Consider the following 57,671-nt stretch of genomic DNA (forward strand, 5'->3'; position numbering starts at 1 on the left):
AGAAGTGAAACGCCGTAGCGCCGATGGTAGTGTGGGGTCTCCCCATGCGAGAGTAGGGAACTGCCAGGCATCAAATTAAGCAGTAAGCCGGTCATAAAACCGGTGGTTGTAAAAGAATTCGGTGGAGCGGTAGTTCAGTCGGTTAGAATACCTGCCTGTCACGCAGGGGGTCGCGGGTTCGAGTCCCGTCCGTTCCGCCACCCTAATTAGGGGCGTAGTTCAATTGGTAGAGCACCGGTCTCCAAAACCGGGTGTTGGGAGTTCGAGTCTCTCCGCCCCTGCCAGAAATCATCCTTAGCGAAAGCTAAGGATTTTTTTTATCTGAAATAACCCTCTCTGAAGTAAATCCTTCTACCGGCATCCTTGCCAGCCATTCAGATTAATACACTTCATCCAGCACGTTAATTTTCAATAGATCGCGAATCAACGTATTTTTATCGCTATTTTGCAGCCATATGGCATAAAGCGGCCGTGAAAGTGTTGTGCTATCGACAACGGTATGCAGGCCGCCTTTTTTACGCGCCCAGCTGACGGGTAGCCAGGTGCAACCATTAAGCATCGCAATCTGTTGCTGTGCCAGTTCAGCAGAACTGGTTGTCAGAATGGGCACTTCGTCAGCACCGATCAAACCTGCCTCATGCTGTTGAAAATCTGGCCCCCACTCCAGTCGCAGATAGTTAAGATCTCCCTTTAGTTTAGAAGGGGCACTGGTATAAAGCGCTAAAGTGAAATACCCCAGCAACTGACTACTAAATTCGTCCATTTTGGGCGCTTCAGTGGTAATAAGAAGATCAAGCTGGCGTTCATGCAGCTGTTTTACCAGAGACTGCCGTTGGGCAATTCGCGCTTCGAACTGTAAGCCTGTATGGGCATCCTGATTTTGATACAAACGTCCCAGCCACTGATTAAGCATACATTCCCACAATGAGGCGCTGGCACCGATAGAAAACTCGTTATGTCGTGAGGTATGCGCCACCTCCTTACGGGCGGCCTGCCAGGTGCTCATGAGCGTTTCTGCATAAGGCAGTAGTTTTTCACCGGCAGCGGTTAAACGGATATTGTTTCTGTGGCGGGTGAAAAGGTTCACACCCAGTTGATTTTCCAGTTGTCTGATTCGAAAGCTCACTGCTGACTGGGTCAGATAGAGCGATTCAGCCGCTCGACCAAAGTGACGCGTTCGGCTAACTTCCAGGAAAGTTTTTAACAATTCCGTATCCACAGTGCTCTCCGCAAAATTATTTGTCGTTATGATTTAAATGTTTTGTTTTACACTCTGTCAAGCGTAACTAATACTCCGCGCCATAACTAGCTCGGTCAAAGAATTAGGAGCGTGCAGGATGGCGGAAAGCTTTACGACGACTAATCGATATTTCGACAATAAACATTATCCACGTGGATTCTCTCGTCATGGTGATTTCACCATCAAAGAGGCACAACTGCTTGAGCGTCATGGTTATGCCTTCAATGAGTTGGATCTTGGCAAACGCGAGCCGGTTACCGAGGAAGAGAAACTCTTCGTAGCAGTATGCCGTGGCGAACGTGAGCCAGTGACAGAAGCAGAACGCGTGTGGTCTAAGTATATGACGCGTATTAAGCGTCCAAAACGTTTTCACACCCTTTCCGGCGGTAAACCGCAGGTTGAAGGTGCTGAAGACTACACCGATTCTGACGATTAATAAAAAGGGCGAAATGCCCTTTTTTTATGTCAGTAGTTTTTGCAGATGGATGAGCAAACGGTCAATCGCACGATAGCTAACTGCCTCCTGCAAATGCTGACGTGTGATAATGTCAGACTGATCAATATCAGCAATGGTTCGTGCAACTTTCAATAACCGCTGCCAGGCACGAATCGATAACCCCAGATGGATCAGCGTTTCTTCCAGCCACTGCGCATCTTCGCTCTCAAGCTTGCAGAATTTGCGTATTTCCGGACTATCCAGCCAGGCGTTCAACTTATTCTGCCGCTTAAATTGGCGCTCTCTGGCAGCCATTACACGTTGTTTAACGGTGGTGCTGCTTTCTCCCGGCACTACCGTTTTACTCAAAATGCCGGGGGGTGGTAATGGGATCTCCAGTGAGAGATCGAAGCGGTCGAGAAAGGGCCCCGAGAGCCGGTTGAGATAACGTAATGTCTGTTCTGGCGTGCAGCGGTTATGGTTTCCCTGATAATGTCCGGTAGGGCTGGGATTCATCGCCGCAACAAGCTGGAAACGGGCTGGATAGGTTATTTTTGCTCGTGTGCGTGAAAGATGGATCTGCCCAGATTCAATCGGCTCTCGCAAAGCATCCAGTGTACGCCGTTCAAATTCAGGTAGCTCATCAAGAAAAAGCACACCGTTATGCGCCAACGAAATTTCACCAGGCCCTGGAATTGCACCACCGCCCACCATCGCAGTTAACGACGCACTGTGATGCGGTGAGCGGAACGGGCGCTGCCGCCATTGTTTTTGTACTGATTCAGCATTTACCAGACTTAATATCGCAGCGCTCTCCAGTGCCTCTTCATTGCTTAAATCTGGCAAAAGACCATTAATACGGCTGGCGAGCATTGTTTTACCTGTTCCCGGCGGTCCAATCAGTAAAAGGTTGTGCCCACCAGCGGCGGTAATTTCCAGTCCTCGCTTTTCTTGCTCCTGACCGACAACATCACTGAGATCATGTTGTAGCGCCCGGGATACTGCATCAGTTGGTTTCGGGCGTTCGAGAGTGTGCTTACCTTCCAGAAACGCACAGACAGCCTGCAGATGATCGGCTATCAAGCATCCTTCTCCGTTAATTAGCCCCACTTCATCTTCGTTATCTTTCGCGACGATAATTTTTCTGCCCGACTTAATAGCTTCAGTTGCACTGGAGATTGCGCCGGGAACGCCATGTAGAGCGCCTGTAAGCGCCAGTTCTCCGACTAATTCATATTCATCTAACTTATTGGCTGTAAGCTGTTCTGAGGCCGCCAGCAACGCAATGGCGATAGGTAAATCATATCGTCCCCCTTCTTTTGGTAGATCGGCTGGAGCAAGGTTAATGGTGATTTTTTTCGCCGGATATTCATATCCGCTATTGATAATGGCGCTGCGCACGCGATCGCGAGCTTCTTTTACCGTTGTTTCTGGTAAGCCCACCATCGTTAAGCCGGGCAAACCTTTACTGATATGTACCTCAACAGTGATTGGGGGCGCATTTACTCCCAGGGCTGCGCGGGTATGAACAATTGACAGTGACATAAGCCCTCCTTGAGTCACCATTATGTGCATAAGATAGCCCGCTAATTCGTGAATTTTAGTGGCTGATTCCTGTTTATTTGTGCAAGTGAAGTTGAGTTGTTCTGGCGGTGGAATGATGCTCGCAAAAATGCAGCGGACAAAGGATGAACTACGAGGGAGGGAACAACATTCGTACTGAAATTGAATTTTTTTCACTCACTATTTTCTTTTTAAAAAACAACAATTTCTATTGAAATTGTTAAAGCCATCATAAAAAACGGCCAAAAAATATCTTGTGCTATTCGCAAAATCTATGGTAACTCTTTAGGCATTCCTTCGAACAAGATGCAAGAAAAGACAAAATGACAGCCCTTCTACGAGTGATTAGCCTGGTCGTGATTAGCGTGGTGGTGATTATTATCCCACCGTGCGGGGCTGCACTTGGACGAGGAAAGGCTTAGAGATCAAGCCTTAACGAACTAAGACCCCCGCACCGAAAGGTCCGGGGGTTTTTTTTGACCTTAAAAACATAACCGAGGAGCAGACAATGAATAACAGCACAAAATTCTGTTTCTCAAGATTCAGGACGGGGAACTAACTATGAATGGCGCACAGTGGGTGGTACATGCGTTGCGGGCACAGGGTGTGAACACCGTTTTCGGTTATCCGGGTGGCGCAATTATGCCGGTTTACGATGCATTGTATGACGGCGGCGTGGAGCACTTGCTGTGCCGACATGAGCAGGGTGCGGCAATGGCGGCTATCGGTTATGCTCGTGCTACCGGCAAAACTGGCGTATGTATCGCCACGTCTGGTCCGGGCGCGACCAACCTGATAACCGGGCTTGCGGACGCACTGTTAGATTCTATCCCTGTTGTTGCCATCACCGGTCAAGTGTCCGCACCGTTTATCGGCACTGACGCATTTCAGGAAGTGGATGTCCTGGGATTGTCGTTAGCCTGTACCAAGCACAGCTTTCTGGTGCAGTCGCTGAAAGAGTTGCCGCGCATTATGGCTGAAGCATTCGACGTTGCCAGCTCAGGTCGTCCTGGTCCGGTTCTGGTCGATATCCCAAAAGATATCCAGCTAGCCAGCGGTGACCTGGAACCGTGGTTCACCACCGTTGAAAACGAAGTGACTTTCCCACATGCCGAAGTCGAGCAAGCGCGCCAGATGCTGGCAAAAGCGCAAAAACCGATGCTGTACGTTGGCGGTGGCGTGGGTATGGCGCAGGCAGTTCCTGCTTTACGAGAATTTCTCGCTGCCACAAAAATGCCTGCCACCTGCACGTTGAAAGGGCTGGGCGCAGTTGATGCAGATTATCCGTACTATCTGGGCATGCTGGGAATGCACGGCACCAAAGCGGCGAACTTTGCGGTGCAGGAATGTGACTTGTTGATCGCCGTGGGTGCACGTTTTGATGACCGGGTGACCGGCAAACTGAACACCTTTGCACCACACGCCAGTGTTATCCATATGGATATCGACCCGGCAGAAATGAACAAGCTGCGTCAGGCACATGTGGCATTACAGGGTGATTTAAATGCTCTGTTACCAGCATTACAGCAGCCGTTAAATATCAATGACTGGCAGCAATACTGCACGCAGCTGCGTGATGAACATACCTGGCGTTACGACCATCCCGGTGACGCTATCTACGCGCCGTTGTTGTTAAAACAACTGTCGGATCGAAAACCTGCGGATTGTGTCGTGACCACAGATGTGGGGCAGCACCAGATGTGGGCTGCCCAGCACATCGCCCACACTCGCCCGGAAAATTTCATCACCTCCAGCGGCTTAGGCACCATGGGTTTTGGTTTACCGGCGGCGGTTGGCGCGCAAGTCGCGCGACCAAACGATACCGTTGTCTGTATCTCCGGTGACGGCTCTTTCATGATGAATGTGCAAGAGCTGGGCACCGTAAAACGCAAGCAGTTACCGTTGAAAATCGTCTTACTCGATAACCAACGGTTAGGGATGGTTCGACAATGGCAGCAACTGTTTTTCCAGGAACGATACAGCGAAACCACCCTTACCGATAACCCCGATTTCCTCATGTTAGCCAGCGCCTTCGGCATCCCTGGCCAACACATCACCCGTAAAGACCAGGTTGAAGCGGCACTCGACACCATGCTGAACAGTGATGGGCCATACCTGCTTCATGTCTCAATCGACGAACTTGAGAACGTCTGGCCGCTGGTGCCGCCTGGTGCCAGTAATTCAGAAATGTTGGAGAAATTATCATGATGCAACATCAGGTCAATGTATCGGCTCGCTTCAATCCGGAAACCTTAGAACGTGTTTTACGCGTGGTGCGTCATCGTGGTTTCCACGTCTGCTCAATGAATATGGCCGCCGCCAGCGATGCACAAAATATAAATATCGAATTGACCGTTGCCAGCCCACGGTCGGTCGACTTACTGTTTAGTCAGTTAAATAAACTGGTGGACGTCGCACACGTTGCCATCTGCCAGAGCACAACCACATCACAACAAATCCGCGCCTGAGCGCAAAAGGAATATAAAAATGACCACGAAGAAAGCTGATTACATTTGGTTCAATGGGGAGATGGTTCGCTGGGAAGACGCGAAGGTGCATGTGATGTCGCACGCGCTGCACTATGGCACCTCGGTTTTTGAAGGCATCCGTTGCTACGACTCGCACAAAGGACCGGTTGTATTCCGCCATCGTGAGCATATGCAGCGTCTGCATGACTCCGCCAAAATCTATCGCTTCCCGGTTTCGCAGAGCATTGATGAGCTGATGGAAGCTTGTCGTGACGTGATCCGCAAAAACAATCTCACCAGCGCCTATATCCGTCCGCTGATCTTCGTCGGTGATGTTGGTATGGGCGTTAACCCGCCAGCGGGATACTCAACCGATGTGATTATCGCCGCTTTCCCGTGGGGAGCGTATCTGGGCGCAGAAGCGCTGGAGCAGGGGATCGATGCGATGGTTTCCTCCTGGAACCGTGCAGCACCAAACACCATCCCAACCGCGGCGAAAGCCGGTGGTAACTATCTCTCTTCCCTGCTGGTGGGTAGTGAAGCGCGCCGCCACGGTTATCAGGAAGGTATCGCGCTGGATGTGAATGGTTACATCTCTGAAGGCGCAGGTGAAAACCTGTTTGAAGTGAAAGATGGTGTGCTGTTCACCCCACCGTTCACCTCATCCGCGCTGCCGGGTATTACTCGTGACGCCATCATCAAACTGGCGAAAGAGCTGGGAATTGAAGTGCGTGAGCAGGTGCTGTCGCGCGAATCCCTGTACTTGGCTGATGAAGTGTTTATGTCTGGGACAGCGGCAGAAATCACGCCAGTGCGCAGCGTAGACGGTATTCAGGTTGGCGAAGGCCGTTGTGGCCCGGTCACCAAACGCATTCAGCAAGCCTTCTTCGGCCTCTTCACTGGCGAAACCGAAGATAAATGGGGCTGGTTAGATCAAGTTAATCAATAAATACAAAAAATGGGACGGCACGCACCGTCCCATTTACGAGACAGACACTGGGAGTAAATAAAGTATGCCTAAGTACCGTTCCGCCACCACCACTCATGGTCGTAATATGGCGGGTGCTCGTGCGCTGTGGCGCGCCACCGGAATGACCGACGCCGATTTCGGTAAGCCGATTATCGCGGTTGTGAACTCGTTCACCCAATTTGTACCGGGTCACGTCCATCTGCGCGATCTCGGTAAACTGGTCGCCGAACAAATTGAAGCGGCTGGCGGCGTTGCCAAAGAGTTCAACACCATTGCGGTGGATGATGGGATCGCCATGGGCCACGGGGGGATGCTTTATTCACTGCCATCTCGCGAACTGATCGCTGATTCCGTTGAGTATATGGTCAATGCCCACTGCGCCGACGCAATGGTCTGCATCTCTAATTGTGACAAAATCACCCCGGGGATGCTGATGGCCTCTCTGCGCCTGAATATTCCGGTGATCTTTGTTTCCGGCGGCCCGATGGAGGCCGGGAAAACCAAACTGTCCGATCAGATCATCAAGCTCGATCTGGTTGATGCGATGATCCAGGGCGCAGACCCGAAAGTATCTGACTCCCAGAGCGATCAGGTTGAACGTTCCGCATGCCCAACCTGCGGTTCCTGCTCCGGGATGTTTACCGCTAACTCAATGAACTGCCTGACCGAAGCGCTGGGCCTGTCGCAGCCGGGCAACGGCTCGCTGCTGGCAACTCACGCCGACCGTAAGCAGCTGTTCCTCAATGCCGGTAAACGCATTGTTGAATTGACCAAACGTTACTACGAGCAAAACGACGATAGTGCACTGCCGCGTAATATCGCCAGTAAGGCGGCGTTTGAAAACGCCATGACGCTCGATATCGCGATGGGCGGCTCTACCAACACCGTACTTCACCTGCTGGCGGCGGCACAGGAAGCGGAAATCGACTTCACCATGAGTGATATCGATAAGCTTTCCCGCAAGGTTCCGCAGTTATGCAAAGTCGCGCCGAGCACCCAAAAATACCATATGGAAGATGTTCACCGTGCTGGTGGTGTTATCGGTATTCTCGGCGAGCTGGATCGTGCGGGGTTACTGAACCGTGATGTGAAAAACGTACTTGGCCTGACGTTGCCGCAAACGCTGGAACAATACGACGTTATGCTGACCCAGGATGACGCGGTAAAAAATATGTTCCGCGCCGGCCCTGCAGGCATTCGTACCACCCAGGCATTCTCGCAAGATTGCCGTTGGGATACGCTGGACGACGATCGCGCCAATGGCTGTATCCGCTCGCTGGAACACGCCTATAGCAAAGACGGCGGCCTGGCGGTGCTCTACGGTAATTTCGCAGAAAACGGCTGCATCGTTAAAACCGCGGGCGTCGATGACAGCATCCTCAAATTCACCGGCCCGGCGAAAGTGTACGAAAGCCAGGACGACGCGGTAGAAGCGATTCTCGGCGGTAAAGTTGTCGCGGGCGATGTGGTAGTAATTCGCTATGAAGGCCCGAAAGGCGGTCCGGGGATGCAGGAAATGCTCTACCCAACCAGTTTCCTGAAATCAATGGGTCTCGGTAAAGCCTGTGCGCTGATCACCGACGGTCGTTTCTCTGGCGGCACCTCTGGCCTTTCTATCGGCCACGTCTCACCGGAAGCGGCAAGCGGCGGCAGCATTGGCCTGATTGAAGACGGCGACCTGATCGCCATCGACATTCCGAACCGTGGCATTCAGTTACAGGTAAGCGATGCCGAACTGGCGGCGCGTCGTGAAGCGCAGGAAGCTCGGGGTGACAAAGCCTGGACGCCGAAAAATCGTGAACGTCAGGTCTCCTTTGCCCTGCGTGCTTATGCCAGCCTGGCAACCAGCGCCGACAAAGGCGCGGTGCGCGATAAATCGAAACTGGGGGGTTAATAATGGCTGACTCGCAACCCCTGTCCGGTGCTCCGGAAGGTGCCGAATATTTAAGAGCAGTGCTGCGCGCGCCGGTTTACGAGGCGGCGCAGGTTACGCCGCTACAAAAAATGGAAAAACTGTCGTCGCGTCTTGATAACGTCATTCTGGTGAAGCGCGAAGATCGCCAGCCAGTGCACAGCTTTAAGCTGCGCGGCGCATACGCCATGATGGCGGGCCTGACGGAAGAACAAAAAGCGCACGGCGTGATCACTGCTTCTGCGGGTAACCACGCGCAGGGCGTCGCGTTTTCTTCTGCGCGGTTAGGCGTGAAGGCCCTGATCGTTATGCCAACCGCCACCGCCGACATCAAAGTCGACGCGGTGCGCGGCTTTGGCGGCGAAGTGCTGCTCCACGGCGCGAACTTTGATGAAGCGAAAGCCAAAGCGATCGAACTGTCACAGCAACAGGGGTTCACCTGGGTGCCGCCGTTCGATCATCCGATGGTGATTGCCGGGCAAGGCACGCTGGCGCTGGAACTGCTCCAGCAGGACGCCCATCTCGACCGCGTATTTGTGCCAGTCGGCGGCGGCGGTCTGGCTGCGGGCGTGGCGGTGCTGATCAAACAACTGATGCCGCAAATCAAAGTGATCGCCGTAGAAGCGGAAGACTCCGCCTGCCTGAAAGCAGCGCTGGATGCGGGTCATCCGGTTGATCTGCCACGCGTGGGACTGTTCGCCGAAGGTGTCGCGGTAAAACGCATCGGCGACGAAACCTTCCGTTTATGCCAGGAGTATCTCGACGACATCATCACCGTCGATAGTGATGCGATCTGTGCGGCGATGAAGGATTTATTCGAAGATGTGCGCGCGGTGGCGGAACCCTCTGGCGCGCTGGCGCTGGCGGGAATGAAAAAATATATCGCCCAGCACAACATTCGCGGCGAACGGCTGGCGCATATTCTTTCCGGTGCCAACGTGAACTTCCACGGCCTGCGCTACGTCTCGGAACGCTGCGAACTGGGCGAACAGCGTGAAGCGTTGTTGGCGGTGACCATTCCGGAAGAAAAAGGCAGCTTCCTCAAATTCTGCCAACTGCTTGGCGGGCGATCGGTCACCGAGTTCAACTACCGTTTTGCCGATGCCAAAAACGCCTGCATCTTTGTCGGCGTGCGCCTGAGCCGCGGCCTCGAAGAGCGCAAAGAAATTTTGCAGATGCTCAACGACGGCGGCTACAGCGTGGTTGATCTCTCCGACGACGAAATGGCGAAGCTGCATGTGCGCTATATGGTTGGCGGGCGTCCGTCGCATCCGTTGCAGGAACGCCTCTACAGTTTCGAATTCCCGGAATCGCCGGGCGCGCTGCTGCGCTTCCTCAACACGCTGGGTACGCACTGGAACATTTCTTTGTTCCACTATCGCAGCCATGGCACCGACTACGGGCGCGTACTGGCGGCGTTCGAACTTGGCGACCATGAACCGGATTTCGAAACCCGGCTGAATGAACTGGGCTACGATTGCCACGACGAAACCAATAATCCGGCGTTCAGGTTCTTTTTGGCGGGTTAATGGTTCGGCAAAATCTTCCAGAACGCCTCAATCAGCGGCTCATGCAGCCGCTTTTTCTGCGCACAAACGCCCAGTTCAAACGGCGTTTTTTCATCGCTGCGCTCTAAAATCATCACGCGGTTACGCACCGGTTCGGGGCTGTTTTCCAGCACTACTTCCGGCAACAGCGCCACGCCACAGCCGAGCGCCACCATCGATACCATCGCTTCATGCCCGCCAACCGTGGCGTAAATCATCGGGTTACTGATTTTGTTACGCCGAAACCACAGTTCAATGCGGCGGCGTACCGGCCCCTGATCGGCCATGATAAACGGCACCGTTGACCAGTCCGGCTTCTCTACCGACACCTGATTACGCACCGGGCAGGGCAGCGCGGGGGCAATCAGCACTACTGCCAGATTCTCCAGCATCGAAAACGCCACTGCGCCGGGCAAGGTTTCCGGTTTACCCGCAATCGCCAGATCCGCTTCACCAGTGACCACCTTTTCCATCGCATCTGCCGCATCACCAGTAGTAAGTTTAATCTCCACCGACGGGTGTTCCGCGCGGAAGCGATCCAGAATCGGCGGCAGATGGCTGTAGGCAGCGGTCACCGAGCAGAAGATATGTAATTCGCCAGAGAGCGACGGCCCTTGCTGATCGATGGTGTGGCGCAACTGCTGATACTGCAACAGCGTTTGCTGGGCGAAAACGCGCAGCTCTTCGCCCGCTTCAGTCAGCGTCACCGTGCGGTTATCGCGCACAAACAGCGGCTGACCGAGATCTTCTTCCAGGCGCTGAATCTGCCGTGAGAGCGTGGACGGGCTAACGTGCATCGCCCGCGCGCTGCGGCCAAAATGGCGGCTTTCCGCCAGATGCAGGAAGGTTTTCAGATCGCGTAAATCCAATGGCGCAGCCCTCAATGTTGACGTTGCAGAAATTGCAATGTGACGTTGTGAATATATCAATTTCCGCAATAAATTTCCTGTCATATAGTGAATTCAATCTCGCAAACGCGAACCGAACAATAAGAAGCACAACATCACGAGGAATCACCATGGCTAACTACTTCAATACACTGAATCTGCGCCAGCAGCTGGCACAGCTGGGCAAATGTCGCTTTATGGGGCGCGATGAATTCGCCGATGGCGCGAGCTACCTTCAGGGTAAAAAAGTAGTCATCGTCGGCTGTGGCGCACAGGGTCTGAACCAGGGCCTGAACATGCGTGATTCTGGTCTCGATATCTCCTACGCTCTGCGTAAAGAAGCGATTGCCGAGAAGCGCGCGTCCTGGCGTAAAGCGACCGAAAATGGTTTTAAAGTGGGTACTTACGAAGAACTGATCCCACAGGCGGATCTGGTGGTTAACCTGACGCCGGACAAGCAGCACTCTGATGTAGTGCGCACCGTACAGCCACTGATGAAAGACGGCGCGGCGCTGGGTTACTCGCACGGTTTCAACATCGTCGAAGTGGGCGAGCAGATCCGTAAAGATATCACCGTAGTCATGGTTGCGCCGAAATGCCCTGGCACCGAAGTACGTGAAGAGTACAAACGTGGATTCGGCGTACCGACGCTGATTGCCGTTCACCCTGAAAACGATCCGAAAGGCGAAGGTATGGCGATCGCTAAAGCATGGGCGGCGGCAACCGGTGGTCATCGTGCGGGCGTGCTGGAATCCTCTTTCGTTGCGGAAGTGAAATCTGACCTGATGGGCGAGCAAACCATTCTGTGCGGTATGTTGCAGGCCGGCTCTCTGCTGTGCTTCGACAAGCTGGTGGAAGAAGGCACCGATCCGGCATACGCAGAAAAACTGATTCAGTTCGGCTGGGAAACCATCACCGAAGCGCTGAAACAGGGCGGCATCACCCTGATGATGGACCGTCTCTCTAACCCGGCGAAACTGCGTGCTTACGCGCTGTCTGAACAGCTGAAAGAGATCATGGCACCGCTGTTCCAGAAACATATGGATGACATCATCTCCGGCGAATTCTCTTCCGGTATGATGGCGGACTGGGCCAACGATGATAAGAAACTGCTGACCTGGCGTGAAGAAACCGGCAAAACCGCGTTTGAAACCGCGCCGCAGTATGAAGGCAAAATCGGCGAGCAGGAGTACTTCGATAAAGGCGTACTGATGATCGCGATGGTGAAAGCGGGCGTTGAGCTGGCGTTTGAAACCATGGTTGATTCCGGCATCATCGAAGAATCTGCTTACTATGAATCACTGCACGAACTGCCGCTGATTGCCAACACCATCGCCCGTAAGCGTCTGTACGAAATGAACGTGGTTATCTCTGATACCGCCGAGTACGGTAACTATCTGTTCTCTTACGCTTGTGTGCCGTTGCTGAAACCGTTTATGGCAGAGCTGCAACCGGGCGACCTGGGTAAAGCTATTCCGGAAGGGGCGGTAGATAACGCGCAACTGCGTGATGTGAACGAAGCGATTCGCAGCCATGCGATTGAGCAGGTAGGTAAGAAACTGCGCGGCTATATGACAGATATGAAACGCATTGCTGTTGCGGGTTAATAGCGATTCAGAGTTCAAGGCCTTCTCCTGGAGAAGGCCTTACTGTTAGTTACGGTAAAGCACCTTAATGATGTGGTAACCGAACTGGGTATGCAGCGGGCCAGTCGGCTCCAGTACCGGACAAGAGAACACAACTTTATCGAACGCCGGAACCATCTGACCCTGGCGGAATTCACCTAAATCACCGCCGCGTTTGCCTGATGGGCAAATGGAGTGTTTCTTCGCCAGCTTGCCAAAATCGGCCCCGTTCTTAATCTGCTCGAGAAGATCCAGAGCCAGTTTCTCTTCTTTTACAAGGATATGCAGTGCTGCTGCTGTTTTTGCCATGATCGTGCCTTGAGTGGTAAGGATGAGGCTGGCTATACTACCACGCTGTTATTTTCCCCTCCCGACTTTCATTGAGCGATTTTCCTATGCGTCTAAACCCCGGCCAACAACAAGCTGTCGAATTCGTTACCGGCCCCTGCCTGGTGCTGGCGGGCGCGGGTTCCGGTAAAACTCGTGTGATCACCAATAAAATCGCCCATCTGATCCGCGGTTGCGGTTATCAGGCGCGACATATCGCGGCGGTGACCTTTACCAATAAGGCGGCGCGCGAGATGAAAGAGCGTGTCGGGCAGACGCTGGGTCGCAAAGAGGCGCGCGGGCTGATGATCTCCACTTTTCACACGCTGGGGTTGGATATCATCAAACGCGAGTATGCGGCGCTTGGGATGAAAGCGAACTTCTCGTTGTTTGACGATACCGATCAGCTTGCTTTGCTTAAAGAGTTGACCGAGGGGCTGATTGAAGATGACAAAGTTCTCCTGCAACAACTGATTTCGACCATCTCTAACTGGAAGAATGATCTCAAAACACCGTCCCAGGCGGCAGCAAGTGCGATTGGCGAGCGGGACCGTATTTTTGCCCATTGTTATGGGCTGTATGATGCACACCTGAAAGCCTGTAACGTTCTCGACTTCGATGATCTGATTTTATTGCCGACGTTGCTGCTGCAACGCAATGAAGAAGTCCGCGAGCGCTGGCAGAACAAAATTCGCTATCTGCTGGTGGATGAGTATCAGGACACCAACACCAGCCAGTATGAGCTGGTGAAACTGCTGGTGGGCAGCCGCGCGCGCTTTACCGTGGTGGGCGATGACGACCAGTCGATCTACTCCTGGCGCGGCGCACGTCCACAAAACCTGGTGCTGCTGAGTCAGGATTTTCCGGCGCTGAAGGTGATTAAGCTTGAGCAGAACTACCGCTCTTCCGGACGTATTTTGAAAGCGGCGAACATCCTGATCGCCAATAATCCGCACGTCTTTGAAAAGCGTCTGTTCTCCGAACTGGGTTACGGCACAGAGCTAAAAGTTTTAAGCGCGAATAACGAGGAACATGAAGCCGAGCGCGTTACTGGCGAGCTGATCGCCCATCACTTCGTCAATAAAACGCAGTACAAAGATTACGCCATTCTTTATCGCGGTAACCATCAGTCGCGGGTGTTTGAAAAATTCCTGATGCAAAACCGCATCCCGTACAAAATTTCTGGTGGTACGTCGTTTTTCTCTCGTCCTGAAATCAAGGACTTGCTGGCTTATCTGCGCGTGCTGACTAACCCGGACGATGACAGCGCATTTCTGCGTATCGTTAACACGCCGAAGCGAGAGATTGGCCCGGCGACGCTGAAAAAGTTGGGTGAATGGGCGATGACGCGCAATAAAAGCATGTTTACCGCCAGCTTTGATATGGGCCTGAGTCAGACGCTTAGCGGACGTGGTTATGAAGCATTGACCCGCTTCACTCACTGGTTGGCAGAAATCCAGCGCCTGGCGGAGCGGGAGCCGATTGCTGCGGTGCGTGATCTGATCCATGGCATGGATTATGAATCCTGGCTGTACGAAACATCGCCCAGCCCGAAAGCAGCCGAAATGCGCATGAAGAACGTCAACCAACTGTTTAGCTGGATGACGGAGATGCTGGAAGGCAGCGAACTGGATGAGCCGATGACGCTCACCCAGGTGGTGACGCGCTTTACTTTGCGCGACATGATGGAGCGTGGTGAGAGTGAAGAAGAGCTGGATCAGGTGCAACTGATGACTCTCCACGCGTCGAAAGGGCTGGAGTTTCCTTATGTCTACATGGTCGGTATGGAAGAAGGGTTTTTGCCGCACCAGAGCAGTATCGATGAAGATAATATCGATGAGGAGCGGCGGCTGGCCTATGTCGGCATTACCCGCGCCCAGAAGGAATTGACCTTTACGCTGTGTAAAGAACGCCGTCAGTACGGCGAACTGGTGCGCCCGGAGCCGAGCCGCTTTTTGCTGGAGCTGCCGCAGGATGATCTGATTTGGGAACAGGAGCGCAAAGTGGTCAGCGCCGAAGAACGGATGCAGAAAGGGCAAAGCCATCTGGCGAATCTGAAAGCGATGATGGCGGCAAAACGAGGGAAATAATCAAGGCCGGAAAAGATGCGTCAGCATCGCATCCGGCACTTACTCATTAATGCACTTCCAGCGGCCAGTGGACATAGCTCTGCCACTGGCTTTCCTGAGCAATAATCTCTTTACCCAGCGGATGTTGGGTTAGCCAACCTTGCGGAAGCGTCAAGGTCAACAGTTCATGGTTAGCCTGTAATGTCATCTCTGGCACGAGATCGTCACGGCGACGGCTGGCAAAAATGATGGCCAGGCGTAGTAAACGGCAGAGTTGTTCTGCGACGCGCGGCGGTACGGCATTTTGCTGATGCAGCGATGAGAGATCGACCGGATTAGTCTGGTTGAGCAGTAGCGTCGCCAGCAATTTTTTCTGTGCGGGGGTAAAACCGGGAAGATCCAGATTACGCACCAGATAAGCAGCGTGTTGCGGCGCTTGTTTGAAGTCAACGCTCAGGCCGATTTCATGAAGCTGACAGGCGCTGATGAGCAAATCGCGGCTTATTGCTTCAAGATGCCATTCGTTTTCCACCTGTTCGAAGAAGTTAGCTGCAACTTTGGCTACGCGCTGTGCCTGATCAATATCGATCATAAAGCGGCGTTGAATATTACGCAGCGTACGGCTGCGAATATCCTGCTCGACGGCCAGATGCAACATGCCGTAGACCAGGCCTTCACGCAGCGCACCGCCCGCCAGGGTCATACACTGAATATTCAGTTCGGTAAAAATGGCGATCAGGATCGCCAGACCACTCGGGAACACTAACGCACGTTCCAGCGTCAGCCCGTCAATCTCCAGTTCCTCCAGCCGACCGCAATGAATGGCTCGCTGTTTCAATTGCTGCAACTTTTCCAGGGTAATGCGTTCATCCATCCCCTGTGCCATCATGATTTCCTGTAACGCCTGCACGGTGCCGGAAGCACCAACGCACACTTTCCAGCCGTGATACCGTAATTCATCGGCAACCGGACGTAACACTTCGCGTGCCGCTTTTTCTGCAGCATCAAAATTTTCCTGCCCCAGATTACGATCGGCAAAATAGCGTTCCAGCCAGGTGACGCAGCCCATCGACAGGCTAAACAACGAGGTAGTTTGTGCACCCGTGCCGGTTACCAGTTCAGTACTGGCACCGCCGATATCCACTACCAGGCGCTGATCGGCACCGCCAGTGGTGTGAGCAACGCCCTGATAAATCAGACGTGCTTCCTCTTCACCGCTGATCACCTGTACCGGACAACCGAGAATTTCCTGCGCTTTGGCAATAAAATCACCCGCATTGACGGCAAGGCGTAACGTCGCCGTAGCGACAACGCGAATTTGCGAGGGAGGGATATCTTGCAGACGTTCAGCAAACAGGCGCAAACATTGCCAACCGCGCTCCATTGCTTCATTGGAGAGGGCATTTTCGCTATTCAGGCCAGCAGCCAGACGCACTTTGCGTTTTATTCGCGTCAGCGTCTGGATGCTTCCAGCCACCTCGCGCACAACCAGCATATGAAAACTATTCGAACCGAGATCAATGGCTGCATACAGCGACGAGGTGGAACCCATACTCTTCATCCTTCAATCTGTCTCTGTGTTGGCTGCATTCTTTCACCTGAATCACTTACTACAGTAAGCTCATCGGGATTCATTCTCTTGCCATCTTGATACAGTTTGAATGATTTTGAGTATGACATTTTTTATTTAACCTGAACGACGACGATTACGCGGAGCGCCAGTACGACGCGGACCATTGCCTGTACGTGGGCGCGTGAGGCGCAGCGGTTTTGGCAGATCGGTCATCAATGCGTCCGGATTGTATTTGCTTACCGGAATTGAGTGACCAATATAGGTTTCAATAGCAGGCAAATTCAATGCATACTCTTCACACGCCAGGCTGATAGAGTGACCGCTTGCGCCTGCGCGACCTGTGCGACCAATACGGTGAACGTAATCTTCACAGTCATCGGGTAAATCGTAGTTAAAGACGTGCGTCACTGCCGGAATATGCAAACCACGCGCGGCAACGTCGGTGGCAACCAGAATATCCAGATCGCCACGGGTAAATTCATCAAGAATACGCAGACGTTTTTTCTGCGCGACATCGCCTGTCAACAAACCGACACGATGACCATCTGCCGCCAGGTGGCCCCAGATCTCTTCACAACGGTGTTTGGTATTGGCGAAAATAATCGCTCTGTCTGGCCACTCTTCTTCGATCAGCGTTTGCAGCAAACGCATTTTTTCTTCGTTAGAAGGGTAGAAAAGCTCTTCTTTAATACGGTGGCCCGTTTTCTGTTCCGGTTCCACTTCAATATATTCGGCATTGTTCATCTGCTCGAACGCCAGTTCACGTACCCGGTACGAAAGCGTGGCGGAGAACAGCATGTTGAGGCGCTGGTTTGCAGGCGGCATACGGCGGAACAGCCAGCGGATATCTTTAATAAAGCCCAGATCGTACATGCGATCGGCTTCGTCCAGTACCACTACCTGAATGGCACCGAGGTTAATGTGGTTCTGCTTGGCGTAGTCAATTAAACGACCCGTGGTGCCAATCAGAATGTCAACGCCGCTTTCCAGCACTTTCAGCTGTTTGTCGTAACCATCACCACCGTAAGCCAGACCCAGCTTCAGGCCGGTAGCTTCCGCCAGCGGTTCCGCATCGGCATGGATCTGCACGGCAAGTTCACGCGTCGGTGCCATAATTAAGGCACGCGGCTGATTCACCTTGCGATCGGCAATCGCAGGATGAGAGAGAAGATAATGAAACGTTGACGTAAGAAACGCCATCGTTTTCCCGGTACCGGTTTGCGCCTGCCCGGCTACGTCACGACCCGCCAGCGTCAGCGGAAGGGCCAGTGCCTGAATGGGCGTACAGTTATGAAACCCTTTTTTTTCAAGGGATTCTACAACCTTCGGATGCAGGGCGAAGTCGGAAAACTTCTGTTCTGTTAAATGTGTTTTGCTCATAGTGTGGTAGAATATCAGCTTACTATTGCTTTACGAAAGCGTATCCGGTGAAATAAAGTCAACCTTTAGTTGGTTAATGTTACACCAACAACGAAACCAACACGCCAGACTTATTCCTGTGGAGTTATATATGAGCGATAAAATTATTCACCTGACTGACGACAGTTTTGACACGGATGTACTCAAAGCGGACGGGGCGATCCTCGTCGATTTCTGGGCAGAGTGGTGCGGTCCGTGCAAAATGATCGCCCCGATTCTGGATGAAATCGCTGACGAATATCAGGGCAAACTGACCGTTGCAAAACTGAACATCGATCAAAACCCTGGCACTGCGCCGAAATATGGCATCCGTGGTATCCCGACTCTGCTGCTGTTCAAAAACGGTGAAGTGGCGGCAACCAAAGTGGGCGCACTGTCTAAAGGTCAGTTGAAAGAGTTCCTCGACGCTAACCTGGCGTAAGGGAATTTCATGTTCGGGTGCCCCGTCGCTAAAAACTGGACGCCCGGCGTGAGTCATGCTAACTTAGTGTTGACTTCGTATTAAACATACCTTATTAAGTTTGAATCTTGTAATTTCCAACGCTTCCCATTTTATCTTAAATGCGAAGTGAACAGATTTCTGGCTCGTCACTCAATCCGTCTTGTCGTTTCAGTTCTGCGTACTCTCCTGTGACCAAGCAGCGAAAAGACATGAGTCGATGACCGTAAACAGGCATGGATGATCCTGCCATACCATTCACAACATTAAGTTCGAGATTTACCCCAAGTTTAAGAACTCACACCACTATGAATCTTACCGAATTAAAGAATACGCCGGTTTCTGAGCTGATCACTCTCGGCGAAAATATGGGGCTGGAAAACCTGGCTCGTATGCGTAAGCAGGACATTATTTTTGCCATCCTGAAGCAGCACGCAAAGAGTGGCGAAGATATCTTTGGTGATGGCGTACTGGAGATATTGCAGGATGGATTTGGTTTCCTCCGTTCCGCAGACAGCTCCTACCTCGCCGGTCCTGATGACATCTACGTTTCCCCTAGCCAAATCCGCCGTTTCAACCTCCGCACTGGTGATACCATCTCTGGTAAGATTCGCCCGCCGAAAGAAGGTGAACGCTATTTTGCGCTGCTGAAAGTTAACGAAGTTAACTTCGACAAACCTGAAAACGCCCGCAACAAAATCCTCTTTGAGAACTTAACCCCGCTGCACGCAAACTCTCGTCTGCGTATGGAACGTGGTAACGGTTCTACTGAAGATTTAACCGCTCGCGTACTGGATCTGGCATCACCTATCGGTCGTGGTCAGCGTGGTCTGATTGTGGCACCGCCGAAAGCCGGTAAAACCATGCTGCTGCAGAACATTGCTCAGAGCATTGCTTACAACCACCCGGATTGTGTGCTGATGGTTCTGCTGATCGACGAACGTCCGGAAGAAGTAACCGAGATGCAGCGTCTGGTAAAAGGTGAAGTTGTTGCTTCTACCTTTGACGAACCCGCATCTCGCCACGTTCAGGTTGCGGAAATGGTGATCGAGAAGGCGAAACGCCTGGTTGAGCACAAGAAAGACGTTATCATTCTGCTCGACTCCATCACTCGTCTGGCGCGCGCTTACAACACCGTTGTTCCGGCGTCAGGTAAAGTGTTGACAGGTGGTGTGGACGCCAATGCCCTTCATCGTCCGAAACGCTTCTTTGGTGCGGCGCGTAACGTGGAAGAGGGCGGCAGCCTGACCATTATCGCGACGGCGCTTATCGATACCGGTTCTAAAATGGACGAAGTTATTTACGAAGAGTTTAAAGGTACAGGCAACATGGAACTGCACCTCTCTCGTAAGATCGCTGAAAAACGCGTCTTCCCGGCTATCGACTACAACCGTTCCGGTACCCGTAAAGAAGAGCTGCTCACGACTCAGGAAGAACTGCAGAAAATGTGGATCCTGCGCAAAATCATTCACCCGATGGGCGAAATCGATGCAATGGAATTCCTCATTAATAAACTGGCAATGACCAAGACCAATGACGATTTCTTCGAAATGATGAAACGCTCATAAATTTGTCTTATGCCAAAAACGCCACGTGTTTACGTGGCGTTTTGCTTTTATATCTGTAATCTTAATGCCGCGCTGGCGATGTTAGGAAAATTCCTGGAATTTGCTGGCATGTTATGCACCTTGCATATCAAATGGTTAATTTTTGCATAGGGCTGGTGGGTTCGGAACGGACTTTCCCTTCTGAATAAAGGTCTTCGTGGTTATACTTCTGCTAATAATTTTCTCTGAGAGCATGCATTGTGAATTTACTGACAGTGAGTACTGATCTCATCAGTATTTTTTTATTCACGACACTGTTTCTGTTTTTTGCCCGTAAGGTGGCAAAAAAAGTCGGTTTAGTGGATAAACCAAACTTCCGCAAACGTCACCAGGGATTGATACCTCTCGTTGGGGGGATTTCGGTTTACGCAGGGATTTGCTTCACGTTCGGAATTGTCGATTACTATATTCCGCATGCATCTCTCTATCTCGCTTGTGCCGGTGTGCTTGTTTTCATTGGCGCGCTGGATGACCGTTTTGATATCAGCGTAAAAATCCGTGCCACCATACAGGCCGCTGTTGGCATTGTTATGATGGTGTTCGGCAAGCTTTATCTCAGTAGCCTGGGTTATATCTTTGGCTCCTGGGAGATGGTGCTCGGACCGTTTGGTTACTTCCTGACGCTATTTGCCGTCTGGGCGGCCATTAATGCGTTCAACATGGTTGATGGCATTGATGGCTTGCTGGGCGGGTTGTCCTGCGTCTCGTTTGCAGCAATCGGTATGATTTTGTGGTTCGACGGGCAAACCAGCCTCGCAATCTGGTGCTTTGCGATGATCGCCGCCATCCTGCCATACATCATGCTTAACCTTGGTATCCTGGGTCGCCGCTACAAAGTCTTTATGGGTGATGCGGGCAGTACGCTGATTGGTTTTACCGTTATCTGGATCCTGCTCGAAACGACCCAGGGCAAAACCCATCCCATCAGCCCGGTTACCGCTTTGTGGATAACCGCCATTCCGCTAATGGATATGGTGGCGATTATGTACCGTCGCCTGTGTAAAGGCATGAGCCCATTCTCTCCTGACCGTCAGCATATTCACCATTTGATCATGCGTGCCGGGTTTACTTCCCGTCAGGCGTTTGTGCTGATTACCCTTGCCGCAGCACTGCTCGCTTCCATTGGCGTGCTGGCAGAATATTCTCATTTTGTCCCGGAGTGGGTCATGCTGGTGCTCTTTTTGCTAGCATTCTTCCTCTATGGATATTGCATTAAGCGTGCCTGGAAAGTTGCTCGCTTTATTAAGCGCGTAAAACGCAGACTGCGTAGAAATCGTGGTGGCAGCCCCAATTTAACCAAATAAATGAGGATGTGATGACACAACCAATGCCTGGGAAACCGGCCGAAGACGCTGAAAATGAACTGGATATTCGTGGGTTGTTTCGTACCTTGTGGGCTGGGAAGCTATGGATTATTGGCATGGGGCTGGCGTTTGCGTTAATCGCGCTGGCGTATACGTTTTTTGCTCGTCAGGAGTGGAGCTCGACGGCGATTACCGATCGTCCAACGGTGAATATGCTGGGGGGATATTACTCGCAGCAGCAATTTTTGCGTAACCTGGATGTCCGTTCAAACATGGCTTCTGCCGACCAACCATCGGTCATGGACGAAGCCTATAAAGAGTTTGTTATGCAACTGGCCTCGTGGGATACCCGCAGAGAGTTCTGGCTGCAAACCGACTATTACAAGCAGCGGATGGTGGGCAACAGCAAAGCCGATGCGGCGTTGCTGGATGAAATGATTAACAACATCCAGTTTATCCCCGGAGACTTTACCCGCGCGGTCAATGACAGCGTGAAGCTTATTGCCGAAACCGCGCCTGACGCTAATAACCTGTTACGTCAGTATGTTGCTTTTGCCAGCCAGCGTGCAGCCAGCCATCTGAATGATGAGCTGAAAGGCGCATGGGCGGCACGCACCATCCAGATGAAAGCTCAGGTGAAGCGTCAGGAAGAGGTGGCGAAAGCCATCTACGACCGCCGGATGAACAGCATTGAGCAGGCGCTGAAAATTGCTGAGCAGCATAATATTTCGCGCAGTGCGACAGATGTGCCTGCCGAGGAATTACCTGATTCAGAAATGTTCCTGCTTGGGCGTCCAATGCTCCAGGCTCGACTGGAAAATTTACAGGCCGTCGGTCCGGCCTTTGATCTCGACTATGATCAGAATCGGGCCATGTTAAACACCCTGAATGTTGGTCCAACCCTGGATCCGCGTTTTCAGACCTATCGCTATTTGCGTACGCCGGAAGAACCGGTAAAACGCGATAGCCCACGTCGTGCCTTCCTGATGATTATGTGGGGCATTGTCGGGGGGCTGATCGGGGCTGGTGTCGCATTAACCCGCCGTTGCTCGAAATAGCAACACTGCTGCGGTGAGCGCAAAGGCGCTCGCCGCTTATTCGAAGAGAATCGATGTGAAAGTACTGACTGTATTTGGTACGCGCCCGGAAGCCATCAAGATGGCTCCGTTGGTGCATGCGTTGGCAAAAGATCCTTTTTTTGAGGCTAAAGTTTGCGTCACTGCGCAGCATCGGGAGATGCTCGATCAGGTGCTGAAACTCTTTTCCATTGTACCTGACTACGATCTCAACATAATGCAGCCAGGACAGGGCCTGACAGAGATAACCTGTCGGATTCTGGAAGGGCTAAAACCTATTCTTGCCGAGTTCAAACCAGACGTCGTGCTGGTTCACGGCGACACAACGACGACGCTGGCAACCAGCCTGGCGGCGTTTTATCAGCGTATTCCTGTTGGTCACGTTGAGGCTGGTTTACGCACGGGCGATCTCTATTCGCCGTGGCCGGAAGAGGCTAACCGTACATTGACCGGGCATCTGGCGATGTATCATTTCTCTCCAACCGAAACTTCCCGGCAAAACTTGCTGCGTGAAAACGTTGCAGATAGCCGAATCTTCATTACCGGTAATACAGTCATTGATGCACTGTTATGGGTGCGTGACCAGGTGATGAGCAGCGACACGCTGCGTTCAGAACTTGCGGCAAATTACCCGTTTATCGACCCCGATAAAAAGATGATTCTGGTGACCGGTCACAGGCGTGAAAGCTTCGGTCGTGGCTTTGAAGAAATCTGCCACGCGCTGGCAGACATCGCCACCACGCACCAGGACATCCAGATTGTCTATCCGGTGCATCTCAACCCGAACGTCAGAGAGCCGGTCAATCGCATTCTGGGGCATGTGAAAAATGTCATTCTGATCGATCCCCAGGAGTATTTACCGTTTGTCTGGCTGATGAACCACGCCTGGCTGATTTTGACCGACTCAGGCGGCATTCAGGAAGAAGCGCCTTCGCTGGGGAAACCGGTGCTGGTGATGCGCGATACCACTGAGCGTCCGGAAGCGGTGACGGCGGGTACGGTGCGTCTGGTAGGCACGGATAAGCAGCGAATTGTCGAGGAAGTGACGCGTCTTTTAAAAGACGAAAACGAATATCAAACTATGAGCCGCGCCCATAACCCGTATGGTGATGGTCAGGCATGCTCTCGCATTCTGGAAGCGTTAAAAAATAATCGGATATCACTATGAGTTTTGCGACCATTTCTGTTATCGGACTGGGTTACATCGGGCTGCCTACAGCAGCAGCGTTTGCCTCACGGCAAAAACAGGTGATTGGTGTCGATATCAACCAACACGCGGTTGATACCATCAATCGTGGCGAAATCCATATCGTCGAGCCTGATTTGGCGAGCGTAGTAAAAACTGCCGTAGAAGGCGGTTTTTTACGAGCGAGCACGACGCCAGTTGAAGCGGATGCCTGGCTGATTGCTGTACCCACGCCGTTTAAAGGCGATCATGAGCCAGATATGACCTACGTTGAATCGGCTGCTCGCTCCATTGCGCCAGTGCTGAAAAAAGGCGCGCTGGTGATCCTTGAATCCACCTCGCCGGTGGGGTCAACCGAGAAGATGGCAGAATGGTTAGCAGAGATGCGTCCGGATCTCACTTTCCCACAGCAGGTGGGCGAGCAGGCGGACGTCAACATTGCTTACTGCCCGGAACGCGTGTTACCGGGCCAGGTTATGGTCGAGCTGATTAAAAACGATCGCGTGATTGGTGGTATGACGCCGGTTTGTTCGGCCCGCGCCAGCGAACTGTACAAAATTTTCCTCGAAGGTGAGTGTGTCGTCACTAACTCGCGGACGGCGGAAATGTGTAAGCTCACCGAAAACAGCTTCCGCGATGTGAATATCGCTTTTGCTAATGAATTGTCGCTGATTTGTGCCGATCAGGGGATTAACGTCTGGGAACTGATTCGCTTGGCGAATCGTCACCCTCGCGTTAATATTCTTCAGCCTGGCCCTGGCGTGGGCGGTCACTGCATTGCTGTTGATCCGTGGTTTATCGTGGCACAGAACCCCCAGCAGGCGCGGCTTATCCGTACCGCGCGCGAAGTGAACGATCACAAACCGTTCTGGGTTATCGATCAGGTGAAAGCGGCGGTGGCTGATTGCCTGGCGGCTACCGATAAACGCGCCAGTGAACTGAAAATCGCCTGCTTTGGTCTGGCGTTTAAACCGAATATTGATGACCTGCGCGAAAGCCCGGCGATGGAAATCGCTGAACTGATCGCCCAGTGGCATAGCGGCGAAACTCTGGTTGTTGAGCCTAACATCCACCAGTTGCCGAAAAAACTGACCGGGCTTTGTACTCTGGCGCAGCTTGACGAGGCGCTGGCAACGGCAGACGTGCTGGTGATGCTGGTCGATCATAGTCAGTTCAAAGTTATCAATGGCGACAATGTCCATCAGCAGTATGTCGTCGATGCCAAAGGAGTCTGGCGCTGATGAGAAAAATTCTGATAACAGGTGGTGCCGGGTTTATTGGCTCGGCGCTGGTGCGTTATATCATCAACGAAACGAGCGACGCGGTGGTAGTGGTCGATAAGCTGACCTACGCCGGAAACCTGATGTCGCTGGCACCGGTCGCGCAAAGCGAGCGCTTTGCCTTTGAGAAAGTTGATATCTGCGATCGGGCAGAACTGGCGCGCGTATTCACTGAGCATCAGCCAGACTGTGTCATGCATCTGGCAGCCGAAAGCCATGTTGACCGTTCTATTGACGGCCCGGCAGCGTTTATTGAAACCAACATTGTCGGGACTTATACATTGCTTGAAGCGGCGCGGGCTTACTGGAATGCGCTAACGGAAGATAAAAAATCAGCGTTCCGTTTTCATCATATCTCCACTGACGAAGTATATGGTGACCTGCACTCGACGGATGATTTCTTCACCGAAACCACGCCGTATGCGCCGAGCAGCCCTTATTCCGCGTCAAAAGCCAGCAGCGACCATCTGGTGCGCGCCTGGCTGCGGACCTATGGTCTGCCGACGCTTATCACCAACTGCTCGAATAACTACGGCCCTTACCACTTTCCGGAAAAACTGATCCCGCTGATGATCCTCAACGCGCTGGCGGGTAAATCGCTGCCGGTATATGGCAACGGGCAGCAAATCCGTGACTGGCTGTATGTGGAAGATCACGCCCGCGCGCTGTATTGCGTGGCGACCACCGGGAAAGTCGGTGAAACCTATAATATTGGTGGTCACAACGAGCGTAAGAATCTCGATGTTGTGGAAACCATTTGCGAGCTGCTGGAAGAACTGGCTCCGAACAAGCCGCACGGCGTGGCGCACTATCGTGACCTGATCACCTTTGTCGCTGACCGTCCGGGGCATGATCTGCGTTATGCCATTGATGCTTCGAAAATTGCCCATGAACTTGGCTGGCTGCCGCAGGAAACCTTTGAAAGTGGAATGCGTAAAACGGTGCAGTGGTATCTGGCTAATGAAAGCTGGTGGAAGCAGGTGCAGGACGGCAGCTATCAGGGCGAGCGTTTAGGTCTGAAAGGCTAATTTTCAGCGGAGGCAAACATGAAAGGTATTATCCTGGCGGGCGGTTCCGGCACCCGATTGCATCCGATTACGCGCGGCGTATCGAAGCAACTGTTGCCGATTTACGATAAGCCAATGATTTACTATCCGCTGTCGGTGCTGATGCTGGCCGGTATCCGCGAAATTCTCATCATCACTACGCCGGAAGATAAAGGTTATTTCCAGCGCCTGCTGGGCGATGGTAGTGAGTTCGGTATCCAGCTGGAATATGCCGAACAGCCCAGCCCGGACGGTCTGGCGCAGGCCTTTATCATCGGTGAAACCTTCCTTAATGGTGAACCTTCTTGTCTGGTGCTGGGCGATAACATCTTCTTCGGTCAGGGCTTCAGTCCGAAGCTGCGTCATGTTGCGGCGCGCACGGAAGGGGCGACGGTTTTTGGCTATCAGGTGATGGACCCGGAACGCTTTGGCGTGGTGGAGTTTGACGACAATTTCCGCGCTATCTCGCTGGAAGAAAAGCCAAAACAGCCGAAGTCAAACTGGGCGGTGACCGGGCTTTATTTCTACGACAGTAAAGTCGTGGAGTACGCAAAGCAGGTGAAGCCGTCGGAGCGTGGTGAACTGGAGATTACCTCCATCAACCAGATGTACCTCGAGGCGGGCAACCTGACCGTTGAACTGCTCGGGCGCGGATTTGCCTGGCTGGACACTGGCACTCACGACAGCCTGATTGAAGCCAGCACCTTTGTACAGACGGTGGAAAAACGCCAGGGCTTTAAGATTGCCTGCCTGGAAGAGATCGCCTGGCGTAACGGCTGGCTCGATGACGAGGGTGTGAAGCGTGCTGCCAGTTCATTAGCGAAAACTGGCTACGGCCAATATCTGCTGGAGTTACTTCGTGCCCGTCCGCGCCAGTATTGAGCCACTAACTTGGGAAAACGCCTTCTTTGGTGTTAACAGCGCCATCGTGCGCATTACGTCTGAAGCACCGCTCCTGACGCCAGACGCGTTAGCGCCGTGGTCACGGGTGCAGGCCAAAATTGCGGCATCAAATACGGGTGAACTGGATGCCCTGCAACAGCTGGGATTCTCCCTGGTAGAAGGTGAAGTTGATTTGGCGCTACCCGTGAACAATGCCAGTGATAGCGGTGCTGTAGTGGCACAAGAGACCGATATTCCCGCATTACGTCAGTTAGCCAGCGCCGCATTTGCGCAAAGCCGTTTTCGTGCGCCGTGGTATGCGCCTGACGCCAGCAGTCGCTTTTATGCACAGTGGATTGAAAATGCCGTGCGCGGCACCTTTGATCATCAATGTCTGATTTTACGTGCGGCGTCCGGCGATATTCGCGGCTATGTCTCTTTACGGGAACTCAATGCGACAGATGCGCGAATAGGCCTGCTGGCTGGACGCGGTGCAGGTGCTGAGCTGATGCAAACGGCGCTAAACTGGGCGTATGCTCGCGGTAAAACAACTTTGCGGGTGGCGACCCAAATGGGCAACACCGCCGCGCTTAAACGATACATACAAAGTGGTGCGAATGTAGAAAGCACCGCGTACTGGTTATACAGGTGATCACATGATTCCATTTAACGCACCGCCGGTGGTGGGAACCGAACTCGACTATATGCAGTCGGCAATGGGTAGCGGCAAACTGTGTGGCGATGGCGGTTTTACCCGTCGCTGCCAGCAGTGGCTGGAGCAACGTTTTGGCAGCGTCAAAGTGTTACTGACGCCGTCCTGCACCGCTTCGCTGGAGATGGCGGCGCTGCTGCTCGATATCCAGCCTGGCGATGAAGTGATCATGCCGAGCTACACCTTTGTCTCCACCGCCAATGCCTTTGTGCTGCGTGGCGCGAAAATCGTCTTTGTGGATGTTCGCCCGGACACCATGAACATCGACGAAACGCTGATTGAAGCGGCGATCACCGACAAAACGCGCGTTATCGTGCCGGTCCATTACGCGGGTGTGGCCTGCGAAATGGACACCATTATGGCGTTGGCGAAAAAGCATAATCTGTTTGTGGTGGAAGATGCTGCTCAGGGCGTGATGTCCACTTACAAAGGGCGTGCACTGGGAACCATTGGTCATATTGGCTGCTTTAGCTTCCATGAAACCAAAAACTACACGGCGGGTGGTGAAGGCGGCGCGACGCTGATTAACGATAAAGCGTTAATCGAACGAGCCGAGATCATCCGTGAAAAAGGCACTAACCGCAGCCAGTTCTTCCGTGGTCAGGTCGATAAATATACCTGGCGCGATATTGGCTCCAGCTATTTGATGTCCGATCTGCAAGCTGCGTACCTGTGGGCGCAACTGGAAGCAGCGGATCGTATCAACCAGCAACGTCTGGCGCTGTGGCAAAACTACTACGATGCGTTAGCGCCTCTGGCGAAAGCCGGGCGTATCGAGCTGCCGTCGATTCCCGATGGCTGCGTGCAGAACGCGCATATGTTCTACATTAAACTGCGGGATATTGATGACCGGAGCGCGTTGATTAACTTTCTGAAAGAAGCGGAAATCATGGCGGTGTTCCATTACATTCCGCTGCACGGTTGCCCTGCGGGGGAACGCTTTGGTGAGTTCCACGGTGAAGATCGCTACACCACCAAAGAGAGCGAGCGCCTGCTGCGCCTGCCGCTGTTCTACAACCTGTCGCCCGTCAATCAGCGTACGGTAATTGCGACTTTGTTGAACTACTTCTCCTGATATGTCGTTGGCAAAAGCGTCCTTGTGGACGGCGGCCAGTACACTGGTCAAGATTGGTGCCGGGTTACTGGTCGGTAAGTTGCTGGCGGTGTCATTTGGTCCGGCGGGGCTTGGGCTGGCGGCAAATTTCCGCCAGTTGATTACCGTGCTCGGCGTGCTTGCCGGGGCTGGCATCTTTAACGGTGTAACCAAATACGTTGCCCAGTACCATGATAATCCGCAACAGCTGCGCCGCGTGGTCGGCACTTCATCAGCGATGGTACTTGGTTTCTCTACGCTGATGGCGCTGGTTTTTGTGCTGGCAGCTGCGCCAATCAGCCAGGGATTGTTTGGTAATACCGACTATCAGGGGCTGGTGCGTTTAGTGGCGCTGGTGCAAATGGGGATTGCCTGGGGCAACCTGTTACTGGCGCTGATGAAAGGCTTTCGCGATGCCGCAGGTAATGCGTTATCGCTGATTGTCGGCAGCTTGATTGGCGTTCTCGCGTACTACGTCAGTTACCGTTTGGGCGGTTATGAAGGGGCGTTGCTGGGTCTGGCGCTGATTCCCGCGCTGGTGGTGATTCCTGCCGCCATCATGTTGATCAAACGTGGTGTCATCCCGTTAAGCTATCTGAAACCCAGCTGGGATAACGGTTTGGCAGGGCAGTTGAGCAAATTTACGCTCATGGCGTTGATTACGTCGGTGACCTTGCCTGTTGCTTACATCATGATGCGTAAACTGCTGGCGGCGCAGTATAGCTGGGATGAGGTGGGGATCTGGCAAGGGGTGAGCAGTATTTCCGATGCCTACCTGCAATTTATTACGGCATCGTTCAGCGTATATTTGCTGCCCACGTTGTCGCGGCTAACGGAAAAGCGCGATATCACCCGGGAAGTGGTTAAATCGCTGAAATTCGTCTTACCGGCAGTGGCGGCGGCGAGTTTTACCGTCTGGTTGCTGCGTGATTTTGCTATCTGGCTGCTGTTGTCGAATAAATTTACCGCTATGCGCGATCTCTTTGCCTGGCAGTTAGTGGGTGATGTGTTAAAAGTGGGCGCTTATGTCTTTGGTTATCTGGTGATCGCCAAAGCTTCACTGCGGTTTTATATTCTGGCGGAAGTCAGCCAGTTCACTTTATTGATGGTATTTGCCCACTGGCTAATCCCTGCACATGGTGCACTGGGCGCGGCGCAGGCCTATATGGCAACCTATATCGTCTATTTTTCTCTTTGTTGTGGCGTGTTTTTACTCTGGCGTAGGCGGGCATGACTGTACTGATTCACGTACTGGGATCGGATATCCCTCACCATAACCGAACCGTTTTGCGGTTTTTCAATGACGCGCTGGCCGCGACGAGCGAGCACGCGCGCGAGTTTATGGTTGTTGGCAAGGACGACGGCTTAAGTGATAGCTGTCCGGCGCTTTCTGTGCAATTTTTCCCTGGGAAAAAATCGCTGGCGGAAGCGGTCATCGCGAAAGCAAAAGCTAACCGTCAGCAGCGTTTTTTCTTCCACGGTCAGTTCAATCCCAAACTGTGGCTGGCTTTGCTGAGTGGTGGCATTAAGTCCCGCCAGTTTTTCTGGCATATCTGGGGGGCAGATCTGTATGAGCTTTCCAGTGGCTTGAGATATAAGCTTTTTTACCCGCTACGTCGCCTGGCGCAAAAGCGAGTCGGCTGTGTATTTGCCACCCGCGGTGATTTGAGCTTTTTTGCCAAAACGCATCCAAAGGTGCGGGGCGAACTGCTGTACTTCCCGACGCGGATGGATCCTTCTCTCAATACGATGGCGAACGATCGGCAACGTGAAGGGAAAATGACCATTCTGGTGGGGAACTCCGGCGACCGCAGCAATGAGCATATTGCTGCCTTGCGCGCCGTTCATCAGCAATTTGGCGATACGGTAAAAGTGGTGGTGCCGATGGGATATCCGCCTAATAACGAAGCGTACATCGAGGAAGTTCGTCAGGCGGGGCTGGAGTTATTCAGCGAAGAAAATCTGCAAGTTCTGAGTGAAAAACTGGAATTTGACGCCTATCTCACGCTACTTCGTCAGTGCGATCTTGGTTACTTTATTTTTGCCCGCCAGCAGGGCATTGGTACGCTGTGCTTACTGATTCAGGCGGGTATTCCTTGTGTGCTTAACCGGGAAAATCCGTTCTGGCAGGATATGACGGAACAGCATTTGCCGGTGCTGTTTACTACCGACGATCTCAACGAGGATATTGTGCGTGAAGCGCAGCGCCAGTTGGCGTCGGTGGATAAAAACACCATTGCCTTCTTTAGCCCTAACTATCTACAAGGCTGGCAGCGGGCGTTGGCGATTGCCGCCGGGGAGGTCGCATGAGTCTGCTGCAATTCAGTGGCCTGTTTGTGGTCTGGCTGCTCTGCACGCTGTTTATTGCCACGCTGACCTGGTTTGAGTTTCGCCGTGTGCGCTTTAACTTCAATGTCTTCTTTTCATTGCTGTTTTTGCTCACCTTTTTCTTCGGCTTCCCGCTGACCAGCGTGCTGGTATTTCGCTTTGATGTTGGTGTCGCGCCGCCAGAAATCTTGTTGCAGGCGTTGCTTTCTGCGGGCTGCTTCTACGCGGTTTACTATGTCACCTACAAAACCCGCCTACGCAAACGCGTTGCTGATGTACCGCGCCGTCCGCTGTTTACCATGAATCGCGTGGAGACCAATCTTACGTGGGTGATCCTGATGGGTATCGCGCTGGTAAGCGTCGGCATCTTCTTCATGCACAACGGCTTTTTGCTGTTCCGGCTTAACTCCTACAGTCAGATCTTTTCCAGTGAAGTCTCCGGCGTGGCGTTAAAACGCTTCTTTTACTTTTTCATCCCGGCGATGCTGGTGGTCTACTTTCTGCGCCAGGACAGCAAAGCGTGGCTGTTTTTCCTCGTCAGCACGGTCGCCTTTGGCTTGCTGACTTATATGATTGTCGGCGGCACTCGCGCCAATATCATCATCGCATTCGCTATCTTCCTGTTTATTGGCATTATTCGCGGCTGGATTTCGTTGTGGATGCTGGCGGCGGCGGGCGTGCTGGGGATTGTTGGCATGTTCTGGCTGGCGCTAAAACGCTATGGAATGAATGTGAGCGGCGATGAAGCGTTCTATACGTTTCTCTATCTCACTCGCGACACCTTCTCGCCGTGGGAGAATCTGGCGTTGCTGTTGCAGAACTACGACAACATCGACTTCCAGGGCCTGGCTCCAATTGTCCGCGATTTCTATGTCTTTATCCCTTCCTGGCTGTGGCCGGGTCGCCCGAGTATGGTGCTGAACTCCGCCAACTACTTTACCTGGGAAGTGCTGAATAACCACTCCGGACTGGCGATCTCGCCTACGCTTATAGGCTCACTGGTGGTGATGGGCGGCGCGTTGTTCATCCCGCTCGGGGCGATTGTGGTTGGACTGATCATCAAATGGTTCGACTGGCTGTATGAGCTGGGCAACCGCGAGACTAATCGCTATAAGGCTGCGATATTGCACAGTTTCTGCTTTGGGGCGATCTTCAATATGATCGTGCTGGCACGTGAAGGGCTGGATTCGTTTGTCTCACGCGTAGTCTTTTTTATCGTGGTCTTCGGCGCATGTCTGATGATCGCAAAACTGTTGTACTGGCTTTTTGAAAGCGCCGGACTCATTCATAAACGTACAAAATCATCGCTCCGGACGCAGGTTGAAGGATAACAATGAATAACAACACCACGGCACCGACCTATACGCTGCGTGGCTTACAGTTGATTGGTTGGCGTGATATGCAGCACGCCCTCGATTATCTGTTTGCTGACGGGCAGCTTAAGCAGGGAACGCTGGTTGCCATTAATGCTGAAAAAATGCTGACCATTGAAGATAACGCCGAGGTCAGGGAGTTAATTAACGCTGCCGAATTTAAATATGCGGATGGCATCAGCGTTGTACGTTCAGTACGTAAAAAGTACCCGCAGGCGCAGGTTTCCCGCGTTGCCGGTGCCGATCTCTGGGAAGAGCTGATGGCGCGCGCAGGCAAAGAAGGGACGCCGGTATTTCTTGTGGGCGGTAAACCTGAAGTGCTGGCGCAAACTGAAGCTAAACTGCGCAACCAATGGAATGTGAATATCGTTGGCAGTCAGGATGGTTATTTTAAACCCGAGCAGCGTCAGGCGCTGTTTGAACGCATTCATGCCAGCGGAGCGCAAATCGTCACCGTTGCGATGGGATCGCCAAAGCAGGAGATCTTCATGCGCGACTGCCGTCTGGTGCATCCAGATGCGCTGTATATGGGCGTTGGCGGGACTTACGATGTTTTCACCGGTCACGTAAAACGCGCACCGAAAATCTGGCAAACGCTGGGACTGGAGTGGCTCTACCGCCTGCTTTCGCAGCCGAGCCGCATTAAGCGTCAGCTTCGTTTGCTGCGTTATTTACGCTGGCATTACACCGGCAACCTCTGATTTTCCTCTCTTTGTAAAGCGACGGAGTGGTCACTTCATCGCCTGCCTGTCTTTTTATTACACAAAGCATTCAAATTTTTAATGCTTTATTTGCCATTTCGCCTGAATTACGAAAACATTCGCAACACTCGATGTACCCATAACGATAACCGGTAACACCGGAAAGCATGCAAACACAACACGAGGATTTATGGCAGATAACAAACCAGAGCTACAGCGTGGGCTGGAAGCTCGACATATCGAACTCATCGCCCTGGGGGGCACCATTGGCGTCGGCCTGTTTATGGGGGCCGCCAGTACCCTGAAATGGGCCGGGCCATCCGTATTGTTGGCCTATATCATCGCCGGGCTGTTCGTCTTTTTCATCATGCGTTCAATGGGCGAAATGTTGTTCCTCGAACCGGTTACCGGTTCGTTCGCCGTTTATGCGCATCGTTATATGAGCCCGTTCTTTGGCTATCTCACCGCCTGGTCTTACTGGTTTATGTGGATGGCCGTGGGGATCTCTGAAATCACCGCCATTGGCGTTTATGTCCAGTTCTGGTTCCCGGAGATGGCGCAGTGGATACCCGCATTGATCGCAGTGGCGCTGGTGGCGTTGGCGAATCTGGCGGCGGTGCGGTTGTACGGCGAAATCGAGTTCTGGTTCGCGATGATCAAAGTCACCACGATTATCGTGATGATTGTCATTGGCCTGGGCGTGATTTTCTTTGGCTTTGGCAATGGCGGGCAGTCGATTGGTTTTAGCAATCTCACAGAGCACGGGGGGTTCTTTGCTGGTGGCTGGAAAGGGTTCCTGACGGCATTGTGTATTGTGGTGGCGTCCTACCAGGGCGTGGAGCTGATTGGCATTACTGCCGGTGAAGCGAAGAATCCGCAGGTGACGCTGCGCAGTGCCGTAGGCAAGGTGCTGTGGCGAATCCTGATTTTCTACGTTGGCGCGATTTTCGTTATCGTCACCATCTTCCCGTGGAATGAAATAGGCAGCAACGGCAGCCCGTTCGTACTGACTTTTGCCAAAATCGGTATTACCGCAGCGGCGGGCATTATCAACTTTGTGGTGCTGACGGCTGCGCTCTCTGGCTGTAACAGCGGCATGTACAGTTGCGGACGTATGCTCTACGCACTGGCGAAAAACCGTCAGTTACCGGCGGCGATGGCGAAAGTTTCCCGTCACGGCGTACCAGTTGCGGGTGTGGCAGTATCTATTGCTATTCTGCTAATTGGCTCATGCCTGAACTACATCATTCCCAATCCGCAGCGTGTGTTTGTCTACGTCTACAGTGCCAGCGTGCTTCCGGGGATGGTGCCATGGTTTGTGATATTGATAAGCCAGCTGCGTTTTCGGCGTGCACATAAAGCGGCGATTGCCAGCCATCCGTTCCGCTCAATCCTGTTCCCGTGGGCCAACTACGTAACAATGGCATTCCTGATTTGCGTTTTGATCGGCATGTACTTTAATGAAGATACGCGTATGTCGCTGTTTGTTGGCATCATCTTTATGCTGGCGGTGACGGCGATTTATAAAGTTTTTGGCCTTAATCGCCACGGGAAAGCGCATAAACTGGAGGAATAAGCAGCAAAACGCACAAACCGTAACCAAACGCGCAATTTATTTAAAAAGGGACTAGACAGAGGGGTGGGAAGTCCGTATTATCCACCCCCGCAACGGCGCTAAGCGCCCGTAGCTCAGCTGGATAGAGCGCTGCCCTCCGGAGGCAGAGGTCTCAGGTTCGAATCCTGTCGGGCGCGCCATTTAGTCCCGGCGCTTGAGCTGCGGTGGTAGTAATACCGCGTAACAAGATTTGTAGTGGTGGCTATAGCTCAGTTGGTAGAGCCCTGGATTGTGATTCCAGTTGTCGTGGGTTCGAATCCCATTAGCCACCCCATTATTAGAAGTTGTGACAATGCGAAGGTGGCGGAATTGGTAGACGCGCTAGCTTCAGGTGTTAGTGTCCTTACGGACGTGGGGGTTCAAGTCCCCCCCCTCGCACCACGACTTTAAAGAATTGAACTAAAAATTCAAAAAGCAGTATTTCGGCGAGTAGCGCAGCTTGGTAGCGCAACTGGTTTGGGACCAGTGGGTCGGAGGTTCGAATCCTCTCTCGCCGACCAATTTTGAACCCCGCTTCGGCGGGGTTTTTTGTTTTCTGTGCATTTCGTCACCCTCCCTTCGCAATAAACGCCCGTAATAACTCATTGCCCCACGGTATGATTTCGCCCTTAACGTATTGAAGGATGACTTCAGGCAAGGAGCGACCATGCTGCAACAGGTTCCAACGCGTGCTTTTCATGTGATGGCGAAACCGAGCGGTTCCGATTGTAATCTGAACTGTGACTACTGTTTTTATCTCGAAAAACAATCCCTTTACCGCGAAAAGCCAGTCACGCATATGGACGATGACACGCTGGAAGCGTATGTCCGTCACTATATCGCTGCCAGCGAACCGCAAAACGAAGTGGCTTTTACCTAGCAGGGCGGCGAACCAACGCTACTCGGGCTGGAGTTTTACCGCCGTGCCGTAGCGCTACAGGCGAAATATGGTGCTGGCAGGAAGATAAGTAACAGCTTCCAGACTAACGGCGTGCTGCTCGATGATGAATGGTGTGCATTTCTGGCAGAAAATCATTTTCTTGTTGGGTTATCGCTGGATGGTCCGGCTGAGATCCACAATCAATATCGCGTGACCAAAGGCGGCAGACCCACGCATAAACTGGTGATGCGTGCCCTGACGCTGCTGCAAAAACATCATGTCGACTATAACGTGCTGGTCTGCGTTAATCGCACCAGCGCGCAGCAACCGTTGCAGGTATATGATTTTTTGTGCGATGCGGGAGTGGAATTCATCCAGTTTATTCCGGTGGTCGAGCGCCTGGCTGATGAAACGGCTGCCCGCGAAGGACTGAAACTACATGCGCCTGGTGATATTCAGGGGGAACTGACGGAATGGTCTGTGCGCCCCGAGGAGTTCGGTGAATTTCTGGTGGCGATATTCGACCACTGGATTAAACGCGACGTCGGCAAGATTTTCGTGATGAATATCGAATGGGCGTTTGCCAATTTTGTCGGTGCGCCGGGTGCGGTTTGCCATCATCAGCCAACCTGTGGGCGCTCGGTGATTGTTGAGCACAATGGCGACGTTTACGCCTGCGATCACTATGTTTATCCGCAATATCGACTGGGGAATATGCACCAGCAAACAATTGCAGAAATGATCGATTCCCCGCAACAGCAGGTGTTTGGTGAAGATAAATTTAAGCAATTACCGGCGCAGTGTCGCAGTTGTAACGTGTTAAAAGCATGTTGGGGAGGCTGCCCGAAACACCGCTTCATGCTCGATGCCAGCGGCAAACCGGGACTGAATTATTTGTGTGCCGGGTATCAGCGTTATTTCCGCCATCTACCGCCATATCTTAAAGCAATGGCTGATTTGCTGGCGCACGGTCGCCCGGCCAGCGACATTATGCAGGCGCATTTGCTGGTGGTGAGTAAGTAAAAAAGCGGCCATTTTGTGGTCGCCTGCGGTTGATTGCCGGATGCGGCGTAAACGCCTTATCCGGCCTACATGATCGTGCAAATTCAATAAATTGCAGCGTTCTGTAGGCTGGATAAGATGCGTCAGCATCGCATCCGGCAAAGGCAGATCTCAGCGATAGCGCCGGCTTAATCAGATTTAATCTGCGCGCGTGGTGGATACTTTTTCAGGATCTCCATATACGCGTGCATTTCGGTCTGTAGCGGTACACCCATCGGAATATGGCGCACGCCGATGGAGTCGCTTTCCTGCGGATCGGTGTAGAGGTTAAACACCGACGATCCCGCCGTTTGCATTACTGTGCCGGTGAATCCACCCTGATATCCGCTCTGGGTATAAGCGTAAGGTTGCTGAATCAGGACGTGATACTTGAACTCATCCATACGCACAGCAGCGAGTTTACCGTTGAGGAAGTAGTGCTCGGCCTTACGGTTAGACTGACCATTTGTTCCCAGGAAGAAAGATGTCTGGTCCACACCATCGATAAAGGTGGTTTTCGGCACTAAATTCGCCACTTTCGCACCAGGATGCCCCGCCAGATCCAGTGCTGTTGGGAAGAGATCTGCCAGATCAACAATACCGTCAGATTTACGCGGTTGGATCATGCCTTTCCAGTAAACGAAAGTCGGTACGCGAACGCCGCCTTCCCAGGTAGATCCTTTCGCACCACGGAACGGTGTGCGTCCGTGCGGCGGTACTTCGGCTTCCGGTCCGTTATCGGAGGTAAAGACAATCAGCGTGTTATCAAGCTGACCGTTTTTCTCCAGTGCTTTATACAGATTAGCGAACACATCGTTCATTTCCACCATGCAGTCGCCATACGAGGTGCGTGCCGGAGAGCTACCCGCATATTTGGCGTTCGGGTAGTTATCGAAGTGACAGCCGCGAGTGCCGTAATAGAGGAAGAAAGGCTTATCACTCTTCGCCATCTTGTCGAGGAACTTAACGCCATATTCCATCCAGCGTTGATCCAGATCTTCCATATATTTCGGCGTAATGTCGGCAATGGCCTGTTGTTCGCCGCCGCGCACCGCATGAACGTCATCTTTGCTAAATGGTAATTGCTTGATGTATTCAGAACGGTCCGGACTCAGGGCCACTTCCGGGTTTACGTGAACGTCGCGCCATTCGGTGTACATATCAGACACCGAGTTAAAGCCACGGAAATCATCAAAGCCAACGTTCTGCGGCTGCGACTCTTTGTTTTCCCCCATATGCCATTTCCCGATGGCCTGAGTGACGTAGCCCTGATCGTGCAGCAACTGCGGCAGCGTGGTTAACCCTTGCAGCCCGCCCGGTTGCCCGTACATTGGCGGCATCAGAATGCCGTGGTGGATGGAGTATTGTCCGGTGAGAATGGTGGCGCGGGTTGGGGAAGAGCTTGGTTGAGAATACGCCGAAGTTAAAATCAGCCCCTGGCTGGCAACGGCGTCGATATCTGGTGTAGGGTTACCCACCGCCACGCCGCCACCGTTAAAACCGACGTCCATCCAGCCCACATCGTCCAGCAAGAAAACAACCACATTCGGTTTCTTACCGGTTTTTTTTTCAAGTTCTGCCAGCTTCTGCTGGGTTTCTTTATCCTGCGCCGGATGCTGCATTACTGGCATCATGTTGTCGGCAATAGTGGTCGCCGGTTTAACCAGATACTGGTTTGGGTGATCGTATCCGGCAAAGCCTTTGCGTGCGGTGGCAGTTGACGGGGTATCTGCTGCGCTGGCCATGAGAGGAAGAGCGGCGGCGACAGCAACAACAAGAAGTTTGGGTGAAAACGAAAATTCCATGCAAAATGCTCCGGTTTCATGTCAACAAAATGATGACGTAATTAAGCATTGATAATTGAGCTCCCTCTCCCTGACAGGATGATTACATAAATAATAGTGATAAAAATAAATTATTTATTTATCCAAGAAATTAATTTAAAAATCAGGAGAGCGTTTTCAATCCTACCTCTGGCGCAGTTGATATGTAAGGCAGGTTTATTATATCGCGTTGATTATTGATGCTGTTTTTAGTTTTAACGGCAATTAATATATGTGTTATTAATTGAATGAATTTTATCATTCATAATAAGTATGTGTAGAATCAAGCTCAGGGTAAATATTCACTCAGAAAGTTATTACTCAGGAAGCCAAGAGGATTACAGAATTATCTCATAACAAGTGTTAAGGGATGTTATTTCCCGATTCTCTGTGGCATAATAAACGAGTAGATGCTCATTCCATCTCTTATGTTCGCCTTAGTGCCTCATAAACTCCGGAATGACGCAGAGCCGTTTACGGTGCTTATCGTCCACTGACAGATGTCGCTTATGCCTCATCAGACACCATGGACACAACGTTGAGTGAAGCACCCACTTGTTGTCATACAGACCTGTTTTAACGCCTGCTCCGTAATAAGAGCAGGCGTTTTTTTATGTGTCAGGAAGGCCCCGGAGGTGCTTGCCTCCGGGTGAGAAGGAACTACTGTGGCGGGTTATTCTGCAACGTTAACATCAAACCGTCGCGACGCATCGCTGTGGCTTCTTCCGGCTTGTGCAGTCTGTCCAGCGCGTCGGCAAGCCATGCGTAATCGTAGGCGTCCGGACGTTGTTTCAGCGCTGCGCGGAAGGCGAGCGATGCTTCCTGCCATTCTCCGTGCTTCATCAGTGACTGGCCCAGTGTGCTCCACAACAGCGGGCGATCGCCGACGTTTTTGATTTGCTGGCGCAGCACTTTTTCCAGCTGTTCCAGATTGTTTGTTTTCAGTCGAGGAATCGGCAGCAGTAGGCGATCGTCGTACTGGCGTTTCAGGCCATCGATGATAATTTGCTGGGCAGTATCATGATCGTCACATTCAATAAGATGTTCCGCCATTGCCACCTGCAACGCTACCTGATGACGCGTTTTCCGGCTTTGGTTTTTCCACCAGTTACGCAAACCTTCGCTACCGTTATCGGCACGCGCCTGATCCATCAGGCCAATCCATGCCTGTTGTTCCAGCATTGCACGATGTTCTTCATCACCAACATGGGCTTTCGCCATTGATGGGATAATATCCAGCAGCGAACTCCATGCACCTGTGCGGATATACGCCTGTTCCGCCAGACGTAATACTTCCGGATGGCGTGGCGTAACTTCCAGCAGCTTATCCACGCCGTGGCGTGCAGCATGGTTTTCATTACGGGCCAGTTGCAGACGTACACGGGTGATTTCTACCGGAATGGTGTCATTGCCGGCCAGCTCCGCTGCGCGTTCCAGATGTTGGTTGGCGCGCGCTTCATCACCACGTTGTTGCGCGGCTTCGGCAGCCAGTAGATAGTTCACCACCGGTTGTTCAGCGTGATCGGCATTTTTCGCCATCAGCTTTTCAACTTGCTGATAATCGCCTTCCGCCAGTTTCAGCAGCGCCTGTTCGGTCTGCTTACGTGCACGGCGACGCTTACGCCCGACAAACCACCCACGGGTGTGCGCGCCAGTGCGGAAGATCCGCCGCAGTAGCCACTCAATGGCAAACAGCACTACCATCGCCAGAATCAATATGATCGCCAGGCCCGTGACGCTGGTTTCGATATTGTAGTTGTCGGTCTGGATCAGCACATAACCCTGATGACCGGCAATCATCGGGCCAACCACGATCCCCGCAATCAGCAACACAAAGAGCAATAACACTTTTAGCATGGTTATTCTCCTTGCGGCGCGGCTGCCGGAGTATCAGCTTGCGGTGCAGGTGCAGGTGCAGGTGCAGGTGCAGGTTTAGCTTCCGTTGTCCCCGCTGCCGGTTGTGCCAGCAGGTTACGCACGCGAGTCTGCATCAGTTTTTCCAGCATCGCCTGGCTTTGCAGGGTTTCCGGAAGATCCATCGAGATATTTTGCTGGCTTAACTGGTCCACCTCGTCGAGGAACGCTTTGGTGGTGGCATCATCAGTATCGTAGTAAGCACGTACCCAGGTGGAGACGTTCTCCAGCGCCTGGCGATAAGTCTCTTGCTGGTGACGCGGTACAGCTTGTGCTGCGACCAGCAGGCGAGAGCGAATATTTTCGCGCAGATAGATATCCTGATTTGGCGCTAACAGCGGTACGGCGGTGTCATCACGACGGCGAATCGTAATGAAGTTGTCCATAAAGTTCTGCCAGCTTTTTTGCAGATTGATACGCCATTCGCTGATGGAACTGGAAAGCTCTTCACCGTCGGAATCCATCGGCGAACCATCGCTGTCATTATCGGCCAGACGCAGGTTATCTACCTGATTTGAAAGCTGATTAAGCTTAAGGATGATGCCGTCATAATCCACCTGCGATACTGCAGAAAGGCTGGCGATATCATCGGTAATAGCCCGACGAACGGTAATCAGACTCGGGTCATTCATATCCGCCAGGCTGGCGTCTGCACTTTTCAGCAACGCTGCAGCGGTCGTGACGTCCTGATCGCTCCACAGCTTCCGTCCGGCGAGTTTCACCAGAAAATCGGCCTGAGCCAGCAGCCAGGTTTTAGCATCGCTGCCGGAAATGGTGGCGACCTTTTGTTGGACTTCATCCAACTGTTTTGCCAGCGTTTCTTGCTGACGATTCGCCTGCTTAAGCTGTGCAGCTTGTTGCTTAATAATGCCTTCCAGCTCGGCTTTTTGGCTCTCCTGGGCTTTTTGCAATGCCGTCAGTTGGTTAGCCAGGGCATCGCTGGTGGCGGTCTGATTGACGGCCTGTTGTTTACCCCAGCCATACAAACCGACGCCCGCCGCCAGAGCAATAGCGATAGCCACCGCGCTGAGAATCAATGCGGTATTGTTCTTACTCTTTTTTTCTGTTGCGACAGGTTGTGACGTGGTGTCCACGGCCTCCCTGGTCTCTTCAACCACGGCGGAGGTTTTTTCTTGTTCCGTCATTATGGCTTCCTGTTATGAGAGTTATTGTAATGCCCGTAAAAGCGCATCGTTGTCAGCGTTATCGGCGACCTTAATGTCTTGCCAGCCCAGTTCCCGGGCGAGTTTCGCCAAACGCTCACTGACGACCAATAGTCGACAGTGTAGTAACCAGTGCTCACGATACCATTGTGGGATCAGCGACCAGAGTTGCTGCAACATTTCACCGCTGGTAACAACGACCGTCGTCACCTCGCGGGATTGCCAGCGCATCGCTTCTTCTGCACCATCGTAATGGATTGCGCATCGTTGATAACATTCACAAAAAGTGACCTCAGCACCGCGCGCCGTCAGGGTATCCCCAATTAGCTCACGACCGCCATTGCCACGTAATATCAGCGCACGTTTGCCCGCAATATTTTGTAATTCAGGTAATTGTAGCAAGACTTCGCTGATTTCCCGATCCTGCGGGTAGAGAATCTTCTGTCCGCTTACGGTATGTAGTGCCAGTGCGGTGGTGCGTCCAATGGCGAAATAATTAGGTAGTCGGGGCCATTTACGATCTTGCTGATGTAGCTGTGATTGGGCAAAAGCAACCGCGTGTTGCGAGAGGGCAAACAACAGATCGCTCTCCCCCAGCGCTGCCAGTTGATCAGCAAGTTGCGGTAATTGTTGACCCGGAGAAAACTCAATCAGCGGAAAATGCCAGGCCACCTGCCCCAGTGTGCGCAGACGGCTCACTAACTCTTCTCCAGCGGGAGACGGGCGGGTGACCAGGATACTCATGCCGGGGCGTCTCCGTTATAGACTTCAGCGAGGATCTCGCGCGCGCCGTTATTCAGTAGCTCTTCTGCCAGCGAAATCCCCATTTGTTCGGCATCTTGCGGCGCACCGCGGCGTTCACCGCGAATAATCTGCGAGCCGTCCGGCGCGCCGACCAGCGCACGCAGCCAGATTTCGCCATCAATAAGCTCGGCGTAGCTACCAATTGGCACCTGACATCCGCCTTCGAGACGGGTATTCATGGCGCGTTCGGCGGTAACGCGCAGTGCAGTTTCGTGGTGATTCAGCGCGGCGAGCAGCTCGCGAGTGTGTGCATCATCAAGGCGGCATTCAATGCCCACCGCACCTTGCCCTACCGCCGGAAGAGAAATCTCGGGTGGCAACGCGGCGCGAATACGTGACTCCAGACCTAAACGTTTTAGTCCGGCTACGGCAAGAATGATGGCATCGTATTCGCCGTTATCCAGTTTGCTCAGGCGAGTGCCGACGTTGCCGCGCAGGGAGCGGATAATCAGATCCGGGCGGCGTTCAGCCAGTTGGCACTGGCGACGTAAACTGGACGTCCCGACGATACTGCCTGCCGGTAACGCATCCAGACTGTCATAGTTATTGGACACAAAGGCATCGCGAGGATCTTCACGCTCGCAAATAGTGACCAGCCCCAGACCTTGCGGGAATTCAACCGGCACATCTTTCATTGAATGTACGGCGATATCGGCGCGATTTTCGAGGAGCGCGACTTCCAGCTCTTTAACAAATAAGCCTTTTCCGCCTACTTTCGCCAGCGGCGTATCAAGAATCACATCGCCGCGCGTCACCATCGGTACCAGTTCAACGACCAGGCCCGGATGGCTCGCCATCAACTTGTCTTTGACATAGTGTGCCTGCCAGAGTGCAAGTGGGCTTTGGCGTGTGGCAATTCTTAAAACATTGTCTAACATGCTTGTTACCGTCATTATCATCCGTGGTCCATCCTAACATCCTTGCCAGAGCGATGTCAGTGTTGTGGTGAAACGTAGACGCCTGCGCAAACCGTAAAATGAGGTCTGGCAGTGGATCCTGACAGGCGTTTCACGCCGTCGTAATAAGGAATTTACAGAGAATAAACGGTGCTACACTTGTATGTAGCGCATCTTTCTTTACGGTCAATCAGCAAGGTGTTAAATTGATCACGTTTTAGACCATTTTTTCGTCGTGAAACTAAAAAAACCAGGCGCGAAAAGTGGTAACGGTTACCTTTGACATACGAAATATCCCGAATGCCGCGTGTTACCGTTGATGTTGGCGGAATCACAGTCATGACGGGTAGCAAATCAGGCGATACGTCTTGTACCTCTATATTGAGACTCTGAAACAGAGACTGGATGCCATAAATCAATTGCGTGTGGATCGCGCGCTTGCTGCTATGGGGCCTGCATTCCAACAGGTCTACAGTCTACTGCCGACATTGTTGCACTATCACCATCCGCTAATGCCGGGTTACCTTGATGGTAACGTTCCCAAAGGCATTTGCCTTTACACGCCTGATGAAACTCAACGCCACTACCTGAACGAGCTTGAACTGTATCGTGGAATGTCAGTACAGGATCCGCCGAAAGGTGAGCTTCCAATTACTGGTGTATACACCATGGGCAGCACCTCGTCCGTAGGGCAAAGTTGTTCCTCTGACCTGGATATCTGGGTCTGTCATCAATCCTGGCTCGATAGCGAAGAGCGCCAGTTGCTACAACGTAAATGTAGCCTGCTGGAAAGCTGGGCCGCCTCGCTGGGTGTGGAAGTCAGCTTCTTCCTGATTGATGAAAACCGCTTCCGTCATAATGAAAGCGGCAGCCTGGGGGGCGAAGATTGTGGCTCCACCCAGCATATACTGCTGCTTGACGAATTTTATCGTACCGCCGTGCGTCTCGCCGGTAAGCGTATTCTGTGGAATATGGTGCCGTGCGACGAAGAAGAGCATTACGACGACTATGTGATGACGCTTTACGCGCAGGGCGTGCTGACGCCAAATGAATGGCTGGATCTCGGTGGCTTAAGCTCGCTTTCTGCTGAAGAGTACTTTGGTGCCAGCCTTTGGCAGCTCTACAAGAGTATCGATTCCCCATACAAAGCGGTGCTGAAAACACTGCTGCTGGAAGCCTATTCCTGGGAATACCCGAACCCACGTCTGCTGGCGAAAGATATCAAACAGCGTTTGCACGACGGCGAGATTGTATCGTTTGGTCTCGATCCATACTGCATGATGCTGGAGCGTGTTACTGAATACCTGACGGCGATTGAAGATTTTACCCGTCTGGATTTAGTACGTCGCTGCTTCTATTTAAAAGTGTGCGAAAAGCTCAGCCGTGAACGCGCCTGCGTAGGCTGGCGTCGCGCAGTGTTGAGCCAGTTAGTGAGCGAGTGGGGTTGGGACGAAGCTCGTCTGGCAATGCTCGATAACCGTGCTAACTGGAAGATTGATCAGGTGCGTGAGGCGCACAACGAGCTGCTCGACGCGATGATGCAGAGCTACCGTAATCTGATCCGCTTTGCGCGTCGCAATAACCTTAGCGTCTCCGCCAGTCCGCAGGATATCGGCGTGCTGACGCGTAAGCTGTATGCCGCGTTTGAAGCATTACCAGGTAAAGTGACGCTGGTAAACCCGCAGATTTCACCCGATCTCTCGGAACCGAATCTGACCTTTATTTATGTGCCGCCGGGCCGGGCTAACCGTTCAGGTTGGTATCTGTATAACCGCGCGCCAAATATTGAGTCGATCATCAGCCATCAGCCGCTGGAATATAACCGTTACCTGAATAAACTGGTGGCGTGGGCATGGTTTAACGGCCTGCTGACCTCGCGCACCCGTTTGTATATTAAAGGTAACGGCATTGTCGATTTGCCTAAGTTGCAGGAGATGGTCGCCGACGTGTCGCACCATTTCCCGCTGCGCTTACCTGCACCGACACCGAAGGCGCTCTACAGCCCGTGTGAGATCCGCCATCTGGCGATTATCGTTAACCTGGAATATGACCCGACAGCGGCGTTCCGCAATCAGGTGGTGCATTTCGATTTCCGTAAGCTGGATGTCTTCAGCTTTGGCGAGAATCAAAATTGCCTGGTAGGTAGCGTTGACCTGCTGTACCGCAACTCGTGGAACGAAGTGCGTACGCTGCACTTCAACGGCGAGCAATCGATGATCGAAGCCCTGAAAACTATTCTCGGCAAAATGCATCAGGACGCCGCACCGCCAGATAGCGTGGAAGTCTTCTGTTATAGCCAGCATCTGCGCGGGTTAATTCGTACTCGCGTGCAGCAACTGGTTTCTGAGTGTATTGAATTGCGTCTTTCTAGCACCCGCCAGGAAACCGGGCGTTTCAAGGCGCTGCGCGTCTCCGGTCAAACCTGGGGCTTGTTCTTCGAACGCCTGAATGTATCTGTACAGAAACTGGAGAACGCCATCGAGTTTTATGGCGCTATTTCGCATAACAAACTGCACGGCCTGTCAGTGCAGGTTGAAACCAATCACGTCAAATTACCGGCGGTGGTGGACGGCTTTGCCAGCGAAGGGATCATCCAGTTCTTCTTCGAAGAAACGCAAGACGAGAATGGCTTTAATATCTACATTCTCGACGAAAGCAACCGGGTTGAGGTGTATCACCACTGCGAAGGCAGCAAAGAGGAGCTGGTACGTGACGTCAGTCGCTTCTACTCGTCATCGCACGACCGCTTCACCTACGGCTCAAGCTTCATCAACTTCAACCTGCCGCAGTTCTATCAGATTGTGAAGGTTGATGGTCGTGAACAGGTGATTCCGTTCCGCACAAAATCTATCGGTAACATGCCGCCTGCCAATCAGGATCACGATACGCCGCTATTACAGCAGTATTTTTCGTGATGAACGTGCCGGAAAGCGAGGCTTATCCGGCATGCAATCTTAGCGGAAACTGACTGTTTCACCCGCCTGCTGCGTCGCCGCCTGTTCCAGCAAATCCCAGAAGGTTTCGCCGCTGCGATCGCAAATCCACTCATCGCCTTTCAGATAAAAATGGTAGCCGCCTTGTTTGGTTGCCAGCCATACCTGGTGCAGCGGTTCCTGGCGGTTGATAATGATTTTGCTGCCGTTTTCAAAGGTAATGGTCAGTACACCGCCGTTGATTTCGCAGTCGATATCGCTGTCGCCATCCCAGTCGTCCAGGCGTTCTTCAATGGTCAGCCAGAGTTGATCAGCCAGGCGATGAAATTCACTGTCGTTCATTGTTGTATCCTGTTTTTAAGTGATGGCGGCAGTATAGCGGCATGGGGTCAGGGCTTCAAAGTTTGCACCTCTGCGGCTGCGTTCCGGCACGATTCATCCGCACCGGAATAATGATGTCTCTGTGTAGCGAAAGATTTGTCTCTTCATTAGGGCGCAGTTACACCACGCCTTTCCCTGTTTCTGGTAAACATTATGATCAGGTTTACCGAGCGAGCATCCTCACGCTGACGGAACTAAAAAAGCCAACAAACAAACCACATTGCGATAGTGCATAAAGCCATCCTGGCGCGAGGTGTTGATCACGAAACTGCCAGCAGAACATAAATCCTCACGAGTAAGCGTTATACTCGCAGCATTTCCTCACTTTTCAGACTTCATAAAGAGTCGCTAAACGCTTGCTTTTACGCCTTCTCCTGCGATGATAGAAAGCAGAAAGCGATGAACTTTACAGGCAATCCATAATGAAAAACGTGTTTAAGGCACTCACTGTATTACTTACTCTCTTCAGCCTGACGGGCTGCGGTCTGAAAGGTCCGCTCTATTTCCCGCCTGCAGATAAAAACGCACCGCCGCCGACCAAACCGGTAGAGACGCAAACGCAATCCACGGTGCCGGATAAAAACGATCGCGCCACTGGCGATGGTCCATCCCAGGTGAATTACTAAAAGTCAGTTTCTGTACCCGCGTGATTGGAGTAAATGATGCAGTTCTCGAAAATGCATGGCCTTGGCAACGATTTTATGGTCGTCGACGCGGTAACGCAGAATGTCTTTTTTTCACCGGAGCTGATTCGTCGCCTGGCGGATCGGCACCTGGGGGTAGGGTTTGACCAGCTGCTGGTGGTTGAGCCGCCGTATGATCCTGAACTGGATTTTCACTATCGCATTTTCAATGCTGATGGCAGTGAAGTGGCGCAGTGCGGCAACGGTGCGCGCTGCTTTGCCCGTTTTGTGCGCCTGAAAGGGCTGACCAATAAGCGCGATATCCGCGTCAGCACCGCCAACGGGCGGATGGTTCTGACCGTCACCGATGATGATCTGGTCCGCGTAAATATGGGCGAACCCAACTTCGAACCTTCCGCTGTGCCGTTTCGCGCTAACAAAGCGGAAAAGACCTATATTATGCGCGCCGCCGAGCAGACAATCTTATGCGGCGTGGTGTCGATGGGAAATCCGCATTGCGTGATTCAGGTCGATGATGTCGATACCGCGGCGGTAGAAACGCTTGGTCCTGTTCTGGAAAGCCACGAGCGTTTTCCGGAGCGAGCCAATATCGGTTTTATGCAAGTGGTTAAGCGCGAGCATATTCGTTTACGCGTTTATGAGCGTGGGGCAGGAGAAACCCAGGCCTGCGGCAGCGGCGCGTGTGCGGCGGTTGCAGTAGGGATTCAGCAAGGTTTGCTGGCCGAAGAAGTACGCGTGGAACTCCCCGGCGGTCGTCTTGATATCGCCTGGAAAGGTCCGGGTCACCCGTTATATATGACTGGCCCGGCGGTACATGTCTACGACGGATTTATTCATCTATGAAGCAACCAGGGGAAGAACTGCAGGAAACACTCACGGAGCTTGATGACCGGGCGGTTGTCGATTATCTGATTAAAAATCCTGAGTTTTTTATCCGCAATGCGCGCGCAGTAGAAGCGATACGTGTGCCGCATCCGGTACGCGGCACCGTTTCGTTGGTCGAGTGGCACATGGCCCGCGCACGTAATCATATTCATGTTCTGGAAGAGAACATGGCGCTGTTGATGGAACAGGCTATCGCCAACGAAGGCCTGTTTTATCGCCTACTCTACCTGCAGCGCAGTCTCACCGCCGCCAGCAGTCTCGACGATATGCTGATGCGCTTTCACCGCTGGGCGCGCGATCTTGGCCTGGCAGGTGCGAGTCTGCGCCTGTTTCCGGATCGCTGGCGCTTAGGTGCGCCGTCGAACCACACTCATCTGGCATTAAGCCGTCAGTCTTTCGAACCGCTGCGTATTCAGCGTCTGGGGCAGGAGCAGCACTATCTTGGGCCGCTTAACGGACCAGAGCTGCTGGTGGTGCTACCGGAAGCGAAAGCGGTGGGATCGGTGGCGATGTCGATGCTGGGAAGCGATGCTGATTTGGGTGTCGTGCTGTTTACCAGTCGCGATGCCAGTCACTATCAACAAGGGCAGGGAACGCAGTTACTTCATGAAATTGCGCTGATGTTGCCGGAGCTTCTGGAGCGTTGGATTGAACGCGTATGACCGATTTACACACCGATGTAGAACGCTACCTACGTTATCTGAGCGTGGAGCGTCAGCTTAGCCCGATAACCCTACTTAACTACCAGCGTCAGCTTGAGGCGATCATCAATTTTGCCAGCGAAAACGGCCTGCAAAGCTGGCAAAAATGCGATGCAGCGATGGTACGCAATTTTGCTGTACGCAGTCGCCGTAAAGGGCTGGGAGCAGCAAGCCTCGCGTTACGGCTTTCTGCGCTACGTAGCTTTTTTGACTGGCTGGTCAGCCAGAACGAACTCAAAGCTAACCCGGCGAAAGGAGTTTCGGCACCGAAAGCGCCGCGTCATCTGCCGAAAAACATCGACGTCGACGATATGAATCGGCTGCTGGATATTGATATCAACGATCCCCTCGCTGTACGCGACCGTGCAATGCTGGAAGTGATGTACGGCGCGGGTCTGCGTCTTTCCGAGCTGGTGGGGCTGGATATCAAACACCTCGACCTGGAGTCCGGCGAAGTGTGGGTGATGGGAAAAGGCAGCAAAGAGCGCCGCCTGCCGATTGGTCGCAACGCTGTGGCGTGGATTGAGCACTGGCTTGATTTGCGCGACCTGTTTGGTAGCGAAGACGACGCGCTTTTTCTGTCGAAACTGGGCAAGCGTATCTCCGCGCGTAATGTGCAGAAACGCTTTGCCGAATGGGGCATAAAACAAGGGCTGAATAATCACGTTCACCCGCATAAATTACGTCACTCGTTCGCTACGCATATGCTGGAGTCGAGCGGCGATCTTCGTGGTGTGCAGGAGCTGCTGGGTCATGCCAACCTCTCCACCACGCAAATCTATACTCATCTTGATTTTCAACACCTTGCCTCGGTGTACGATGCGGCGCATCCACGCGCCAAACGGGGGAAATAATGCGTTTTTACCGGCCTTTGGGGCGCATCTCGGCGCTCACCTTTGACCTGGATGATACCCTTTACGATAACCGTCCGGTGATTTTGCGCACCGAGCGAGAGGCGCTTACCTTTGTGCAAAATTATCATCCGGCGCTGCGCAGCTTCCAGAATGAAGATCTGCAACGCCTGCGCCAGGCGGTACGGGAAGCAGAACCCGAGATTTATCACGACGTGACGCGTTGGCGTTTTCGTTCGATTGAACAAGCGATGCTCGACGCCGGGCTGAGTGCCGAAGAAGCCAGTGCAGGCGCACACGCAGCAATGATTAACTTTGCCAAATGGCGCAGCCGAATCGACGTCCCGCAGCAAACCCACGACACCTTAAAACAGCTGGCGAAGAAATGGCCGCTGGTGGCGATCACCAACGGTAACGCCCAGCCGGAACTGTTTGGTTTGGGGGATTATTTTGAGTTTGTGCTGCGCGCTGGCCCGCACGGGCGCTCAAAACCGTTCAGCGATATGTACTTTCTGGCGGCGGAAAAACTCAACGTGCCGATCGGCGAGATCTTACATGTTGGGGACGATCTCACCACTGACGTGGGTGGGGCAATTCGCAGCGGAATGCAGGCTTGTTGGATCAGACCGGAAAATGGCGATCTGATGCAAACCTGGGACAGCCGTTTACTGCCGCATCTGGAAATTTCCCGGTTGGCATCTCTGACCTCGCTGATATAATCAGCAAATCTGTATATATACCCAGCTTTTTGGCGGAGGGCGTTGCGCTTCTCCGCCCAACCTATTTTTACGCGGCGGTGCCAATGGACGTTTCTTACCTGCTCGATAGCCTTAATGACAAACAGCGCGAAGCGGTGGCCGCGCCACGCAGCAACCTTCTGGTGTTGGCGGGCGCGGGCAGTGGTAAGACGCGCGTACTGGTGCATCGTATCGCCTGGCTGATGAGCGTGGAAAACTGCTCGCCGTATTCGATTATGGCGGTGACGTTTACCAACAAAGCGGCGGCGGAGATGCGCCATCGTATCGGGCAACTGATGGGCACCAGCCAGGGCGGCATGTGGGTCGGCACCTTCCACGGGCTGGCGCACCGTTTGCTGCGTGCGCACCATATGGACGCCAATCTGCCGCAGGATTTCCAGATCCTCGACAGTGAAGACCAGCTACGCCTGCTTAAGCGTCTGATCAAAGCCATGAACCTCGACGAGAAGCAGTGGCCGCCGCGCCAGGCAATGTGGTACATCAACAGCCAGAAAGATGAAGGCCTGCGTCCGCATCATATTCAAAGCTACGGTAATCCGGTGGAGCAGACCTGGCAGAAGGTGTATCAGGCGTATCAGGAAGCGTGTGACCGCGCGGGCCTGGTGGACTTCGCCGAGCTGCTGCTGCGCGCTCACGAGTTGTGGCTTAACAAGCCGCATATCCTGCAACACTACCGCGAACGTTTTACCAACATCCTGGTGGACGAATTCCAGGATACCAACAACATTCAGTACGCGTGGATCCGCCTGCTGGCGGGCGACACCGGCAAAGTGATGATCGTCGGTGATGACGACCAGTCAATCTACGGCTGGCGCGGGGCGCAGGTGGAGAATATTCAGCGTTTCCTTAATGATTTCCCCGGTGCCGAAACTATTCGTCTGGAGCAAAACTACCGCTCTACCAGCAATATTCTGAGCGCCGCTAACGCCCTGATTGAAAACAATAACGGGCGTCTGGGTAAAAAACTGTGGACCGATGGCGCGGACGGTGAGCCTATTTCCCTCTATTGCGCTTTTAACGAACTCGATGAAGCGCGTTTTGTGGTTAACCGCATCAAAACCTGGCAGGACAACGGCGGAGCGCTTACCGAGTGCGCCATTCTCTACCGCAGCAACGCCCAGTCGCGGGTGCTCGAAGAGGCGTTATTGCAGGCCAGTATGCCGTACCGTATTTACGGCGGGATGCGCTTCTTCGAACGCCAGGAAATCAAAGATGCGCTCTCGTATCTGCGCCTGATTGCCAACCGCAACGACGACGCGGCCTTTGAGCGTGTGGTGAATACGCCAACGCGGGGTATTGGTGACCGGACGCTGGACGTGGTACGTCAGACATCGCGCGATCGCCAGTTAACACTCTGGCAGGCATGTCGCGAACTGTTGCAGGAAAAAGCCCTCGCCGGACGTGCTGCCAGCGCCTTACAGCGGTTTATGGAACTGATCGACGCCTTAGCGCAGGAAACTGCCGATATGCCGCTGCATGTACAGACTGACCGGGTAATTAAAGACTCCGGCCTGCGTACCATGTACGAGCAGGAGAAGGGCGAAAAAGGTCAGACGCGTATCGAAAACTTAGAGGAACTGGTGACGGCAACGCGCCAGTTCAGCTACAACGAAGAAGACGAAGATTTAATGCCGCTGCAGGCGTTCCTCTCCCATGCGGCACTGGAAGCGGGCGAGGGGCAGGCGGATACCTGGCAGGACGCGGTGCAGTTGATGACGCTACACTCGGCGAAAGGGCTGGAGTTCCCGCAGGTGTTTATCGTCGGTATGGAAGAGGGCATGTTCCCAAGCCAGATGTCGCTGGATGAAGGCGGTCGTCTGGAAGAAGAACGCCGTCTGGCCTACGTTGGCGTAACCCGCGCGATGCAGAAACTGACGCTGACCTACGCGGAAACTCGCCGTCTGTATGGCAAAGAGGTTTACCATCGCCCGTCGCGCTTTATCGGTGAGTTGCCGGAAGAGTGTGTGGAAGAGGTGCGCCTGCGCGCCACGGTAAGCCGCCCGGTCAGCCATCAGCGTATGGGTACGCCGATGGTCGAGAACGACAGCGGCTACAAGCTCGGCCAGCGTGTACGCCACGCTAAGTTTGGTGAAGGCACCATCGTCAATATGGAAGGCAGCGGTGAACATAGCCGTTTGCAGGTGGCGTTCCAGGGCCAGGGAATCAAATGGCTGGTGGCGGCTTACGCCCGGCTGGAGACGGTATAACGTTGCCGGATGCGGTGCGCCACACCGCATCCGGCATCAGCACCTTACTTAGCGCACTTCTTCACATCAATATTCCAGTCAGCACCAGACGCAACCTGATGTTTCTGCGCGAAATTATCCATATTCAGCGCCACGGAAACATTCAATAAGCTGTTCAGATACACCATCGGCTGACCTTCCGGCACATCGCCGAAGCTTGCGACATACGGCATTTTCCCTTCGTATTTTTGCTGGGAACCTTCGGAAATGGTTACACACAACGTGTCGTTGAGTTTGATTCCTGCCTGTTTCAGCAACTCGTCGCTGATATTGCTCCAGACGTTGCCGTACTGAATATCGAGAATCGGGATATTGCCCTTCACTTCACCTTTTGTTGCTTTGGCTTTCTGATAAGAAAGTTCGACAACTTTTGCAGGAAGCTCTGGCCCCACCTGTTCGAACGTGATCGCTCCGGAAGCCAGGCGTGCACCGGTGTAGGCATACACGTCACGACCGTGGAAGGTATATGACTTTTCGGAACCTTTCAGGCGGTTGGTTTTTTCATCGATTTGCCGGACGCTCTCAATACCCAGCGATTCCGCCACCAAAATGAGCGTACCGTTATCTGGTGAAACGAAGTATTGACCGTTTTTGGTTTTCAGCACTACCGATTTACGGTCTGTACCTACACCTGGATCGACCACGCTAACAAACACCGAACCTTGTGGCCAATAACTGGCGGTCTGATACAGGCGGTAAGCGCCTTCCCAGATGTTATACGGTGGAATTTCGTGTGTTAAATCAAAGATTTTAAGATTATGGTCAACACCGAATGCGACCCCTTTCATCGCCGAGACGGCACCATCTTTCAGGCTAAAATCAGTTTGTAAAATCAAAGCGTTATCCGCATAAGCGGATGATGATCCCAGACACGTTAATAAAAATAACGTTGCGAGCGTTTTTTTCATTTTTGTTTCCCTTCATTTATCTGATGATTTTCCAGCTGTGTAGCCAGCCCCAGTTTGTCTGGCCTCCTCGAGTGTACAATGCTTAACCTTTCCGCTCGACGGAAATCATGGTGACAAAAGGATAGCGTTGCCACGGGATTGCCCCGCCTTTCATATACATATGTGAAATCGTGCCATCAAGATAAAGCAGCTGCTCAACGTTCAGTTTCGCTTTGGCATAACAGGCAAAATCATAAAAATTTGTCGCCTGCTGGCTCAACAAAAACACGGCATTCCCATGTTTATTAATCCCAACACCGTTACGAATTTTACGTGAGGCGACGTTGGGATGAATACGCGGATTAATTACACCGTTTTCCATCAACATTGGCCCTGACTGCACCGCAAACTGAATCTCTTTACTGGCTTTAAAGGCATCCAGACGAACGATGCCGACTTTATCTCCCGCGACATAAAACACGCCGCCAGGACGGATAAAGAAATTCCCTTCACCTGAAGCGAGATTTAACGCCACCTTCTGCTGACCGTTTTCGATGTACAAACCGAGCGGCGCATAGCTTTCATCATAGATGCCGCCGTTCATCGCCATCTGCACCTGACCCTGACTATTAATATTCGCCAGCAGAGCATGTAACGTTCCCCACGCTTCGCCATTGGCTTTTTGCCAGTACATTTTCACCCGCTCTGTTTGAGGATTAACGGTATACGCCTGTACGGTCAGCGTCGGATCTGAGAGTGCGCAATCATCAGCGGCAACAGCAAACAAGGGAAGTAAGGTGAGGGCGAGAAAAATCCGTTTGAGATTCAAGGTGATCATTCCTTTACCAATGAGTAGCCGATGCGCCATTATAGGTCCTGGATGTGGGATTTTTTTATCCTGTTAGCGACCTTGACGAGTACCAAAAAGCGCGAAGTTCAACTATTGTTCTGTGGTGTTCTGTTGCGTGTTGACGGCAAAATTTTGCTGGCGTAACATGCGCGCACGATCACTCTAAGAGGACATTCGCCTTGGACACACCCAGTAGATACTGGCTCACTATCCTGTCATCCAGGATCAACTCCTAAGGCTATCCCTTTTTGCTGATAGCCTTAGCGGTTGTCAGCGACCTCAATTTTTCCCGTCGCGCTGAGTCAGGCTGTTTAATGGTCTGAAACCCAATTTGTTTCTGTGTGCCCACCGAACTGTCCGATATTTTAAGCATTGGGAGTCCCGGTCATGCTGAGCGCATTTCAACTGGAAAATAACCGACTGACCCGGCTGGAAGTCGAAGAGTCACAACCCCTTGTAAATGCAGTATGGATTGATCTTGTCGAACCGGACGACGACGAGCGACTGCGCGTACAATCTGAACTTGGTCAGAGCCTGGCAACCCGCCCGGAACTGGAAGACATCGAAGCATCGGCACGTTTCTTTGAAGACGACGACGGCCTGCATATTCACTCCTTCTTCTTCTTTGAAGATGCGGAAGATCACGCCGGTAACTCCACTGTGGCATTTACCATCCGTGATGGTCGTCTGTTTACTCTGCGTGAGCGTGAACTGCCCGCTTTTCGTCTATATCGTATGCGTGCCCGTAGCCAGTCGATGGTAGACGGTAACGCCTACGAGTTGCTGCTGGATTTGTTCGAAACCAAAATCGAACAGTTGGCAGATGAAATTGAAAATATCTATAGCGACCTGGAGCAATTGAGCCGGGTGATTATGGAAGGGCATCAGGGCGATGAGTACGACGAGGCGCTCTCCACTCTGGCGGAACTGGAAGATATCGGCTGGAAAGTTCGCCTGTGTCTGATGGATACCCAGCGCGCTCTCAACTTCCTGGTGCGTAAAGCGCGTTTACCGGGTGGGCAACTGGAGCAGGCGCGTGAAATCCTGCGAGATATCGAATCCCTGCTGCCGCATAACGAATCCCTGTTCCAGAAGGTGAACTTCCTGATGCAGGCGGCAATGGGTTTTATCAACATCGAGCAGAACCGCATCATCAAAATTTTCTCGGTGGTATCCGTCGTGTTCCTGCCGCCAACGCTGGTTGCTTCCAGCTACGGGATGAACTTTGAGTTTATGCCAGAACTGAAGTGGAGTTTCGGCTACCCAGGCGCGATTATCTTTATGATCCTCGCGGGCCTGGCACCGTATCTGTACTTTAAGCGGAAGAACTGGTTGTAAAAAACGAGAGCGGTGGTTTAGCCTGGCTAAGCCACCTCTTATTCAAAGGCTCCAGGTATTTAACCCTTTTACTTCTTTCTCATAGAACCATTTGTTCGTGTTAACAGCAACATAGGCTGCTACGGCAATTCCCAGAATGTTAACGCCAATTAGTGCACCAACAAATAGAGATAGAATACCAAGTAATAGAACTATAATTGCTTTTTTCCATAACCCCAGGACAAATAAATATATCCAGGAACAGAAGAAAGCAATGAAATTCATTTGAATAGTTAAGCGTTGTCTTACTTTTAATGCTTTAAATGCTGCTTTATATTCTGGTGTTGCCCCCCAGAATCCAGGAAAACCATGTTGATCATAAAAATTAAATCGGTATTTCCATTTTTCACTTAATGAACCATCGTTCATATATTCCTTACTTATAAATACTCCATAACTATTGTTTTGATGAATCAGTAGGTGCAAGCATTAGCATACTGAAAGTGGAAAAATAACAAATTAAAAAAATCATCGAACCATTGCCTGAACAGGCAAAATCTTCGGCTATCATTGTGATGATAGAGATGATATATACTGCTAATGTACCAAAAACATAAGTTTTTATATAGACGAAACCACTATCACGGAGTCGCTGGCAATTCATGTTGATGACGAGATAATGGAGTACGATGGTAGAGACTATAACAAGAAAACCTGCTTCCCCATCGTTAAAAAAGATAATAAGAAAGGCAAAAATGAAATTTATTAAAATAAATGAAAATATATAACGACGTCTGGAAATCTTGCCGTTAGATGTTGGGATAAATATACGTAACATAAATTTCACATCCTTGTATGAGTCTCCGGTCAGCATGGCAATATGCCCACTCTCATGCAAGAGTCGGCATATTTTTTCAGAATATATTTATTTTTTATTTGGACGTTCTACGCTGCGTATAAATCGCATCCATCACAAAAATTGCCAGCGCCACCCAAATAAAGGTGAAAGTCACCATCTTATCGGCACCCGGTTTTTCACCATAAAACGTCACAGCCAGCAGGAACATCAGCGTCGGGCCAATGTACTGGAAAAAGCCTAACGTTGAGAGACGCAGGCGTGTCGCAGCTGCAGTAAAACACAACAGCGGTACGGTAGTGACAATACCGGCGGCGATCAGCAGTAAATTCAGCGATATCGGGTTTTGCCCCATATGGCTGGTTGAGCTATCGGCAATAGCAAACAGGTAAATTGCCGCCACGGGCAGCAGCCACATAGTTTCGATTAACATGCCGGTTTGCGCTTCAACGGCAATCTTCTTGCGTACCAGACCGTAGAAGGCAAAACTAAATGCCAGTCCCAGCGCGATGATCGGCAGTGAACCAAAAGTCCAGAGCTGAACCAACACGCCACATATCGCCAGAATCACCGCCAGCCATTGCATCCGGCGGAATCGCTCGCCGAGGAAAATCATCCCCAGCACAATGTTCACCAGCGGGTTAATAAAGTAACCAAGGCTCGCTTCCAGCATATGGTGATTGTTCACCGCCCAGATAAACAGTAGCCAGTTGCCACCAATCAGCACGGCAGAGACTGCCAGCATAAAAATTTTCTGTGGCGTCTGAATCAGCGTTTTTAAATAGGACCACTGGCGGCAAATGCTCATCAGCACCACCATAAAGAAAAACGACCAGATCACGCGATGCGTCAGGATTTCATCGGCGGGCACGTAGTAAATCAACTTGAAGTACGCTGGGGCTATACCCCAAATAAAATAAGCGGCAAGAGCGAGTAATACGCCCTGCCGCGTTTGTTTTGCATCCATCGGGAATACTCATTTTTAATTGGTAACAGCAGTTTACCTGCTTTTATGTCTTCAACCTACCATATAGGTGGCGGTGGCACTGGCAATATAAAGCTGTTCTTCATTGTGTAATTCAACGCGGGCGACGGCGACTTTATTGCCTGCACGCAACAGACTACTGGTAGCAGTAAAACGCTCGCCCCTGCCTGGGCGCAGATAATCAACGCGAAGATCAATG

53 protein-coding genes, 6 tRNA genes and 2 pseudogenes (1 of these 61 running past the window's edge) are annotated in these 57,671 nt (G+C 52.4%); 42 read left to right on the forward strand and 19 right to left on the reverse strand.

Features of this window, described 5'->3' with window-relative positions; genetic code table 11:
- The first annotated feature begins 123 nt into the window (after positions 1-123).
- Both OQV04_RS06085 and OQV04_RS06090 read left to right on the forward strand, forming a co-directional pair.
- Positions 124-200, forward strand: a tRNA-Asp gene (locus OQV04_RS06085).
- A gap of 8 nt (positions 201-208) precedes the next feature.
- Positions 209-284, forward strand: a tRNA-Trp gene (locus OQV04_RS06090).
- Positions 285-379: 95 nt separating this feature from the next.
- Here OQV04_RS06090 and hdfR read toward each other — a convergent pair.
- On the reverse strand, positions 380-1,219 hold the full coding sequence (gene hdfR / locus OQV04_RS06095) for an HTH-type transcriptional regulator HdfR (RefSeq protein WP_000379246.1): 840 nt from the start codon (positions 1,217-1,219) through the stop codon (positions 380-382).
- Between the two features lie 118 nt (positions 1,220-1,337).
- Between hdfR and maoP the strand changes: the two genes are divergently transcribed.
- Positions 1,338-1,676 carry a macrodomain Ori organization protein MaoP gene (maoP, locus tag OQV04_RS06100; protein WP_000841001.1) on the forward strand — a complete coding sequence of 113 codons (339 nt, stop codon included), beginning with the start codon at positions 1,338-1,340 and terminating at the stop codon, positions 1,674-1,676.
- Positions 1,677-1,700: 24 nt separating this feature from the next.
- Here the strand turns inward: maoP and OQV04_RS06105 are convergent, their stop codons facing one another.
- Entirely contained in the window at positions 1,701-3,221 is a 1,521-nt protein-coding gene (locus OQV04_RS06105) for a YifB family Mg chelatase-like AAA ATPase (protein WP_101969281.1), read from the reverse strand.
- Between the two features lie 341 nt (positions 3,222-3,562).
- Here OQV04_RS06105 and ilvL point away from each other — a divergent pair, with 341 nt between their 5' ends.
- The 7 genes from ilvL (at position 3,563) to ilvA (ending at position 10,118) form a co-directional block, all read left to right on the forward strand.
- Positions 3,563-3,661 carry an ilv operon leader peptide gene (gene ilvL, locus OQV04_RS06110; protein WP_001311244.1) on the forward strand — a complete coding sequence of 33 codons (99 nt, stop codon included), beginning with the start codon at positions 3,563-3,565 and terminating at the stop codon, positions 3,659-3,661.
- A gap of 86 nt (positions 3,662-3,747) precedes the next feature.
- Positions 3,748-3,798: a peptide IlvX gene (ilvX, locus tag OQV04_RS06115; RefSeq protein ID WP_001387183.1), complete on the forward strand. Its 51-nt coding sequence runs from the start codon at positions 3,748-3,750 to the stop codon at positions 3,796-3,798.
- A 2-nt stretch (positions 3,799-3,800) separates the two neighbouring features.
- Positions 3,801-5,447, forward strand: coding sequence for an acetolactate synthase 2 catalytic subunit (ilvG, locus tag OQV04_RS06120; RefSeq protein WP_032281903.1), 1,647 nt, complete (start codon positions 3,801-3,803; stop codon positions 5,445-5,447).
- The gene (gene ilvM, locus OQV04_RS06125; RefSeq protein WP_000983255.1) at positions 5,444-5,707 is read left to right on the forward strand and encodes an acetolactate synthase 2 small subunit; all 264 of its coding nucleotides are present in this window, start codon (positions 5,444-5,446) and stop codon (positions 5,705-5,707) included. Before ilvG ends, ilvM begins: the two co-directional genes overlap by 4 nt.
- Positions 5,708-5,726: 19 nt before the next feature.
- Positions 5,727-6,656: a branched-chain-amino-acid transaminase gene (ilvE, locus tag OQV04_RS06130; protein WP_000208520.1), complete on the forward strand. Its 930-nt coding sequence runs from the start codon at positions 5,727-5,729 to the stop codon at positions 6,654-6,656.
- A gap of 64 nt (positions 6,657-6,720) precedes the next feature.
- On the forward strand, positions 6,721-8,571 hold the full coding sequence (gene ilvD / locus OQV04_RS06135; RefSeq protein WP_001562362.1) for a dihydroxy-acid dehydratase: 1,851 nt from the start codon (positions 6,721-6,723) through the stop codon (positions 8,569-8,571).
- 2 nt (positions 8,572-8,573) lie between these two features.
- Entirely contained in the window at positions 8,574-10,118 is a 1,545-nt protein-coding gene (gene ilvA, locus OQV04_RS06140) for a threonine ammonia-lyase, biosynthetic (protein WP_000785599.1), read from the forward strand.
- Here ilvA and ilvY read toward each other — a convergent pair.
- Positions 10,115-11,005: an HTH-type transcriptional activator IlvY gene (gene ilvY / locus OQV04_RS06145; protein ID WP_000365790.1), complete on the reverse strand. Its 891-nt coding sequence runs from the start codon at positions 11,003-11,005 to the stop codon at positions 10,115-10,117. The two genes, ilvA and ilvY, sit on opposite strands and share 4 nt — an antisense overlap.
- A gap of 149 nt (positions 11,006-11,154) precedes the next feature.
- Between ilvY and ilvC the strand changes: the two genes are divergently transcribed.
- Positions 11,155-12,630: a ketol-acid reductoisomerase gene (gene ilvC / locus OQV04_RS06150; protein WP_000024951.1), complete on the forward strand. Its 1,476-nt coding sequence runs from the start codon at positions 11,155-11,157 to the stop codon at positions 12,628-12,630.
- 45 nt (positions 12,631-12,675) lie between these two features.
- Here the strand turns inward: ilvC and ppiC are convergent, their stop codons facing one another.
- Positions 12,676-12,957 carry a peptidylprolyl isomerase PpiC gene (ppiC, locus tag OQV04_RS06155; RefSeq protein ID WP_001140251.1) on the reverse strand — a complete coding sequence of 94 codons (282 nt, stop codon included), beginning with the start codon at positions 12,955-12,957 and terminating at the stop codon, positions 12,676-12,678.
- A gap of 86 nt (positions 12,958-13,043) precedes the next feature.
- On the opposite strand from ppiC, the gene rep reads away from it, so the two are divergent.
- Positions 13,044-15,065 carry a DNA helicase Rep gene (gene rep / locus OQV04_RS06160; RefSeq protein ID WP_001238890.1) on the forward strand — a complete coding sequence of 674 codons (2,022 nt, stop codon included), beginning with the start codon at positions 13,044-13,046 and terminating at the stop codon, positions 15,063-15,065.
- 46 nt (positions 15,066-15,111) lie between these two features.
- Here the strand turns inward: rep and gppA are convergent, their stop codons facing one another.
- Both gppA and rhlB read right to left on the reverse strand, forming a co-directional pair.
- The gene (gppA, locus tag OQV04_RS06165) at positions 15,112-16,596 is read right to left on the reverse strand and encodes a guanosine-5'-triphosphate,3'-diphosphate diphosphatase (protein WP_032281904.1); all 1,485 of its coding nucleotides are present in this window, start codon (positions 16,594-16,596) and stop codon (positions 15,112-15,114) included.
- A 135-nt stretch (positions 16,597-16,731) separates the two neighbouring features.
- Positions 16,732-17,997: an ATP-dependent RNA helicase RhlB gene (gene rhlB, locus OQV04_RS06170; protein WP_001553682.1), complete on the reverse strand. Its 1,266-nt coding sequence runs from the start codon at positions 17,995-17,997 to the stop codon at positions 16,732-16,734.
- Between the two features lie 130 nt (positions 17,998-18,127).
- On the opposite strand from rhlB, the gene trxA reads away from it, so the two are divergent.
- The 21 genes and pseudogenes from trxA (at position 18,128) to OQV04_RS06275 (ending at position 36,560) form a co-directional block, all read left to right on the forward strand.
- Positions 18,128-18,457: a thioredoxin TrxA gene (gene trxA / locus OQV04_RS06175; RefSeq protein WP_001280776.1), complete on the forward strand. Its 330-nt coding sequence runs from the start codon at positions 18,128-18,130 to the stop codon at positions 18,455-18,457.
- A 140-nt stretch (positions 18,458-18,597) separates the two neighbouring features.
- A complete protein-coding gene (gene rhoL / locus OQV04_RS06180; protein WP_274446643.1) occupies positions 18,598-18,699 on the forward strand; it encodes a rho operon leader peptide RhoL in 102 nt (33 codons plus the stop codon).
- 84 nt (positions 18,700-18,783) lie between these two features.
- Positions 18,784-20,043, forward strand: coding sequence for a transcription termination factor Rho (rho, locus tag OQV04_RS06185; protein ID WP_001054527.1), 1,260 nt, complete (start codon positions 18,784-18,786; stop codon positions 20,041-20,043).
- A 239-nt stretch (positions 20,044-20,282) separates the two neighbouring features.
- Positions 20,283-21,386 carry a UDP-N-acetylglucosamine--undecaprenyl-phosphate N-acetylglucosaminephosphotransferase gene (gene wecA / locus OQV04_RS06190; RefSeq protein WP_032281906.1) on the forward strand — a complete coding sequence of 368 codons (1,104 nt, stop codon included), beginning with the start codon at positions 20,283-20,285 and terminating at the stop codon, positions 21,384-21,386.
- An 11-nt stretch (positions 21,387-21,397) separates the two neighbouring features.
- A complete protein-coding gene (wzzE, locus tag OQV04_RS06195; protein WP_001295256.1) occupies positions 21,398-22,444 on the forward strand; it encodes an ECA polysaccharide chain length modulation protein in 1,047 nt (348 codons plus the stop codon).
- 55 nt (positions 22,445-22,499) lie between these two features.
- Positions 22,500-23,630: a non-hydrolyzing UDP-N-acetylglucosamine 2-epimerase gene (gene wecB / locus OQV04_RS06200; RefSeq protein WP_000866672.1), complete on the forward strand. Its 1,131-nt coding sequence runs from the start codon at positions 22,500-22,502 to the stop codon at positions 23,628-23,630.
- Complete coding sequence (gene wecC / locus OQV04_RS06205; protein WP_000006621.1) at positions 23,627-24,889, forward strand: UDP-N-acetyl-D-mannosamine dehydrogenase; 1,263 nt, start codon at positions 23,627-23,629, stop codon at positions 24,887-24,889. The genes wecB and wecC overlap by 4 nt, the downstream gene beginning before the upstream one ends.
- Complete coding sequence (rffG, locus tag OQV04_RS06210) at positions 24,889-25,956, forward strand: dTDP-glucose 4,6-dehydratase (protein ID WP_001226600.1); 1,068 nt, start codon at positions 24,889-24,891, stop codon at positions 25,954-25,956. Before wecC ends, rffG begins: the two co-directional genes overlap by 1 nt.
- Positions 25,957-25,974: 18 nt before the next feature.
- A complete protein-coding gene (gene rfbA / locus OQV04_RS06215; RefSeq protein WP_000676056.1) occupies positions 25,975-26,856 on the forward strand; it encodes a glucose-1-phosphate thymidylyltransferase RfbA in 882 nt (293 codons plus the stop codon).
- Complete coding sequence (rffC, locus tag OQV04_RS06220; RefSeq protein WP_001145183.1) at positions 26,834-27,508, forward strand: dTDP-4-amino-4,6-dideoxy-D-galactose acyltransferase; 675 nt, start codon at positions 26,834-26,836, stop codon at positions 27,506-27,508. Before rfbA ends, rffC begins: the two co-directional genes overlap by 23 nt.
- 4 nt (positions 27,509-27,512) lie before the next feature.
- Complete coding sequence (rffA, locus tag OQV04_RS06225) at positions 27,513-28,643, forward strand: dTDP-4-amino-4,6-dideoxygalactose transaminase (protein ID WP_000612071.1); 1,131 nt, start codon at positions 27,513-27,515, stop codon at positions 28,641-28,643.
- 1 nt (position 28,644) lies between these two features.
- Positions 28,645-29,895, forward strand: a complete 1,251-nt coding sequence (wzxE, locus tag OQV04_RS06230) for a lipid III flippase WzxE (protein WP_000050265.1) — start codon at positions 28,645-28,647, stop codon at positions 29,893-29,895.
- Entirely contained in the window at positions 29,892-30,971 is a 1,080-nt protein-coding gene (gene rffT / locus OQV04_RS06235) for a TDP-N-acetylfucosamine:lipid II N-acetylfucosaminyltransferase (protein ID WP_032281907.1), read from the forward strand. The genes wzxE and rffT overlap by 4 nt, the downstream gene beginning before the upstream one ends.
- The gene (gene wzyE / locus OQV04_RS06240; RefSeq protein ID WP_000055132.1) at positions 30,968-32,320 is read left to right on the forward strand and encodes an ECA oligosaccharide polymerase; all 1,353 of its coding nucleotides are present in this window, start codon (positions 30,968-30,970) and stop codon (positions 32,318-32,320) included. Before rffT ends, wzyE begins: the two co-directional genes overlap by 4 nt.
- A gap of 2 nt (positions 32,321-32,322) precedes the next feature.
- Entirely contained in the window at positions 32,323-33,063 is a 741-nt protein-coding gene (wecG, locus tag OQV04_RS06245) for a lipopolysaccharide N-acetylmannosaminouronosyltransferase (RefSeq protein ID WP_001064038.1), read from the forward strand.
- 190 nt (positions 33,064-33,253) lie between these two features.
- Complete coding sequence (gene thrP, locus OQV04_RS06250; protein WP_000774731.1) at positions 33,254-34,639, forward strand: bifunctional threonine/serine APC transporter ThrP; 1,386 nt, start codon at positions 33,254-33,256, stop codon at positions 34,637-34,639.
- Positions 34,640-34,741: 102 nt separating this feature from the next.
- A tRNA-Arg gene (locus OQV04_RS06255) sits at positions 34,742-34,818 on the forward strand.
- A 58-nt stretch (positions 34,819-34,876) separates the two neighbouring features.
- Positions 34,877-34,952: transfer RNA gene (locus tag OQV04_RS06260), tRNA-His, on the forward strand.
- Between the two features lie 20 nt (positions 34,953-34,972).
- Positions 34,973-35,059, forward strand: a tRNA-Leu gene (locus OQV04_RS06265).
- A gap of 42 nt (positions 35,060-35,101) precedes the next feature.
- Positions 35,102-35,178 (forward strand) — tRNA-Pro (locus OQV04_RS06270).
- Between the two features lie 146 nt (positions 35,179-35,324).
- Positions 35,325-36,560, forward strand: a pseudogene (locus tag OQV04_RS06275) (anaerobic sulfatase maturase).
- Between the two features lie 167 nt (positions 36,561-36,727).
- Here OQV04_RS06275 and aslA read toward each other — a convergent pair.
- From aslA to hemC, 5 genes are all read right to left on the reverse strand, one after another.
- Positions 36,728-38,383: an arylsulfatase AslA gene (gene aslA, locus OQV04_RS06280; protein ID WP_000395856.1), complete on the reverse strand. Its 1,656-nt coding sequence runs from the start codon at positions 38,381-38,383 to the stop codon at positions 36,728-36,730.
- 678 nt (positions 38,384-39,061) lie between these two features.
- Complete coding sequence (hemY, locus tag OQV04_RS06285) at positions 39,062-40,258, reverse strand: protoheme IX biogenesis protein HemY (RefSeq protein WP_032281910.1); 1,197 nt, start codon at positions 40,256-40,258, stop codon at positions 39,062-39,064.
- 2 nt (positions 40,259-40,260) lie between these two features.
- Positions 40,261-41,460, reverse strand: a complete 1,200-nt coding sequence (hemX, locus tag OQV04_RS06290; protein WP_000139064.1) for a uroporphyrinogen-III C-methyltransferase — start codon at positions 41,458-41,460, stop codon at positions 40,261-40,263.
- A gap of 21 nt (positions 41,461-41,481) precedes the next feature.
- A complete protein-coding gene (gene hemD, locus OQV04_RS06295) occupies positions 41,482-42,222 on the reverse strand; it encodes a uroporphyrinogen-III synthase (protein ID WP_000026051.1) in 741 nt (246 codons plus the stop codon).
- Positions 42,219-43,160 carry a hydroxymethylbilane synthase gene (gene hemC / locus OQV04_RS06300; protein WP_032281912.1) on the reverse strand — a complete coding sequence of 314 codons (942 nt, stop codon included), beginning with the start codon at positions 43,158-43,160 and terminating at the stop codon, positions 42,219-42,221. Before hemC ends, hemD begins: the two co-directional genes overlap by 4 nt.
- A gap of 386 nt (positions 43,161-43,546) precedes the next feature.
- Here hemC and cyaA point away from each other — a divergent pair, with 386 nt between their 5' ends.
- Positions 43,547-46,093, forward strand: a complete 2,547-nt coding sequence (gene cyaA, locus OQV04_RS06305) for a class I adenylate cyclase (protein WP_000281680.1) — start codon at positions 43,547-43,549, stop codon at positions 46,091-46,093.
- A 39-nt stretch (positions 46,094-46,132) separates the two neighbouring features.
- Here the strand turns inward: cyaA and cyaY are convergent, their stop codons facing one another.
- Together cyaY and OQV04_RS06315 are read right to left on the reverse strand one after the other, a co-directional pair.
- A complete protein-coding gene (gene cyaY / locus OQV04_RS06310) occupies positions 46,133-46,453 on the reverse strand; it encodes an iron donor protein CyaY (RefSeq protein ID WP_032281913.1) in 321 nt (106 codons plus the stop codon).
- 124 nt (positions 46,454-46,577) lie between these two features.
- A pseudogene (locus OQV04_RS06315) lies at positions 46,578-46,756 on the reverse strand (DKNYY family protein); the annotation flags it as partial.
- 158 nt (positions 46,757-46,914) lie between these two features.
- On the opposite strand from OQV04_RS06315, the gene lptM reads away from it, so the two are divergent.
- The 6 genes from lptM (at position 46,915) to uvrD (ending at position 52,538) form a co-directional block, all read left to right on the forward strand.
- A complete protein-coding gene (gene lptM / locus OQV04_RS06320; protein WP_000799889.1) occupies positions 46,915-47,118 on the forward strand; it encodes an LPS translocon maturation chaperone LptM in 204 nt (67 codons plus the stop codon).
- Positions 47,119-47,154: 36 nt separating this feature from the next.
- A complete protein-coding gene (gene dapF, locus OQV04_RS06325) occupies positions 47,155-47,979 on the forward strand; it encodes a diaminopimelate epimerase (RefSeq protein WP_001160654.1) in 825 nt (274 codons plus the stop codon).
- Positions 47,976-48,683 carry a DUF484 domain-containing protein gene (locus tag OQV04_RS06330; protein WP_000812796.1) on the forward strand — a complete coding sequence of 236 codons (708 nt, stop codon included), beginning with the start codon at positions 47,976-47,978 and terminating at the stop codon, positions 48,681-48,683. Before dapF ends, OQV04_RS06330 begins: the two co-directional genes overlap by 4 nt.
- Positions 48,680-49,576 carry a tyrosine recombinase XerC gene (xerC, locus tag OQV04_RS06335; protein ID WP_032281914.1) on the forward strand — a complete coding sequence of 299 codons (897 nt, stop codon included), beginning with the start codon at positions 48,680-48,682 and terminating at the stop codon, positions 49,574-49,576. Before OQV04_RS06330 ends, xerC begins: the two co-directional genes overlap by 4 nt.
- Positions 49,576-50,292, forward strand: a complete 717-nt coding sequence (gene yigB / locus OQV04_RS06340) for a 5-amino-6-(5-phospho-D-ribitylamino)uracil phosphatase YigB (RefSeq protein ID WP_001213584.1) — start codon at positions 49,576-49,578, stop codon at positions 50,290-50,292. Before xerC ends, yigB begins: the two co-directional genes overlap by 1 nt.
- An 83-nt stretch (positions 50,293-50,375) precedes the next feature.
- Entirely contained in the window at positions 50,376-52,538 is a 2,163-nt protein-coding gene (gene uvrD, locus OQV04_RS06345) for a DNA helicase II (protein WP_000383417.1), read from the forward strand.
- A gap of 44 nt (positions 52,539-52,582) precedes the next feature.
- On the opposite strand, the gene OQV04_RS06350 is transcribed toward uvrD, so the two are convergent.
- Both OQV04_RS06350 and OQV04_RS06355 read right to left on the reverse strand, forming a co-directional pair.
- Positions 52,583-53,485 carry an SAM hydrolase/SAM-dependent halogenase family protein gene (locus tag OQV04_RS06350; RefSeq protein ID WP_032281915.1) on the reverse strand — a complete coding sequence of 301 codons (903 nt, stop codon included), beginning with the start codon at positions 53,483-53,485 and terminating at the stop codon, positions 52,583-52,585.
- 82 nt (positions 53,486-53,567) lie between these two features.
- A complete protein-coding gene (locus OQV04_RS06355) occupies positions 53,568-54,332 on the reverse strand; it encodes a phosphodiester glycosidase family protein (protein ID WP_032281916.1) in 765 nt (254 codons plus the stop codon).
- A 161-nt stretch (positions 54,333-54,493) separates the two neighbouring features.
- Between OQV04_RS06355 and ysgD the strand changes: the two genes are divergently transcribed.
- Both ysgD and corA read left to right on the forward strand, forming a co-directional pair.
- Complete coding sequence (gene ysgD / locus OQV04_RS06360; protein ID WP_211180520.1) at positions 54,494-54,550, forward strand: protein YsgD; 57 nt, start codon at positions 54,494-54,496, stop codon at positions 54,548-54,550.
- Between the two features lie 151 nt (positions 54,551-54,701).
- Positions 54,702-55,652, forward strand: coding sequence for a magnesium/cobalt transporter CorA (gene corA, locus OQV04_RS06365; protein WP_000947159.1), 951 nt, complete (start codon positions 54,702-54,704; stop codon positions 55,650-55,652).
- A gap of 42 nt (positions 55,653-55,694) precedes the next feature.
- Here corA and OQV04_RS06370 read toward each other — a convergent pair whose 3' ends face one another.
- From OQV04_RS06370 to yigI, 4 genes are all read right to left on the reverse strand, one after another.
- Positions 55,695-56,075, reverse strand: a complete 381-nt coding sequence (locus OQV04_RS06370; RefSeq protein WP_000032581.1) for a DUF2628 domain-containing protein — start codon at positions 56,073-56,075, stop codon at positions 55,695-55,697.
- Positions 56,076-56,088: 13 nt separating this feature from the next.
- The gene (yigG, locus tag OQV04_RS06375) at positions 56,089-56,469 is read right to left on the reverse strand and encodes a protein YigG (RefSeq protein ID WP_024257910.1); all 381 of its coding nucleotides are present in this window, start codon (positions 56,467-56,469) and stop codon (positions 56,089-56,091) included.
- Positions 56,470-56,563: 94 nt separating this feature from the next.
- Positions 56,564-57,454, reverse strand: coding sequence for an EamA family transporter RarD (gene rarD, locus OQV04_RS06380; RefSeq protein WP_032281917.1), 891 nt, complete (start codon positions 57,452-57,454; stop codon positions 56,564-56,566).
- A gap of 51 nt (positions 57,455-57,505) precedes the next feature.
- On the reverse strand, positions 57,506-57,671 hold the 3' portion of the coding sequence (yigI, locus tag OQV04_RS06385) for an acyl-CoA thioesterase YigI (RefSeq protein ID WP_001277142.1). It continues 302 nt past the right edge of the window; only the last 166 of its 468 coding nucleotides appear in the window; the start codon falls outside the window, past its right edge — the gene reads right to left on this strand; its stop codon occupies positions 57,506-57,508.

Origin of the sequence: Escherichia sp. Lx600-2 (assembly GCF_036662595.1) — a bacterium.
Lineage (GTDB): Bacteria > Pseudomonadota > Gammaproteobacteria > Enterobacterales > Enterobacteriaceae > Escherichia > Escherichia coli.

Bases quoted from the DNA above. Each gene is read 5' to 3' on its own strand.
- ilvC (WP_000024951.1), top strand. From the start codon at position 11,155: ATGGCTAACTACTTCAATACACTGAATCTGCGCCAGCAGCTGGCACAG.
- hemD (WP_000026051.1), bottom strand. From the start codon at position 42,222: ATGAGTATCCTGGTCACCCGCCCGTCTCCCGCTGGAGAAGAGTTAGTG.
- xerC (WP_032281914.1), top strand. From the start codon at position 48,680: ATGACCGATTTACACACCGATGTAGAACGCTACCTACGTTATCTGAGC.
- OQV04_RS06105 (WP_101969281.1), bottom strand. From the start codon at position 3,221: ATGTCACTGTCAATTGTTCATACCCGCGCAGCCCTGGGAGTAAATGCG.
- dapF (WP_001160654.1), top strand. From the start codon at position 47,155: ATGCAGTTCTCGAAAATGCATGGCCTTGGCAACGATTTTATGGTCGTC.
- OQV04_RS06330 (WP_000812796.1), top strand. From the start codon at position 47,976: ATGAAGCAACCAGGGGAAGAACTGCAGGAAACACTCACGGAGCTTGAT.
- wecG (WP_001064038.1), top strand. From the start codon at position 32,323: ATGAATAACAACACCACGGCACCGACCTATACGCTGCGTGGCTTACAG.
- rfbA (WP_000676056.1), top strand. From the start codon at position 25,975: ATGAAAGGTATTATCCTGGCGGGCGGTTCCGGCACCCGATTGCATCCG.
- rffA (WP_000612071.1), top strand. From the start codon at position 27,513: ATGATTCCATTTAACGCACCGCCGGTGGTGGGAACCGAACTCGACTAT.
- hemC (WP_032281912.1), bottom strand. From the start codon at position 43,160: ATGTTAGACAATGTTTTAAGAATTGCCACACGCCAAAGCCCACTTGCA.
- rho (WP_001054527.1), top strand. From the start codon at position 18,784: ATGAATCTTACCGAATTAAAGAATACGCCGGTTTCTGAGCTGATCACT.
- wzzE (WP_001295256.1), top strand. From the start codon at position 21,398: ATGACACAACCAATGCCTGGGAAACCGGCCGAAGACGCTGAAAATGAA.
- cyaY (WP_032281913.1), bottom strand. From the start codon at position 46,453: ATGAACGACAGTGAATTTCATCGCCTGGCTGATCAACTCTGGCTGACC.
- rffT (WP_032281907.1), top strand. From the start codon at position 29,892: ATGACTGTACTGATTCACGTACTGGGATCGGATATCCCTCACCATAAC.
- ilvD (WP_001562362.1), top strand. From the start codon at position 6,721: ATGCCTAAGTACCGTTCCGCCACCACCACTCATGGTCGTAATATGGCG.
- yigG (WP_024257910.1), bottom strand. From the start codon at position 56,469: ATGTTACGTATATTTATCCCAACATCTAACGGCAAGATTTCCAGACGT.
- ilvL (WP_001311244.1), top strand. From the start codon at position 3,563: ATGACAGCCCTTCTACGAGTGATTAGCCTGGTCGTGATTAGCGTGGTG.
- wzxE (WP_000050265.1), top strand. From the start codon at position 28,645: ATGTCGTTGGCAAAAGCGTCCTTGTGGACGGCGGCCAGTACACTGGTC.
- wzyE (WP_000055132.1), top strand. From the start codon at position 30,968: ATGAGTCTGCTGCAATTCAGTGGCCTGTTTGTGGTCTGGCTGCTCTGC.
- rep (WP_001238890.1), top strand. From the start codon at position 13,044: ATGCGTCTAAACCCCGGCCAACAACAAGCTGTCGAATTCGTTACCGGC.
- ilvA (WP_000785599.1), top strand. From the start codon at position 8,574: ATGGCTGACTCGCAACCCCTGTCCGGTGCTCCGGAAGGTGCCGAATAT.
- wecC (WP_000006621.1), top strand. From the start codon at position 23,627: ATGAGTTTTGCGACCATTTCTGTTATCGGACTGGGTTACATCGGGCTG.
- trxA (WP_001280776.1), top strand. From the start codon at position 18,128: ATGAGCGATAAAATTATTCACCTGACTGACGACAGTTTTGACACGGAT.
- rffG (WP_001226600.1), top strand. From the start codon at position 24,889: ATGAGAAAAATTCTGATAACAGGTGGTGCCGGGTTTATTGGCTCGGCG.
- hemX (WP_000139064.1), bottom strand. From the start codon at position 41,460: ATGACGGAACAAGAAAAAACCTCCGCCGTGGTTGAAGAGACCAGGGAG.
- ilvE (WP_000208520.1), top strand. From the start codon at position 5,727: ATGACCACGAAGAAAGCTGATTACATTTGGTTCAATGGGGAGATGGTT.
- uvrD (WP_000383417.1), top strand. From the start codon at position 50,376: ATGGACGTTTCTTACCTGCTCGATAGCCTTAATGACAAACAGCGCGAA.
- gppA (WP_032281904.1), bottom strand. From the start codon at position 16,596: ATGGGTTCCACCTCGTCGCTGTATGCAGCCATTGATCTCGGTTCGAAT.
- yigB (WP_001213584.1), top strand. From the start codon at position 49,576: ATGCGTTTTTACCGGCCTTTGGGGCGCATCTCGGCGCTCACCTTTGAC.
- OQV04_RS06355 (WP_032281916.1), bottom strand. From the start codon at position 54,332: ATGGCGCATCGGCTACTCATTGGTAAAGGAATGATCACCTTGAATCTC.
- rhoL (WP_274446643.1), top strand. From the start codon at position 18,598: ATGCGAAGTGAACAGATTTCTGGCTCGTCACTCAATCCGTCTTGTCGT.
- ilvG (WP_032281903.1), top strand. From the start codon at position 3,801: ATGAATGGCGCACAGTGGGTGGTACATGCGTTGCGGGCACAGGGTGTG.
- hemY (WP_032281910.1), bottom strand. From the start codon at position 40,258: ATGCTAAAAGTGTTATTGCTCTTTGTGTTGCTGATTGCGGGGATCGTG.
- thrP (WP_000774731.1), top strand. From the start codon at position 33,254: ATGGCAGATAACAAACCAGAGCTACAGCGTGGGCTGGAAGCTCGACAT.
- OQV04_RS06350 (WP_032281915.1), bottom strand. From the start codon at position 53,485: ATGAAAAAAACGCTCGCAACGTTATTTTTATTAACGTGTCTGGGATCA.
- aslA (WP_000395856.1), bottom strand. From the start codon at position 38,383: ATGGAATTTTCGTTTTCACCCAAACTTCTTGTTGTTGCTGTCGCCGCC.
- lptM (WP_000799889.1), top strand. From the start codon at position 46,915: ATGAAAAACGTGTTTAAGGCACTCACTGTATTACTTACTCTCTTCAGC.
- ilvM (WP_000983255.1), top strand. From the start codon at position 5,444: ATGATGCAACATCAGGTCAATGTATCGGCTCGCTTCAATCCGGAAACC.
- maoP (WP_000841001.1), top strand. From the start codon at position 1,338: ATGGCGGAAAGCTTTACGACGACTAATCGATATTTCGACAATAAACAT.
- corA (WP_000947159.1), top strand. From the start codon at position 54,702: ATGCTGAGCGCATTTCAACTGGAAAATAACCGACTGACCCGGCTGGAA.
- rarD (WP_032281917.1), bottom strand. From the start codon at position 57,454: ATGGATGCAAAACAAACGCGGCAGGGCGTATTACTCGCTCTTGCCGCT.
- ppiC (WP_001140251.1), bottom strand. From the start codon at position 12,957: ATGGCAAAAACAGCAGCAGCACTGCATATCCTTGTAAAAGAAGAGAAA.
- rhlB (WP_001553682.1), bottom strand. From the start codon at position 17,997: ATGAGCAAAACACATTTAACAGAACAGAAGTTTTCCGACTTCGCCCTG.